Below are 57671 nucleotides of genomic sequence, written 5' to 3'. Positions count from 1 at the left end.
CTGACTGCTTCCATTTTCTGAGATCCTGAACGGTAACAGATTGCAAAGTAACCTCTTGTCATCATTTTTTTGATGAGTGAGTTTACCGTAATGCCGTGAGAGGGGGAATGCCCCCTGCAGGGATAAGTTACCAGAGGGTAATGTCGCGGGTGTCCAGCGGGGTCAGTAACTCACTGACCAGACGGCCATCAGGAAGACGGCAGTCCGGGGCGATTTCGTTCAGAGGAAGCAGCATAAATGCTCGCCGGTGCATATCATAGTGCGGAACCGTTAAACGCGGAGTATCGATAACCTGCTGACCAAATAATAAGATATCGAGGTCCAGCGTGCGTGGCCCCCAGCGCTCATCTTTGCGGACACGACCTTGTTCCAGCTCAATACGCTGGGTGTGATCAAGCAAACCGACAGCGTCCAGAGAGGTCTCAAGGGCAATCACGGCATTCAGATAATCCGGCTGATCGGCTGGCCCGTAAGGCGGAGTACGGTACAGGGAGGAGGTCGCGACACGCCGGCTGCCGGGAATGGCATCCAGCGCGTTCAGTGCGGCCTGCACCTGGTGCAGAGGGTCCGCAAGATTACTACCCAGCGCAATGTAGACCCGAGTCATGATTCAGCTCTTCCGTGCGGCAGGCTGACGGCGGCGGGAGCGGTTATGCCGGCGGCGCTGCGTAGGATCCGTGCCCAGGTTCTGGATCATAGATGCCTGACGCGGAGGCGGGGCCGACTGGAACTCACCCCACCACTGGGCCAGACGTTCCAGCTCAGCATTGTTTTCGACTTCAGCCCGCAGCAGCAGTAAATCGTAAGCGGCGCGGAATTTCGGATGCTCCATCAGCTTCCAGGCGCGCTTGCCGTGCCTGCGGGGTAAACGGAGCTGCAGTGACCAGATATCACGGATCAGGCTGGTAATGCGTTTCGGGATAGCGATAGCGCGGCACGCTTCATCCAGCGTATCGTTCATGGCCAGGGCAAAGGCCTCGTACCATGGCAAACCACTTTCCTGAGCAATCTGTTGCGCCCGTTCAGACTGCGGATACCAGAGCATGGCCGCAAACAGGAACGCCGGATTGACCCGCATATCATTATGAATGCGCGTATCGGTATTTTTCAGCACCTGAACGATCATACGTTCCATTGCACTGTCTTCCTGAGCGGTCAGGTACTGTGTAATGGTCGGGAACAGGGGCTGGAAGAGCTGGTATTGTTTGAGCAGAGCATAGGTCTGCTCGCCATAACCGGCCTGCAGCAGCTTCAGAGACTCTTCAAATAGCCGTGCGGAAGGAATATCTTTCAGCAGGATCGCCAGTCGCGTAATCGGCTCTGCGGTCTGCGGGTCGATAGACATATTCAGTTTCGCCGCGAAACGGACCACGCGAAGCATGCGCACCGGGTCTTCGCGATAACGGGTTTCCGGATCGCCAATCAGGCGGATAATGCCCTGCTGCAAATCCTGCAGGCCGCCGACATAATCACGGACCGTGAAGTCGGCCACGCTGTAATAGAGGCTATTGATGGTCAGGTCACGGCGCTGGGCATCATCTTCAATCGAGCCAAAAATATTGTCCCGCAGCAGCATCCCGTTCTGACCGCGCTGAGACTGGTTACGATCCTCTGTGGTATCGGTCGCGGTTTCCAGCGCATGATGGCCGCGGAAGGTGGCAACCTCGATAACCTCAGGGCCGAACATGACATGAGCCAGACGGAAGCGTCTGCCGACCAGGCGGCAGTTACGGAACAGCTTGCGCATCTGCTCAGGCGTGGCATTGGTGGTAATGTCGAAATCTTTCGGTTTTTTACCCAGCAGAAGATCCCGGACACCGCCGCCAACCAGATAGGCTTCAAAGCCTGCTTTGTTTAAGCGATACAATACCTTCAGCGCATTTTCGCTGATGTCGCGACGGGAGATATTGTGCTGATCGCGTGGAATGACAGTCATCAGATTTTGGTCTTTTTTCTCTGCGGGCGCGTCTTCTTCACGAAGGAGAACTTTCCGGCAGAAATTCGCTACTCGGGTAAAAATGGTACACCTCGACAGTGGCATAAATTAAGTGGTGCTCAAAACAGCGGCTAATCATAGCCTGTTGTGAGCTGTTTGAGAATGCTGTTCGGTTATCCGGCCGGGATTAAAGCATCATTCACCGGAATTTTCTCTGGATCCCATTGTATTATTGCCTGTTTTAACAGCTCATCCCGCGAAAGATCCCGCCAGGGCTGAGCTAACGGCTGCCCTAAAAACTGTAAAGCGCGGGCTAATACCGGCCGCGGATCGTCTGCCGGTAACGACGGCGCATGGTTCTGCTTGGATAATTTTCCTCCGTCAGGCGAGATAACCAGTGGCAGATGCATATAATCGGGCACCGGCCAGCCCAGTTGTTGATACAAACTGATTTGCCTGACGGTCGGTTCAATCAGGTCTGCGCCCCGTACGATTTCTGTCACGCCCTGATAGTGGTCATCCACCACCACGGCGAGGTTATAGGCAAATAACCCGTCACGCCGATGAATGATAAAGTCTTCGGCGGCCAGTGACGGATGCGCAACAATGTCGCCCCGCAGACGGTCAGTAAAAGAGAAAACCGGGTGTTGCTGAAAAAAACGCAGGGCGGCCTGCCCGGCAGGCAGATTCAGGTGGCGGCAATGTCCGTCATAATAGCCTCCGTTCTGACGGATTCGGCGGCGGCTGCAGTGACAGAAATAACTTTGGTGGTGTGAAATGAGCTGCTGAAGAATATCAAGATACGCCTCTGTCCGGCGGGATTGCCAGAGTACGTCGCCGTCCCAGTGCAGACCATAATGGTCGAGTTGCTTCAGAATGGTATCGGCGGCCCCTTCCGTTTCACGGGGGGGATCAATGTCTTCAATACGTACCCACCAGGTGCCGTGTTGTGCACGGGCGCTAAGATAGCTGCCGAGGGCGGCAATCAGCGAGCCGAAATGCAAGGGGCCGGAAGGTGAGGGGGCAAAGCGCCCGATACAGGAATTTTTCAACATCATCAGCAGGAATGACCGGGCAACACTTCCGCAATGGCGGTGCCGCCCGGCTGAGTAAGCTCAGGACCGGAATTAACCAGCCATTTGCTTTTCACGGATTTCGGCCAGCGTCTTACAATCGATACATAAATCGGCTGTCGGACGCGCCTCAAGACGGCGGATGCCAATCTCTACACCGCAGGATTCACAGTAACCGAAATCGTCGTCTTCGACTTTTTTCAGTGTCTTCTCGATTTTTTTAATCAGTTTACGTTCACGGTCACGGTTACGCAGTTCCAGACTGAACTCTTCTTCCTGAGCGGCCCGGTCAACCGGATCCGGGAAGTTCGCCGCTTCGTCCTGCATATGTGTGACAGTACGGTCGACTTCATCCCTGAGTTGATTACGCCAGGCTTCAAGAATTTTTCTGAAGTGAGTCAGCTGGGCTTCGTTCATATACTCTTCGCCCGGTTTCCCTTGATATGGCTCCACCCCAGCGATGGCGAGGATACTCAGGGACGATGTTTTACGGTTTTGCCCTTCTTGCATGCTGTTTCTCCTGGATAACACGCACTATCGATTCCCATTGAGGGAAAAAAACAGGCCGCTATAAATAGCAGAAGCTATCCCTATTGGCAATTACTGATATTGTGTCTTGTTACTCACTTGTCAATAAGTTTGACATCAAAACACAGAATTATCTTTGCAATACACACGATTGCAGCCTTTTACTGTCCGAAAGCGATAGAAAATTCTATTTTAGCATCGGCAGATGTCAGCGATGCTTTATAGACCAGAATTTCAACCCCGGCTACCCTGGCTTGATCAAGAAGTGCTGCATAGCGGGGATCAATGTGTCGTGCGACGTTTATTTGCTCAATTCCGCTATGTAAGACAGCAAAAAAAAGGACGGCCCGCTGACCTGAAGCCGCTATTGCCATTAATTCGCGTAAATGCTTTTGTCCGCGAACCGTGACGGCATCGGGAAAATATCCTTTTCCCTCCTCCAGCAGCGTGACCGATTTTACCTCAACGTAGCAATCCGCGACCCCCGGTGCCCGGAGCAGGAAATCTATCCGGCTACCTTCTGCGCCGTATTTCACTTCACGTTTACAGTCACGGTAACCCGCCAGTTCAGAGATCACGCCGCCGGTAAAGGCTTCGTAAAAAAGGGAATTAGCCCGCAATGTGTTGACGCAAATCCATTCGCCGGCAGCGGTTTCGGTCAGTTCCCAGCTATGAGGATACTTCCGGGTTTTGCTGTCGGAGGTGGAATACCATACGGTATCTCCGGGCGTTGCACAGCCGGTCATTGCGCCGGTATTGGCACAGTGAAGCGTAAACACGTCTCCTTGCGGGGTCTCCACATCGGCCAGAAAACGTTTATAACGCTTAATTAAACGGGCAGATTTCAGTGCGGGAATGAACTGCATAATGAAAATCTCTTTATGGAATAGTATCGGTCAGTAAAGGAAAACGAGCCACACAACGGGCAGCCCGCTTCCGGCCGCTGCCGGGGATGGCCATCAGGGAGAAGTCTGTTATCCGGGTTTGCCACGAAAATCCCGGCGCAGGCAGTTTCACCGGCTGAAAAGCCTGATGGATGAGCCGCACATGCGGATGAAAAGGCAGGGACGGCTGCGGGCACCCCTGGCGAGCCGCCCGTGCACGCAGCAGGGCCGCCAGCTGTAATAGTCCTGAGGGGGCGGAACGGCTCCCCAGCCAGATATGCCCTGACCGGGGCCAGTGGCCGGCATCGTTTAGCGTCAGGGTAAAGGCCGGTTGCCGGATACGGGCGGCCTGCTGTTGCAGATGTTCAACGGAGGGCTCACTGATCTCCCCGAGCCAGGCCAGTGTCATCATCAGCCCGGCCGCAGGCAGCGGACGCCCGTAATCCGCCGGAAAATGCTCTGCCCGCCAGGCGACCAGCGAACGTTGCAGCCCCGCGGGCAACGTGAGGGCAAAAAAATATTGGGGTCCGGTCATCTCTGCGCCCTCAGAAAGAACAGCTAAGTTGCTGCTCACCGTCAGCATCGCTGACGGTGAGCAGGCGGGCAAAGGTGAGGATGATTTCGTTGAGTGTTATCATGCCGGCAATATTAACATAGCTTGTGCGGAGTTTTCGTTGCAGTCATTACCGGTCAGTGAAGTACTGGATGAATTGTCTGAAGCGCTGGAGCGCGCGCCTCAGGTCTTACTGATAGCGCCGCCAGGCGCGGGGAAGTCGACCTGGTTACCCCTGCAACTGCTTGAGAAAGTGCAGGGCGAAGGGCGGATTATTCTGCTGGAACCCCGTCGTCTGGCGGCCAGGAGTGTCGCCCGTCGTCTGGCAGAGACGCTGGGTGAAGTTCCCGGGCAGACCATTGGTTACCGCATGCGCGGGGAGAGCCGGACAGGGCCGCAGACACGACTGGAGGTGGTGACCGAGGGTATTCTGACGCGCATGTTACAGCAGGATCCCGAACTGAATGGGGTGTCGCTGGTGATCCTTGACGAATTCCATGAACGCAGCTTGCAGGCTGACCTGTCATTAGCATTATTGCTGGATGTGCAGCAGAGCCTGCGGGATGACCTGAAAATCTTATTAATGTCTGCCACGCTCGACCATCAGCGACTGACAGGGTTGCTCCCCGACGCCCCGGTCATTATTTCCGGCGGACGGAGTTTTCCCGTAGAGCGGCGATTTATTTCCTTGTCTGCCAGACTGACTTTTGCACAGGCCGTTGCCCGCGAGACCGCACAGATAATGAACGAACATCCGGGGTCGTTATTGCTGTTTCTGCCGGGAGAAAAAGAGATTCTGGCAGTAAAGGAAGCGCTGAGTGACCGCCTGAGTGAAGACACCGGCCTCTTTCCTTTATATGGCGCAATGGGACTGGCCGCTCAGCAGCAAGCGATCGCCCCGTCAGCCCCGGGGCTACGGAAAGTGGTGCTGGCGACCAATATTGCCGAGACCAGCCTGACCATTGAAGGGATTACCCTGGTCGTTGATTCGTGCCTGGAACGATCCGTCCGCTTCGACAGTAAAAGCGGACTAAGTATTTTACAAACACAGCGCATCAGCCAGGCCTCCATGGTGCAGCGGGCCGGACGTGCAGGCCGGCTGGCGCCAGGCATTTGCTGGCATTTAATCAGTCAGGAACAGGCGGAACGGGCGGCCGCGACCGCAGATGCGGAAATTCTGCACAGTGACCTTAGCGGACTGATGCTGGATGTACTGACCTGGGGGTGTTCGCAGGTCTCTCAGCTGCAATGGCTGGATTCCCCGCCGGAAAAACACGGTCAGGCAGCACTGCAGGTACTGGAACAGCTGGGGGCGGTCAATGACCGGCATCAGTTAACTGCCCGCGGGCGGCAGATGGCGGCGGCCGGGACCGACCCGCGACTGGCGGCTCTGCTCAGCGCAGGGAGGCACTCGCCGGAGGCGATGGCAACAGCCAGTCTGCTGGTAGCGATTCTGGAAGATCCTCCCCGACGGCATGACGGAGATCTCATGTCGCTCTTTCTGCACCCGCAGGAGAGCTGGCGCCTTCGTGCAAAAGCGTTACAGAAAAAAAGCGGGCTGGCCGCAGCGCAGCCAGAAGATGGCAGAGTCGCGGAGTTACTGATGGCCGGGTTTGCCGACCAGTTAGCACGGCAGCGAGGTCAGAGCGGACGCTACCTGCTGGCCAAAGGAATCGGGGCCAGCACCCTGAACGACTCACCGCTGGTCAGGCATGAATGGCTTATCGTTTTACACTTATCGCTGAATGCACAGGCATCAGAGGCCCGTATCCGTCTGGCGCTGCCGGTGGATATCACCGCGTTACAGGCCAGTTATCCCGGCCTTGCAAAAGAGCGGGATGAAGTGGAATGGGATGAAGAAAAAGGGATATTGCGGGTGCACCGCCGGAAGGCTATCGGGGCGTTGATCCTGAGCTCCAGGCCCGGGGAACGTCCGGAGGCGGCACTGCTTCATCAGGCGATGCTGCGCTGGGTCAGAGCGAAAGGGCTGAAGGTATTACCCTGGTCACCGGCGTCTGAACAGTTGCGGGCCAGGCTGGCCTGTGCAGCAGAATGGTTGCCACAGGAGGACTGGCCGGCAATGGAAGACGAAGCATTGCTGGATAGCCTGGAAACCTGGCTGTTGCCGGAAATGAGTGCAGTGACCGATGCCCGTTCGTTTAATACTATTAATATTTCATCAGCTTTATTACATTTAATCACATGGTCACAACGTCAGCGACTGGATAGTGAGCTACCAACTCATTACACTGTGCCGACGGGGAGTCGGTTATTGATCCGCTATACTGTCGGGCAATCACCGGTACTGGCTGTCCGCATACAGGAAATGTATGGTGAAGCCACCACCCCGGTGATCGCCGGAGGCCGTATACCTCTGGTGCTGGAACTGTTATCACCCGCAATGCGTCCGTTGCAAATTACCCGGGATTTAGCGGGGTTCTGGCAGGGAGCCTGGCGTGAAGTGCAGAAGGAAATGAAAGGGCGTTATCCGAAACACCCGTGGCCGGACGACCCGGCGACGGCGATGCCGACGCGACGGAGTAAAAAGTTTTCCCCCGGTCATTGATGATCCGGTCTCTCTTTCAGAGGGTTCCGGCATGTAATCCGCCGGGATCGGGATTAAAGTAACGCGCATGCTAAGGCTATGCCTGGAGAGTAAAATTCATGTCTGGGAACGATCGCGAACCGATCGGGCGAAAAGGAAAAACGCCTCGTCAACCGGAAAAAAAACGCCCTCGTGCGAAAAGTAAAAATTCAAAAGCGTATGATGATCATGAGATCAGTGGTTACGAGGAGGAAGTGGCTTTGGCACGTAAAGGAAAGAAGAAACCACCGATGAAGAAAAGGCGCTGGCTGGGATGGCTGATTAAGCTGTTCCTGTTAGGTGCCATTGTGCTTGCCGCCTGGGGCGTCTATCTCGATTCTGAAATCCGTCATCGTGTCGATGGCCAGGTCTGGCAGCTGCCGGCGGCCGTGTACGGACGGGTGGTCAGCCTTGAACCGGGAATGAGTTTTGACCGTAAAGGCATGCTCGAACTACTGGAAGGGACGCAGTACCGTCAGGTCACGCGCATTACCCGGCCGGGTGAGTTTACGGTAAAAGGAAATACCATCGACTTACTGCGCCGTCCTTTTGATTTCCCGGACGGGAAAGAAGGGCAGATCAATGCACAAATGACGTTCAGTAACGGTGAGCTGAGCGAAATCAAAAACCTGGATACCGGGCGTGATTTCGGGTATTTCCGGCTGGATCCGCGTCTGATTACCATGCTGCAATCCCCGAACGGTGAACAGCGGTTATTTGTGCCGCGCTCAGGGTTCCCGAATCAGCTGGTGGATACACTGATTGCGACGGAAGATCGTCACTTCTATGAGCATGATGGTATCAGTCTGTATTCGATTGGTCGTGCATTTGTCGCCAACATCACTGCCGGTCGTGCCGTCCAGGGCGGAAGTACACTGACTCAGCAGCTGGTGAAAAACCTGTTCCTGACCAACAAACGCACCCTGTGGCGTAAAGTCCGTGAAGCCTATATGGCAATCATTATGGATTCACGTTACAGCAAAGATCGTATTCTGGAACTGTACCTGAATGAAGTGTATCTCGGACAGGCCGGTAACGATCAGATCCGTGGTTTCCCGCTGGCGAGCCTCTATTACTTTGGGCGCCCGGTTGATGAACTGAGCCTGGATCAGCAGGCACTGCTGGTCGGCATGGTGAAAGGTGCGTCACTGTACAACCCGTGGCGTAACCCGAAACTGGCGCTGGAGCGTCGAAATGTCGTCCTGCGTTTACTGCAGCAGCAAAAGTACATTGATGAAGATCTGTATAACAGTCTGTCAGCCCGTCCGCTCGGGGTACAGCCGAAAGGGGGAGTCATTACACCTCAGCCGGCCTTTATGCAGATGGTCCGTAATGAACTGCAGCAAAAACTGGGCGATAAGGTTAAAGATCTTTCCGGCGTGAAGATTTTCACCACTCTGGACCCGATCTCGCAGGATGCGGCGGAAAAAGCGGTCATTGACGGGATCCCGCAGCTGAAAAAACTGCACGGATTGAAAGATCTGGAAACGGCGATGGTGGTGGTTGACCGGAACACCGGTGAAGTCCGTGCCATGGTTGGCGGCGCTGATCCGCAGTTTGCCGGTTATAACCGTGCGATGCAGGCACGACGCTCTATAGGTTCTCTGGCTAAACCGGCGACGTATCTGACCGCCCTGGCTCAGCCGCAGACCTATCGTCTGAACAGCTGGATTGCTGACCAGCCACTGTCGCTGAAACAGCCGAACGGCCAGATCTGGAGTCCGGAAAACGATGACCATCGTTTCAGCGGTAAAGTGTTACTGGTCGATGCACTGACTCACTCCATGAACGTCCCGACCGTTAACCTCGGTATGTCTCTGGGGCTTGGTAATGTCGTGGATACCTGGGAGAAACTCGGGGTAGGTAAAGATCAGCTCACCGCGGTCCCGGCCATGTTGCTGGGTGCACTTAACCTGACACCGGTTGAAGTGGCACAGGCCTTCCAGTCCATCGCCAGTGGTGGTAACCGTGCAACACTGTCCGCAGTACGCTCTGTTATCTCTGAAGACGGGAAAGTGCTGTACCAGAGTTATCCTCAGGCACAGCGGGTGGAGCCACCGGAAGCGGCTTACCTGACGCTGTATGCGATGCAGCAGGTGGTTAACCGCGGCACCGCACATGCATTGGGTGCACAATACCCGACGATGCATCTGGCGGGTAAAACCGGGACGACCAACAACATGGTGGACAGCTGGTTTACCGGTATCGATGGTAAAGAAGTGACAGTGACCTGGGTCGGTCGCGATAACAACCAGCCAACGAAACTGTGGGGTTCCAGTGGGGCATTACAGATCTATCGTCGTTACCTGGCTAACCAGCCACCGACGCCGCTTGATCTGACACCGCCGGATGATGTGACCACGATGAATATTGACTCGGCGGGTAACTTCATCTGTGGCAGCGGCAGTACTACCTGGCGTTCACTGCCGGTCTGGGCCTCTGATCCGAATGCGCTATGTCAGCAACAGCAACAGCAGCAACAACAGCAGCAGCAGTTGCAGCAACAGCAGCAACAGGAACAGCAGGACAGCAGCGGTAACGGTGTTGCCGGCTGGATTAAGGATATGTTCGGGCAGTAACCGACAGTAGTTATGCACAAAAAGGCGCTCCGGCGCCTTTTTTTATGGGCCGATGATTGTAGCCTGTGTTGCGTCAGACAGTCCGTGAAGGTAATCGCTGTCAGAAGGGATGCTGACCGCCACTGTGCTATCCGTGGCTGTGGTTCAGGATGTCACCTGATCACCTGCCCCTTAATTCTGGCGGGGTCGACGAGGCCCGTACTGAACCTTTCGCCGGCGCTCTGCGGCCATCCGGTAGTTGTTCGTCTTCAGCGAAATACCGCGGAAAGCCACCCCGGCAACCTTATCCCCGCTCCGGCCTGATCACCGCCCGTAATCATTGATATTCACCTGTCGCAGAGCAACAAAGCAATAGACGCTGAGAGGAAAAGGGGGCCAGGGAAAATCCACCGGTGCTGAGGCCAGAATGTCCGGGAGGTGAGCGAAAGACTGGCGGAGGCGGTCGGGCGAACTCAACCCGGGACTGGGAGTCCCCTTCAGATCTTCAGCCAAACGCTCTCTCAAAGAGGGGAAGCCGGTAAGGACTACTTTTCAGGTAAGGTTACTGCCGGTCAGACCTTCTGCGGGTCACTGCTCTGAGGTAAAGAGAGGAAGCCGGTCAGGACTACTTTTCAGGTAAGGTTACTGCCGGTCAGACCGAAGGATTTCCACTCAGAGTCCGGCAGCATCAGAGAATAAAAAAGGCGCACAGGCGCCTTTTTCGTGACCGGAAACGAATTACAGACGGGCAAAGCAGCGACGGGCTGCATCGATGGTCTTCTGAATATCTTCCGGACTGTGTGCCAGAGACATAAACCCGGCTTCGAACGCTGACGGTGCAAAATAGATCCCTTCTTCCAGCATCAGATGGAAGAATTTCTTAAAGCGTTCAGTGTCACACTGGCAGACGTCCTGGTAACAGGTGACGGAAGGTAATGTAGTAAAGAAGATACCGAACATGCCGCCGACATGGTTGATCACCAGCGGGATATTTTCTTCCTGCGCGGCATGCAGCAGGCCTTCGGCCAGGCGATCGGTCAGTTCGGTGAGGGTAGAATGTGTCCCGGGTTGTGCCACCTGACTCAGACAGGCAAAACCGGCAGCCATCGCTAACGGGTTACCTGAAAGCGTTCCGGCCTGATATACCGGGCCGGTCGGTGCCAGCGCTTCCATCACTTCACGGCGTCCGCCAAAGGCACCGACAGGCATGCCACCACCGATAATCTTACCAAGACAGGTCAGGTCCGGTGTGACGTCATAATAAGCCTGCGCGCCACCCAGCGCGACCCTGAAACCGGTCATCACTTCATCGATGATCAGTAATGCGCCGTTCTCATCACAAATTTCCCGCAGCCCCTGCAGGAATCCTTCCGCAGGTGGAATACAGTTCATGTTCCCGGCCACCGGTTCGACGATAATGCAGGCGATTTCCTGCGGGTACTGCCGGAAGGCTTCCCTTACCGACTCCAGGTCGTTATAGGTACAGGTCAGGGTATGACGAGCGAAATCTGCAGGCACCCCCGGAGAATTCGGCTGTCCGAGCGTCAGCGCGCCCGACCCGGCTTTTACCAACAGGTGGTCGGCATGACCATGGTAGCAGCCCTCAAACTTGACTATCTTATCGCGACCGGTATAGCCACGGGCCAGACGGATAGCACTCATGGTGGCTTCGGTGCCTGAGTTCACCATCCGGACCATATCCATCGATGGCACCAGTTCACAGACCAGTTCCGCCATCCGGACTTCCATTTCGGTCGGCGCACCAAAGCTCAGACCGCGGCCTGCAGCTTCAATCACCGCATTGCGGATACCGGGGTTGTTATGGCCCAGCACCATCGGTCCCCATGAACCGACGTAGTCGATGTAGGCTTTGCCGTCTGCGTCATATAAATAGGCCCCTTCGGCGTGTTCGATAAATAAAGGGGTGCCGCCAACGCCGGTAAATGCCCGCACAGGGGAATTTACGCCGCCCGGGATAAGACGTTGTGCCTCATGGTATAGGTGTTCAGACTTGCTCATCGCATCGGTTCCTGTTGTCGCTGAATAATTACAGCGGATAGTTTACGGGAACACCCTTGCGCCGCGAAAGTCCCGGGTATTGTATTGCTACATTTAAGCACCAAAAAAACGTATTAAACGGTATACTGCTGCGATGGTCGCTTATTCATCAGACGGATATGGACAATATACCTTCTTCAACTGAGCAATTACCGGTTATCCCCTTACGCAGAATCGATTATTTACGACTGCTGTTACGTAAAGACAAGACTCCCGTTGCCATACTTATCCTTGCCGCACTGGTCGGGATCCTCGCGGGCCTGGTCGGGGTCGCCTTCGATAAAGCCATCAGTGCGGTACAGCACTATCGTCTGGAAACTCTCCGTGAGCTTCCGTGGGGGATCTCGTTTATTGCCTCGGTGGTGATTTCGGCGTTGCTGGCGATATGGGGGTTCTGGCTGGTCAAACGCTTTGCGCCTGAAGCGGGCGGGTCAGGGATCCCGGAAATCGAAGGGGCGATGGAAGAATTACGGCCGGTGCGCTGGTGGCGGGTCGTCCCGGTGAAATTTCTCGGCGGTATGGGGACCTTAGGGGCCGGTATGGTTCTGGGCCGGGAAGGGCCGACAGTACAAATGGGCGGTAATCTCGGGCGGATGGTACTGGATATCTTCCGTATGAAAGGGAATGAAGCCCGGCACACATTGCTGGCGACCGGTGCCGCCGCGGGGCTGACCGCTGCTTTTAACGCCCCGCTGGCGGGAATTTTGTTTATTCTCGAAGAGATGAGACTGCAGTTCCGCTACAGCCTGATTTCGATAAAAGCCGTTTTTATCGGGGTGATCATGGCCTGTATCATCTTCCGTATTTTTAATGGCGAGAGTGCGGTATTGAATGTCGGCAGGCTGACGAATGCTCCCCTCAATACCCTCTGGCTCTATCTGATCGCCGGTATCATTTTTGGTATTCTGGGGGTTATTTTCAATCAGCTTATCTTCACCCTGCAGGACATATTTGCCCGTCTGCACGGAGGAGAAATGAAAAATATTCTTCTGATGGGGGCGATTATCGGGGGTTCCTGCGGCTTACTGACGCTTTGTTTCCCCGCCATGACCGGAGGAGGACTGACGCTGATCCCCCAGGCCTTCAGCGGGCATTATGGCTATGCCATGCTGTTAACTATCTTTTTATTACGGATGGCGACAACGCTGATCAGTTTCTGCTCCGGGGCTCCCGGAGGGATTTTTGCACCGATGCTGTCTCTGGGCACCTTATTGGGCACCGTTCTGGGCATGACCGCCGCTGCATTATTCCCGGAATATCATCTGCAGACAGGGACCTTTGCCATCGCCGGGATGGGAGCCTTATTTGCGGCTTCTGTCAGGGCACCATTAACCGGCATCGTGCTGGTGCTGGAGATGACCGATAATTATCAGCTGATCTTACCGATGATTATCACTTGTCTGGGGGCCACCCTGATCGCTCAGTTTCTGGGAGGTAAGCCCATTTATTCGACACTTCTGGCGAGAACACTGGCCCGCCAGTCAGCAGAGCATGGACAGGCTTCGGCACAGACGGTCAAGCAGAGTGCTTGATTGCAGAAATTTGCTGACAGATAATGGGGATATTGCGGCCTTTTCCGGCCCTGAAGTTTACTGGAGTAAGATATGAGCGATGCTATTGCAGCAGTACCGTTAGAATTTACCGAAGCTGCGGCGAATAAAGTGAAATTTTTGATCGCTGACGAAGACAATCCGGAACTCAAATTACGGGTGTATATTACCGGCGGTGGTTGCAGCGGATTTCAGTATGGTTTTACCTTCGATGATAAAATCAACGATGGCGATATGACCATCGAAAAACAGGGCGTTTCACTGGTGGTTGACCCGATGAGTCTGCAATATCTGGTCGGGGGATGTGTGGATTATACCGAGGGGCTGGAAGGTTCACGGTTCATCGTGACTAACCCGAATGCTAAAACCACCTGCGGTTGTGGTTCGTCTTTCAGTATCTGATCCAAAATTCCGCGGGAGCCATGGTCTCCTGCGGTTTAGCCCGCCTGCACCGCCATTATTGCCTTCACAGACTCGCAGCCATTACTGCTTTCATTGCCTTCACTATCAACACAGTCTTTACAGTTTTCACCCCGGGTCTTTCCGTGACACGCTTTAATCGCCGGAAGGGACAAAAGCCTCCCATGCTAATGCCGGGGTTATTTCCAAAGGAAAGGATAACGCTGTCAGTTTTTTCTGTGAAAGATGAGTTTTTGTAAAGTTTTTGGCCCGTGAGACGACGAGCATATGGACTGAAACAGCTCACTGCGGGATGTCCGCTGCTTCAGGAAAAAAGACCGGACGATGCATAAACAGAACCGGCAGCGGTTGCCGGTTCATGGACGCTATCAGCCGTTTGCGGCCAGACGTGCCACCAGGTCTTCCACCATCAGAGAAGACTGTTGTGCGGCGACATTCAGGAACTCGTCAAAGCTGAGGTGAGATTCCTGATCAGCCACATCAGAAATGGCCCGAACCACAACGAACGGCACATTAAACTGATGGCAGACATGACCAATAGCCGTGGCTTCCATTTCAACGCCGATAGCGTTCGGGAATGTCTCACGGATATATGCCAGCGGTTCAGCACCATTAATAAACGCATCGCCACTGACAATCAGCCCACTGACAGCGTGCAGTTTCAGTGCAGCGATACTCTGTTCGGCCGCGGCTCTCAGGCCGGCATCAGCGATGAAACCTTCAGGACAACCTGCCATCTGACCCGGCGCGTAACCAAAAGCAGTCACATCGACGTCATGGTAGCGAACTTCATCGGAAACGACGATATCACCGACCTTCAGAGACGGCGCCAGGCCGCCCGCAGAACCGGTATTGATGACGACATCTGGCTGGCATAACTGCAGAAGCAGAGTGGTACCCAGGGCGGCTGACGTTTTACCGATACCGGATTTCAGCAAAGCCACTTCGTTACCGTTCAGCGTCCCTGTATAGATTTCGCAGCCTGCGATAGAGAGGGTTTTTCTGTCTTCAATTTTATCACGCAGCAGAGTTACTTCCTGCTCCATGGCGCCAATAATTCCTACTTTCATAGCCTGTCTCACCAATGTTATAGAATTCATCTTCATGAATGGCGTAGTCTATCATGGCATTACAGGGAAATATTATCGAATCGTACCGGAGCTGAAATGGAGATTAATTTTAAGCGCAGGATCAGTGTCAGCAGGCCCTATATGGCAGGTCATCCTCCGGAAGGGGAGGTGCAGATCACCCGATTTTTTGAGAGTGACCGGGGGCGGATTATTCATTCGGCTGCTTTGCGACGATTACAGCAGAAGACCCAGGTATTTCCTCTGGAACGCAATGCCGCGGTACGCTCAAGGCTGACGCACTCTCTGGAAGTCCAGCAGACCGGGCGCTACATCGTGCGGGAAATTCTGCAGCGTCTGAAGCAACAACCCGGGGGGCTAAGTGCCTGCGGATTGGATGAATTTGAGCGGGGATGTGAAAGCCTGGTCGAGATGGCTTGCCTGCTGCACGATGTCGGTAACCCGCCTTTTGGGCATTTCGGGGAAGCCGCAATCAATGACTGGTTCAATGCCCATCTGACGGAAATTCTTGGGGGAGCATTGCCCGCCGGCGACGGATTATCGCCGGACACAGAGCGCCTGCAACAGGATATCCATCAGGATCTGGCTCATTTTGAAGGGAATGCCCAGGCCATCCGGCTGGTTCATACCTTGCTGCAACTGAACCTCAGTTACTCGCAGGTGGCCTGTATTCTGAAATACACCGCCCCGGCATGGTGGCATGGAGAGAAACCTGACGCTTTTTCCGTGCTGATGAAGAAGCCGGGGTTTTATCTGTCAGAGCAGAAGTATGTCTCTGAATTACGCGCAGCCACCGGTATGGACGAGTATCACCGATTTCCTCTGACATACATCATGGAAGCGGCGGATGACATTTCCTACTGTATTGCTGACCTGGATGATGCGGTTGAAAAGGCTATTTTCAGTGTCGATAATCTGTACCGCTATCTGCAGGAGGCCTGGGGCGAGGTTCAGCCGGACGATCTCTTCAGCCGCACCATCGGTGATGCCTGGAACGTCGCCCACTCAGGCAAACGTCGCAGTCAGAGTGACCAGTTTTTTATGTCTCTGCGGGTCAATGTGCACCGGGTGCTGGTTTCTCTGGCCGTGAAGCGATTTATTACGCATCTGCCTGCGATTTTTAAGGGCAATTTTAATCATGCCTTGCTGGAAGATGGGGGTGAAGCCGGACGTCTGCTCGCTGTGTTCAAACAGGTGGCCCGTAAGCATGTCTTTAATCATTCTGAAGTCGAACAACTGGAATTACAGGGCTACCGTGTGATTCAGGGGCTGCTCGATGCTTATAAATCGATGATGCTGCTCAGTGCCGATAATTTTACTCAGCTGGCGGAAAATGATGAATTACCGGGGCATCCGATAGAAACCCGGTTATTCCATCGCCTTTCCGATAAGCATATTAAAGCGTATCTGAACCATATGGCGTCACTTTCCGGGGTTTCAGCGCAGGAGTGGCAGTTATGGGAGCGATATTACCGGTTACGTCTGGTACAGGATTATATCAGCGGGATGACCGATCTTTTTGCCTGGGAAGAGTACCGCCGTTTAATGGCCGTTGATTTTGTCTGAGTTTTGTAAATCGCGGGAATATTTATTTACTTTTAACAAATGCTTTCCGATGAACTTACGGGTAAATAATAACTCTCAACAGATGACTACAGCAATGGTCCGAATAGCAAATACTACAGAGAGCCAGAACATGAAAAAAACCACTTTAGCATTAAGTGCACTCGCATTGAGCCTTGGAATGGCATTTGCGCCCATGACTGCTTCTGCGGCGGAATCTGCATCTTCATCCAGTCAGCAACTCCCGAGTCTGGCTCCGATGCTTCAGAAGGTGATGCCTTCGGTAGTCAGCATCAGTGTTGAGGGAACAGCACCGGTGAAAGCTTCCCAAAACAGTCAGCAGCTTCAGCAATTTTTTGGTGATATGTCACCGTTCTGTCAGGACGGTTCACCCTTCCAGAATTCACCGATTTGTCAGGCACCAGGTGCCGGCGGGGGGACCCCTCAGGAACAGCAGTTCCGTGCACTGGGTTCCGGTGTCATTATCAATGCCGATAAAGGCTATGTCGTCACCAACAATCACGTGGTGGAAAATGCTTCATCTATCCAGGTTCAGCTGAGCGACGGACGCCGTTTTGAGGCTAAAGTGATTGGCAAAGATCCCCGCACGGATATTGCCCTGATTCAGCTGAAAGATGCTAAAAATCTGACGGCGATTAAGATTGCCGACTCCGATAATCTGCAGGTCGGTGATTATACCGTTGCTATCGGTAACCCTTACGGTCTGGGTGAAACCGTGACCTCCGGGATTGTCTCTGCACTGGGCCGGAGTGGTCTGAACGTCGAAAACTATGAAAACTTTATTCAGACGGATGCCGCCATTAACCGGGGGAACTCCGGTGGGGCATTGGTTAACCTGAACGGTGAACTGATCGGAATTAATACCGCGATCCTGGCGCCGGACGGAGGCAATATCGGTATCGGCTTTGCCATTCCTTCAAACATGGTGAAAAACCTGACGTCACAGATGATCGAGTACGGTCAGGTTAAGCGTGGCGAACTGGGGATCATGGGCACCGAACTGAACTCTGAAATCGCGCAGGCGATGAAAGTGAATGCGCAACGCGGTGCCTTTGTCAGCCAGGTACTGCCAAACACCTCGGCGGCGAAAGCTGGTATTAAAGCCGGAGATGTGATTATTTCTCTGAATGGCAAACCGCTGACCAGTTTTGCCGCCCTGCGGGCCGATGTCGGCACTATGCCGGTGGGCAGTAAAGTGGAACTGGGTATATTACGCGATGGCAAACCTGTTTCTGTCAGCGTGGTCATTCAGCAGAGTACTCAGGATAAAGTCCCGTCAGCCACTATCTATACCGGCATTGAAGGGGCGGAACTGAGCAATTATGACGCTGCGGGACAAAAAGGTGTCCGTATCGACAGTGTGAAACCAGGCACCCATGCGGCAGCGATCGGGCTGAAAAAAGGCGATATTATTCTGGGTGTGAATCAGCAGAATATCAGTAATCTCGGCGAACTGCGTAAAATTCTGGACAGTAAACCGGCGGTTCTGGCGCTGAACGTGAAACGTGGTGACAGCAACCTGTACTTACTGGCACAGTAAGCGGTCATCCGCAGGTAAAAAAAGCCGGTCAGCGTCCTGACCGGCTTTTTTATGCCTTAACCCGGCCAATTATTTACGGGTCAGTTTTTCCAGATCGGCTTCAATCTCAGAAATTTTATTCGATACCACCAGTTCCAGATGACGTAAGTCATCAAGAATTTTCACCTTCAGGTCGATATCTTCCTGTTCCTGATGGCAGATCTGATCCAGTTCGTCGATAACGTATCTCAGGTTAGGGCTGATTTCCTGAACTTCCCTGAAGCCCTGTGCCGTCTGATCAGAGACGATAGTTTTTCGCTGGCGCGGGTATTTAAACTTAACGCTCTTGGCAAAAAACTCGCCTTTATCCTTACGGAAATAGATCTTCAGGATGTCGTTATTCGCCTCCTGACGAAGGCTGTAACGGTCAACTTCTTCAGGATGGGTGATCCCCAGACTCTTCAGATTATCGTACATAGCAGTTTTCCTCTTCAGGGGACGTTGCCCGCTCAACGCAGGCATTATTAGCGCGACATCGCCGTCTCATCATGACACTGTCTGAAACCGTCAGGATGGCAGTCCTGCATCGTCTGCCGGTAGCCTTATGTACATGCCACTCCGTACACAGCATAGGGAAGATGACCGGCAACCCCGGGATCCCCGCGGCTGCCGGTCAGGCGATTAGTCGATGGTACGCAGTAATTCGTTAATACCGACTTTGCCCAGGGTTTTCGCATCCACTTTCTTCACGATCACCGCGCAGTAAAGGCTGTATTTACCATCTTTAGACGGCAGATTACCGGAAACAACGACGGAACCGGCCGGTACGCGACCGTAGTGAACTTCGCCGGTTTCACGGTCATAGATTTTGGTGCTCTGACCAATGTAGACGCCCATAGAAATGACCGCGCCTTCTTCGACGATAACACCTTCAACGATCTCTGAGCGGGCGCCGATAAAGCAGTTATCTTCGATGATGGTCGGGTTTGCCTGCAGGGGTTCGAGGACACCACCGATACCAACGCCACCGGACAGGTGCACGTTTTTACCGATCTGCGCACAGGAGCCTACGGTCGCCCAGGTATCCACCATCGTACCTTCATCGACGTATGCACCGATGTTGACGTAGGAAGGCATCAGTACGGTGTTACGGGCGATAAATGCTCCCTGGCGAACGGCCGCCGGAGGAACAACACGGAACCCTTCCTGACGGAAACGGGCTTCGTCATAACCTGCAAATTTCATCGGGACTTTATCGTAGAAGCGGGTTTCCGCGCCTTCGATAACTTCGTTATCGTGAATACGGAACGATAACAGGACTGCTTTTTTCAGCCATTGATGAGTGACCCATTCACCGTTAATTTTCTCGGCAACACGTACTTTACCACTGTCAATCAGGGAGATGACCTCGGTGATCGCATCGCGGGTTTCAGCATCTACGCTGGCCGGAGTAATTTCGGTACGCCGTTCAAATGCGGCTTCGATGATTTTCTGTAAATGTTGCATTCTTTTTTCCTGCATCAATGGTTTGGTAAAAACTAACTGCCCGATGATTTCCGGTTACACGTTGTTTCTGTAACCCGTTAAGACCATAGGGGAAAAGGGCAGTCCGAAGGTTCGCTGCCCTCAGGGTGAATTACCCTTTATCGTTTGGATTCAGTGCTTCTGTCAACCGTTGTTGTAAACTATCGCGCATTTTATCATTCAGTGCCCGGCGTTCATCGTTGGCCAGAATGAATAAATCTTCGACCCTTTCACCGATGGTACTGATCCTTGCGCCATGCAACGAAATCCCCAAATCGGCGAACACGCCCCCGATTTGTGCCAGTAACCCGGGATAATCAAGAGCGACCAGCTCCAGGTAGGTGCGCTGGTTGGTATGCGCCGCCAGGAAGCGTATTTCGGTGTCGACCGTAAAGTGACGCAAGCGGGGTGACAGACGACGCGGGCGGGGCGGCGTCCATTCCGGCTGAGAAAGCGCCTGAACCAGTCCATGAATGATAGCCTCATGGCGATCGGGGGCCAGCGGACTGCCATCCGGCTCCAGAACGATAAACGTATCCATCGCCATGCCATCACGGTTAGTAAAGATCTGCGCGTCATGCACACTCAGGTTTCGCCGGTCCAGTTCCCCGGCGACGGTCGCAAAGAGATAAGCACGATCCGGGCTCCAGATGAAAATCTCGGTGCCCCCGCGGGAAGCCTGTGGATGGATCAGGACCAGAGGCTGGTCCAGCGTATGCTTTAGCAGATGGCGGGCATGCCAGGCCAGCTGCTGGGCGGTATGACGCAGAAAGTAGTCAGCCCGGCAGCGGTTCCAGATTTTATGCAGGCGGGTTTCATCAATATTGTCCATACGTAATAGCGCCAACGCCTGCAGGCGATTATGGCGTACCCGTTCCCGTAAGTCCGGACTGCTGTCCATGCCGCGATGGAGCTGTTTCTCGGTGGCAAAGTAAAGTTCCCGCAACAGACTCTGTTTCCAGCTGTTCCAGAGGCTTTCGTTGGTGGCGCAGATATCCGCGACCGTCAGACAGATAAGCAACCGTAGTTGTTTTTCATTCTGCATTACCGAGGCAAATTCCCGTATCACCGCGGGGTCCTGAATATCTCTGCGCTGTGCAGTGACTGACATCAGCAGATGGTGCCTGACCAGCCAGGAAATCAGCTGGGCATCACGGGAATTAAGGCCGTGTAACCTGGCAAATTCAATGACATCTTCGGCCCCGAGGATGGAGTGATCTCCCCCGCGACCCTTTGCGATATCATGAAACAGCGCCGCAATTAACAGGATTTCCGGGTGGATCAGGCGCTGCCAGATATCCACACACAGGGGATGCTTTTCACGGGTCGATTCGCTGGCAAAACTTTCCAGCTTTTGTAATACACGCAGGGTGTGCTCATCGACGGTGTAGGCGTGAAACAGGTCAAACTGCATCTGGCCGACTATCAGGTTCCATTGAGGTAAATAGGCGGTCAGTACACCGTGATGGTGCATCGGCACTAAGGCCCGGCTGACCGCACCCGGATGACGTAAAATATCCATAAACCGCTGCCGTGCTTCCGGGATCTCACATAATGAATAATCCAGAGACTGCAGTGCGTGCCGCAATAAACGTAATGTGGCGGAATAAATGCCGTGGATATTTTTATTGCGAACGATAACGCTGAACAAGCGAATAATGGAGGCGGGCTGTGTGATAAACAGTTCATCATCACGGAGATCGATCAGATGGCCACGCAACTGAAAGTCATCATCGAGGGGGAGCGGTTTCCCGGTGGCGGGCAGAGCCAGAATAGCCTCATCGAATAACTGCAGGAGCATTTCATTCAGCTCACCGATGTGGCGGGTGACGCGGTAGAAATCTTTCATCATTTTTTCTACCGGCACATTGCCTTCGCCCTGATAATTCAGACGTTGTGCGACCGCCAGCTGTCGGTCAAACAGCAGACGGTTATCATACCGGGGAAGGGTCAGATGCAAGGCAAAGCGGATACGCCATAAAAAATCCTGACACTGATTCAGTTCATCGCGCTCTTCCGCGGTGAGAAACCCGAATCCCACCATTTCGTCCAGCGAGGTGGCACCGAAATGACGACGGGCAACCCATAACAGGGTATGGATATCACGCAGGCCGCCCGGGCTGCTTTTAATATCCGGCTCCAGATTATAGCTGGTGCCGTGATAGCGAAGGTGCCTTGCCTTCTGTTCTTCGGTCTTTGCCGCAAAAAAGTCGGCAGAAGGCCAGAACCCTTCGCTGAAAATATTTTTTTGTAATTCCAGGAACAGAGAAACATCCCCGGTGAGCATCCGTGACTCGATCAGATTGGTCGCCACCGTCAGGTCAGAAAGCCCTTCCAGCAGACACTCTTCCAGTGTTCTGACACTTTGACCGACTTCCAGCTTTAAATCCCAGAGCAGTGTCAGTAACTCACTGACCCGGTGTGCGCCCTGTTCGTCCAGAGGATGACGGCTGAGGATGAGCACATCAATATCGGAAAGCGGATGCAGCTCCTGACGACCATAACCTCCGACCGCGACCAGCGCAGTATCTTTTACGCCGTGGAAGCCGAAATACCGCCAGAGACGGGTGAGCAGATGATCGATAAACCGGGTGCGTGCTTCTATCAGTTCACTGACGGGGGTACCGGCATCGAAGGCATCGCCGAGGGCTGACTGGAACATATCAAGGCGGGATTTCAGCGCCTCGCGGGTTAATTGATCATCAGACCAATGCAGCGGGGCATCCGTACTACTTGTGTCGATTACATCTGGCAGGTGGCTTCGCATTATCACTACTCATTGGATAAAAAAGCCGGCAATAGCCGGCTTTCAGGGAGTCAAATGTCAGTCTTAACCTTCATTCACCAGTACCGCAGGGAGCGTCTCTTCCTGGCGAAGGGTCAGGATCTCACAGCCATTATCTGTCACCACAATAGTATGTTCATATTGTGCCGACAAGCTGCGATCTTTGGTTTTCACGGTCCAGCCATCTTTCATGCTGCGGATACGGTAATCCCCGGCGTTGACCATCGGTTCAATGGTAAAGGTCATCCCTTTTTGTAAGACCACGCCGCTGTCATCGGCATCGTAGTGCAGAACCTGGGGTTCTTCATGGAACCCTTTACCGATACCATGGCCGCAGTATTCGCGAACGACGGAAAAATCGTTGGCTTCAACGAACTTCTGAATTTCACGACCCAGGGTACGCAGACGGATGCCTGGTTTCACCATTTTTAATGCCAGGTAAAGGCTTTCCTGAGTGATGCGGCACAGACGCTCGCCGAGGATGGTCGGTTTACCGACGATAAACATTTTTGAAGTATCACCGTGGTATTCATCTTTGATGACCGTGACATCGATGTTGACGATATCGCCGTCTTTCAGAAGACGGTCATCGCTCGGGATACCGTGACAGACCACTTCGTTGACAGAAATACATACCGATTTCGGGAAACCATGGTAACCGAGGCAAGCCGAGACGGCCTGTTGTTCACCGGTAATGTAGTCAGCGCAAATCCGGTCCAGTTCTCCGGTAGAAATACCCGGTTTTACATGGGCTGCGATCATTTCCAGCACTTCAGCGGCCAGACGGCCGGCGACCCGCATTTTTTCGATTTCTTCAGGAGTTTTAATTGAGATAGCCATTGAATCAGTCCAGTTGCAGCCAGTCAGTACCGGCAAACGAAAGAATTTATACGTGCACTATGTTAACAGTCAGCAAAACTGCTGCCAACGTTAATCACCGGTCACCGGTTTTATGCAGGGCGCAGAAAATTTAACCGTTGCCGGTAACAATGATTGCCGCTGAGGGGGGATTTGTGGTATAAAACGCGCCGACGAATCCAGGCTCACCCGCTACGGGGGGCCGGATAGTTTCATTCTCATTATGTGAAAAGGCAGAGTACAGGGGAACGCATTGCGTGACCGGTACAGACTGACCAAAACACACATGTATCGACACATACTCCGGGGTGCCTTAACAGGTCGGTGGTATGGGATACATGGAGGCTCAACCCCAACATCTATTTTTAGAGGTAATCATGGCTACTGTTTCCATGCGCGATATGCTTAAGGCCGGTGTTCACTTTGGTCACCAGACCCGTTACTGGAACCCAAAAATGAAACCTTTCATCTTTGGTGCTCGTAACAAAGTTCACATCATCAACCTTGAGCAGACTGTACCAATGTTTAACGACGCTCTGGCTGAGTTAAGCAAGATCTCTTCCCGTAAAGGTAAGATCCTGTTCGTTGGTACCAAACGCGCTGCAAGCGAAGCTATCAAAGAATCTGCGCTGAACTGCGATCAGTTCTTTGTTAACCACCGTTGGTTAGGCGGTATGCTGACTAACTGGAAAACTGTTCGTCAGTCAATCAAACGTCTGAAAGATCTGGAATCTCAGTCTCAGGACGGTACTTTTGATAAACTGACCAAGAAAGAAGCTCTGATGCGTAGCCGTGAACTGGCTAAGCTGGAAAACAGCCTGGGTGGTATCAAAGACATGGGCGGTCTGCCTGATGCTCTGTTCGTCATCGATGCTGACCACGAGCACATCGCAATCAAAGAAGCAAACAACCTGGGTATCCCGGTATTTGCTATCGTTGATACTAACTCTGATCCGGATGGCGTTGATTTCGTTATCCCTGGTAACGACGATGCGATCCGTGCAGTAAGCCTGTACCTGAATGCAGCTGCAGCAGCTGTCCGCGAAGGTCGTTCTCAGGACCTGGCTGAACAGGCTGAAGAAGTGTCTTTAGAAAACGTCTGATAAGGACTGCTCTGTCAAAGAGCCCTTAGCGTCAGATGTGATCTGCAAGGGGCCGCTTCAGGCCCCTTTTATTATTTTAAAATTCGTTGAGCGTGAATCTGTTCGGCTTGACGAAGTAAAATATCCTGCGAAATGATGCTGTTTAAACTTACCTGCGGGTAGGAATGAACAGATCACAGTTAACCGAGGACTTAAGAATGGCTGACATTACCGCTGCTCTGGTAAAAGAACTGCGCGAGCGTACTGGCGCTGGCATGATGGAATGTAAAAAAGCGCTGGTTGAAGCTAACGGTGACATCGAACTGGCTATCGACAACATGCGTAAAAATGGTCAGGCGAAAGCGGCGAAGAAATCTGGTCGCGTTGCTGCTGAAGGTGTAATCCTGACTCACGTTGAAGGTAACGCCGGGATCATCGTTGAGCTGAACTGCGAAACTGACTTCGTTGCTAAAGATGCTGGCTTCCTGGCATTCGGTCAGGACGTTCTGGCTGCCGCTGTTGCTGACAAAATCACTGACGTTGATGTTCTGAAAGCGAAATTTGAAGAGCAGCGTACTGCGCTGGTTGCCAAAATCGGTGAAAACATCAATATCCGTCGTGTTGCCCGCCTGGAAGGTGACGTTGTAGGTTCATACCTGCACGGTGCACGTATCGGTGTTCTGGTTTCTGCTACCGGTGCTGATGAAGAGCTGGTTAAGCACATTGCAATGCACGTTGCTGCAAGCAAGCCGGAATATGTGAAGCCTGAAGATGTTCCTGCGGACGTTGTTGCTCGTGAGCACCAGATCCAGCTGGACATTGCGATGCAGTCCGGTAAGCCGCGTGAAATCGCAGAAAAAATGGTTTCTGGTCGCATGAACAAGTTCACCGGTGAAGTGTCACTGACTGGCCAGAACTTTGTTATGGATCCATCAAAAACTGTCGGTCAGCTGCTGAAAGAAAAAGGTGCTGACGTCATTAACTTTATCCGCTTTGAAGTGGGTGAAGGTATCGAGAAAGTTGAGTCTGATTTTGCTGCTGAAGTTGCAGCAATGTCCAAACAGTCTTAATGCTCTACAGGAACCGCCAGAACGGCGGTTCTTTTTTGCCTGCTGATGTAACCCCGGCGGGCAAATTTTCAGCCTCATCCCTATAGTATTTCGAGAAAACAGAGCGGATTATAGACGCGATTTCTCTCTTCTTTATTCACTCATGCTCCAGGAATTAATGATCATGGCGACCAACGCAAAACCGGTATATCAACGTATCCTTCTGAAACTGAGCGGCGAAGCCCTGCAGGGTGCTGAAGGTTTTGGCATTGATGCCAGCATTCTTGACCGTATGGCGCAGGAAGTAAAAGAGCTGGTTGAGTTGGGCATACAGGTCGGCGTCGTGATTGGCGGCGGTAACCTGTTTCGGGGTGCCGGACTGGCAAAAGCCGGTATGAACCGTGTTGTTGGTGACCATATGGGGATGTTAGCCACAGTGATGAACGGTCTGGCGATGCGTGATGCATTGCACCGTGCCTATGTGAATGCCCGTCTGATGTCGGCCATTCCTCTGAATGGTGTCTGTGATAACTATAGCTGGGCAGAGGCTATCAGTCTGCTACGTAATAACCGTGTGGTTATCTTCTCTGCCGGAACCGGTAACCCGTTCTTTACCACGGATTCTGCAGCCTGTCTGCGCGGTATTGAAATCGAGGCAGATGTGGTATTAAAGGCCACGAAAGTTGACGGCGTATACTCTGCAGACCCGGTGACCAACCCTGATGCCACGTTACACGAAAAATTAAGCTATCAGGATGTGCTTGAGCGTGAGTTAAAGGTGATGGACCTTGCCGCCTTTACTCTGGCTCGCGATCATAACTTACCTATCCGTGTATTCAATATGAATAAGCCGGGTGCATTACGTCGCGTGGTGATGGGTGAGAAAGAAGGCACTCTGATCGGGCAGTAAACCCTGTCGGCATAATTTAAAATAAGGTATATTCTGACCAACGCTGGTGATTTATCGGCGAAGTCTGGCTGATGATGACAGGCCCCGTTCTGCTCAAACCAGGAGCAGAAACATCAGGTCAAAACGAATCCAAGGGTTTTTATTGTGATTAACGATATTAAAAAAGATGCTGAAGTACGCATGGAAAAATGCGTAGAAGCCTTTAAAAATACGATCGGCAAAGTGCGTACCGGACGTGCCTCTCCTTCACTGCTGGATGGCATTGTTGTCGAGTATTATGGTACGCCAACGCCTTTACGCCAGCTGGCTAACGTAACGGTTGAAGACTCACGCACACTGAAACTTAACGTGTTTGATCGTTCTTTAGGTCCTGCGGTAGAAAAAGCCATCATGGCCTCAGACTTAGGATTAAACCCAAGTTCAGCCGGTACTGATATTCGTGTCCCTCTGCCTCCTCTGACCGAAGAACGCCGTAAAGATCTGATTAAAATCGTTCGCGGTGAAGCAGAGCAGGGACGTGTGTCGGTACGTAATGTCCGTCGTGATGCGAACGATAAAGTTAAAGCATTACTGAAAGACAAAGAAATCAGTGAAGATGATGAGCGTCGTGCACAGGATGACATCCAGAAGATGACCGATGCTTCAATCAAAAAAGTGGACGCTGCATTAACTGAGAAAGAAACGGAGTTAATGGAGTTTTAATCTCAGTGCTGCTGCCGGTAAACGCCGCGGAGAAAGACATCATCATGGCTTTCTTTCGCGGCGTTTTACATTGCTCAACGCGCCGCCCGAAATCCTGTTTTACCCCTTAATTTTTTTGATGGATATATTGATGAAGCGTCTGACGTTACTCGGGTCGACCGGTTCTATCGGAACCAGTACCTTGTCGGTGGTACGGGAAAACCCTGAACAATATCAGGTGACTGCCCTTGTTGCGGGAAATAATGCCGCGTTAATGGCGACCCAGTGCAGTGAATTCAGGCCAGCTTACGCCGCAATGGCGACGGAAGAAGCCGCCTGTGAATTGCGTGAACGACTGAAAGCATTGAAGGTTGATACTGAAGTGCTCTCCGGCGTTCAGGCTGCCTGTGAACTGGCGGCATTGCCGGAAGTGGATCAGGTGATGGCAGCCATTGTCGGTGCCTCTGGTTTGTTGCCGACACTTTCTGCCATACGTGCCGGAAAAAGGGTATTGCTGGCGAATAAAGAATCGCTGGTGACTTGTGGCCGGTTATTTATGGAGGAAGTCCGGCGTTCCGGGGCTTGCCTGATGCCGGTCGACAGTGAACACAATGCCATTTTTCAGAGTTTGCCTGCTGTTATACAACAGCAATTAGGGTACGCTGACCTGCGTAATAGTGGTGTTGATTCCGTTATTCTGACCGGCTCCGGTGGCCCGTTTCGTGATGTGCCGCTGACCGGATTATCCGCAATGACCCCGGCGCAGGCATGTGCCCATCCGAACTGGTCAATGGGCAGAAAAATATCGGTTGATTCGGCCACTATGATGAATAAAGGTCTTGAATACATTGAAGCTCGCTGGCTTTTCAATGCGACTGATTCGCAAATGGAAGTGGTTATTCACCCGCAGTCTGTTATCCATTCAATGGTACGTTATTGTGATGGCAGTGTACTGGCCCAGTTAGGTTCTCCTGATATGCGCACACCTATCGCACATTCTATGGCATGGCCTGACAGAATACCGACCCCGGTGGAACCCCTGGATTTCACCAGCATCGGAGCCCTGACATTCCTGGCGCCGGACTACCAACGTTATCCTTGCCTGAAGCTGGCAATAGACGCGTGTGCTGCAGGTCAGGCATCGACCACGGCGCTGAATGCGGCCAATGAGATAGCTGTCGAGGCATTCCTTAACGGGCATATCCGCTTTACAGATATTGCTGTCCTCAACCATCAGGTGCTGGAGACCGTACAGTTTACGGACCCTGACTGCGTGGAGGCGGTTATGGAGATCGATAAGCAGGCCCGGCGGATTGCGGGCAATCTGCTGGCGACGTTGTAATCACCGGTTTGTTTAGCTGCTATTTGTCCGAATCAGGCGAAAATGGTATAGTCACACGCTGATATTTAAGATGCGTGTGAGGGCTTTTACCCGTTTCCCAGGGTGAAAGATTTTTGCGGGCAGAAAGTATTCAGAGATATCTGGCTCTCTGATGAAAGGAATTTAATACGCATTATGTCGTCCCTATATCAACAAAACACTCCTGACACATACAGGGCGCTGCCGCGGCATGTTGCTATCATCATGGATGGCAACGGGCGCTGGGCGAAAAACCAGGGAAAGTTACGTATATCGGGACACCGGGCCGGTGCGAAAGCTGTCAGGCGCGCAGTAAAATTTGCTGTCACCTGTGAGATGGAAGCACTGACCCTGTATGCATTCAGTAGTGAAAACTGGAACCGTCCTGAGCCGGAGGTTTCTGCATTAATGGAACTCTTCGTCTGGGCGCTCGACAGCGAAGTGAAAAGCCTGCATAAAAACAATGTTCGCCTGAAAATCATCGGTGATATGCAACGTTTTAGTCCGCGAATTCAGGAGCGTATCCGTAATGCGGAGTCACTGACCGCTCAGAATACCGGTCTGACGCTGAATGTTGCTGCAAACTATGGCGGCCGCTGGGATATTATTGACGGTGTCCGGCAACTGGCGAGCAGAGTACAGCAGGGGCAGTTATGCCCTGAAGATATCACGGAAGAAATGCTGGGAGAGCAGCTCTGCTTATGCCATCTGTCTCCGGTTGATTTAGTGATAAGGACTGGGGGAGAGCATCGGATTAGTAATTTTCTGCTGTGGCAGGTTGCTTACGCAGAGTTTTATTTTAGTGATGTTCTCTGGCCCGATTTCGATGAACAAGTATTTCAGGGTGCGCTGGATGCCTTCTCTCAACGAGAGCGCCGTTTTGGCGGTGCAGCACCCGATGGCGCATAAATGGACCGGGGGTAACCTTTGTTAAAGTCACGTTTGATTACCGCGATGATACTGATACCGCTGGTAATCATTGCATTATTTTGGTTACCGCCGATCGGTTTCAAAATTATCGTTCTGGTTATCTGCATGCTGGCCGCCTGGGAATGGGCGCAGTTTGCAGGGTTTAAGCAAACCGGACCACGGGTATGGGTTGCCGTACTGTTTGGTCTGCTGCTTTCATTGATGATATTTTCTCTGCCATCTTACCAGAGTGACATCTATCAACCTCCGGTGGCGCTCTCCCTCTGGGTTTCTCTGAGCTGGTGGACCGTTGCCCTGGTGCTGGTTCTGTTTTATCCGGCCTCCGCTTCTCTGTGGCGGCAATCCCGATTTCTGCGACTGGCTTTCGGTGCGCTGACGCTGGTTCCTTTCTTTTGGGGAATGGTCGCGCTACGGCAGTATCACTATAACAGTGATCACTTCGCCGGGGCCTGGTGGCTGTTGTTTGTCATGTTACTGGTCTGGGGAGCGGATTCCGGGGCTTACATGTTCGGGAAACTCTTTGGTCGTCATAAACTGGCACCGAAAGTGTCTCCCGGAAAGACCTGGGAAGGCTTTGCCGGTGGCCTGATTTCTTCTGCGGTGATTGCCTGGGTATTTTCCCTGCTGGCTCCCCTGACGGTAGACAGTCGTACTTTGCTGATTTGCGCCATTATTGCTACGCTGGCGTCTGTGCTGGGTGATCTCACCGAAAGCATGTTTAAGCGTGAAGCCGGCATCAAAGACAGCGGTAATCTGATCCCGGGGCATGGCGGCATCCTTGACAGAATCGACAGCCTGACCGCCGCGATCCCTGTTTTTGCCTGTTTATTGCTTTTGGTTTTCCATGTAGCTTAAGGATGTGTCGTGATGGGCAGCATACTCTGGAGTCTTGGCGCATTCGTAGTGGCACTGGGGATTTTGATTACCGTCCACGAATTCGGCCATTTTTGGGTGGCACGGCGTTGTGGTGTCTGGGTCGAGCGTTTCTCTATCGGCTTTGGCCCTGCCCTATGGCGTAAAAAAGATAAACAGGGCACGGAGTATGTACTCGCGCTAATCCCGCTCGGGGGATACGTTAAAATGCTGGATGAGCGGGCAGGGGAGGTTCCTGCCGCCAGGCTGCATGAAGCATTTACCCGCAAAACTCTCTCTCAGCGAGCGGCCATCGTGGCTGCTGGCCCTGTCGCTAACTTTATCTTCGCGCTGTTTGCCTACTGGCTGGTTTTTATGCACGGTGTGCCAGGCATAAAACCGGTCACTGGCGAAATAATCAACAATTCGATTGCTCAACACGCTCAAATTCAGCCCGGAATGGAACTTAAAGCGATTGATGGTATCGAAACGCCTGACTGGGATGCTGTCCGTATGGCATTGATGGGGAAAATTGGCGACAGTGGCGTCAATGTTACCCTCGAAACGTTCGGGCAATCCGTCACCGTTGAAAAACATCTGGACCTGCGTCACTGGGTCTTTGACCCGGAAAAGCAGGATCCCGTGTTATCTTTAGGGATTGTCCCTAAAGGTCCGGTGATTGAAACCACCCTTGCAGAGGTGCAAAAAAATTCACCTGCGGCACAGGCAGGTTTGCAAGCCGGAGACAGGATCGTTAAAGTCGACGGTGAGCCTGTGGTGAACTGGCAAAGGTTTGTGGCCGGGGTCAGAGATAATCCCGGAAAACCTTTAGCGTTAGACGTTGAACGTGAAGGGGGGCTCCGGACGTTAACACTGACACCGTCGGTGAAAACAGTGGGTCAGAAAGAAGAAGGATTCGCCGGGGTTATCCCGCGCGTTCAGCCTCTTGCTGATCAATATAAGACCTTACGGCAATACGGACCTGTCGTCGCCATAGGCGAAGCAGGGGTAAAAACCTGGCAGCTGGTGAAACTGACAGCGTCGATGCTGGGGAAATTAGTAACCGGTGATATTAAGCTGAAAAATCTCAGCGGGCCGATTTCTATAGCGCAAGGCGCAGGGATATCGGCAGAATACGGAATGATATACTATTTGATGTTTTTGGCGTTGATTAGTGTCAATCTGGGGATAATTAACCTTGTCCCGTTACCGGTGTTAGATGGTGGGCATTTGCTTTTCCTGTTGATTGAGAAGATCAAAGGTGGACCAGTGTCTGAGCGAGTTCAGGACTTCAGTTATCGCATTGGCTCGATTGCGCTGGTGTTATTAATGGGTCTTGCACTTTTCAATGATTTCTCACGTTTGTAGATAACCGAATTCTGCGAACGGGGATGTGTTAGGAACACGCATAATAACGATGGCGATGAAAAAGTTGCTCATAGCGTCGCTGCTGTTCAGCAGCGCCACCGTGTACGGTGCAGACAATTTCGTGGTGAAAGATATTCATTTCGAAGGGCTGCAGCGAGTTGCCGTCGGGGCGGCCTTGCTTAGCATGCCTGTTCGTGTTGGCGATACGGTGAATGATGATGATATCAGAAATACTATCCGTTCACTTTTCGCAACCGGTAACTTCGACGATGTTCAGGTGCTGCGTGAAGGCGGTGATCTGATTGTTCAGGTGAAAGAACGTCCGACGATTGCCAGTATCACTTTCTCCGGAAATAAATCGGTAAAAGACGATCAGCTGAAACAGAACCTGGAAGCCTCCGGCGTCCGTGTAGGTGATGCGCTGGATCGTACTACCATCTCCTCAATCGAAAAGGGTCTGGAAGATTTCTACTACAGCGTGGGTAAATACTCCGCCAGTGTGAAAGCGATAGTCACGCCTCTGCCACGTAACCGTGTTGATCTGAAACTGGTCTTTACGGAAGGGGTGTCGGCGAAGATTCAGCAAATTAACATTGTCGGTAATAAAGCCTTCAGTTCTGATGAGTTGATCTCCCGCTTCCAGTTACGTGATGAAGTGCCATGGTGGAACGTGGTCGCGGATCGTAAGTATCAGAAGCAGAAGCTGGCCGGTGATTTGGAAACCTTACGGAGTTTCTATCTGGACCGTGGCTATGCCCGCTTTAATATCGATTCGACGCAGGTCAGCCTGACGCCGGACAAAAAAGGCATTTACATTACGGTGAACATCACCGAAGGCAGTCAGTACAAGATTGCCGGTGTGGTCGTGAACGGTGATATGGCAGGACATTCTGCCGAGATCGAAAATCTGGCGAAGATCCCGCCGGGTGAGTTATACAGTGGCGCGAAGGTCACGGCTATCGAAGACAGCATTAAGAAGCTGTTAGGTAACTATGGTTACGCGTATCCGCGGGTGATGACTCAACCGGAAATCAACGATAAAGATAAGACGGTAAAACTGCACGTCAGTGTGGATGCCGGAAATCGTTATTATGTCCGTAAGATTATTTTCCGCGGCAATGATACGTCCAAAGATTCTGTCCTGCGCCGTGAAATGCGTCAGATGGAAGGGGCGTGGCTGGGCAGTAATCTGGTCGATCAGGGCAAAGAACGTCTGAACCGTACCGGTTATTTCGAGAGCGTGGATGTCGATACACAGCGCGTCCCTGGCTCACCGGATCAGGTTGACGTTATTTATAACGTCAAAGAGCGTAATACCGGTACCTTTAATATCGGTGTGGGCTACGGTACTGAAAGTGGTGTCAGCTTCCAGGTCGGTGTCACCCAGGATAACTGGATGGGGACAGGGAATACGGTCGGGATCAGTGGTACCAAAAACGATTACCAGACCTACGCCGAACTTTCGATGACCGACCCGTACTTTACCGTGGATGGCGTCAGCCTCGGCGGACGTGTGTTCTATAACGACTTTAAGGCTGATGATGCCGACCTGTCCGATTATACGAACCGCAGCTATGGTACAGACGGCACACTGGGCTTCCCGGTAAATGAGAATAATACCCTTCGTGTTGGTTTAGGTTATGTGCACAATGACCTGTCTGACATGCAGCCTCAGGTGGCGATGTGGCGTTATTTTGACTCCATGGGTAAACATCTGCCAACGGATAACGATGACAGTAATTATTCAACGGACGATTTCACCTTTAACTATGGCTGGACCTATAACACCCTGGATCGCGGATTCTTCCCGACCGCCGGTAACCGGACCAACCTGAACGGTAAAATCACGATCCCGGGCTCAGATAACAGCTACTACAAAATGACGCTGGACTCTCAGCAGTACGTTCCACTGAACCAGGATCGTACCTGGGTGGTATTAGGCAGGGGGCGTCTGGGCTATGGTGATGGTCTGGGCGGGAAAGAAATGCCGTTCTATGAGAACTTCTATGCCGGCGGCTCAAGTACCGTGCGTGGTTTCCGCTCGAATACCATCGGGCCGAAAGCCATCTACTATAAATACGGTACGGATTCGAACTGCGGAACCTCTTCCGGCAGCATCTGTTCATCTGATGATGCGGTTGGCGGTAACGCGATGGCCGTTGCCAGCCTTGAGCTGATTACGCCAACGCCGTTTGTCAGTGAGAAATATGCGAATTCTCTGCGGACTTCCGTGTTTGTTGATGCGGGTACGGTATGGGATACTAACTGGCAGAATACGTCAGAAACCGAAGCATTAGGGATCCCTGATTACAGCAAGCCTGGCGATATACGTGTATCCAGCGGTGTTTCACTGCAGTGGATGTCGCCTCTGGGGCCACTGGTGTTCTCATATGCCCAGCCAGTTAAGAAATATACCGGCGACAAGGCAGAGCAGTTCCAGTTCAATATCGGTAATACGTGGTAACGGGTGACCCGGACCAGGTTAAAAAGTTGCAAGACAGGGGTGTTTAACACCCTGTCGTTAGCAAAAACAGTGTCTTGAAGACACAAACGGTGATGGTAAGGAGTTTATAGTGAAAAAGTTGTTATGTGCCGCAGGTCTTGGTCTCGCTCTGGCTGCTTCTTCTGTAGCAGCGCAGGCCGCTGACAAAATTGCAGTAGTCAACGTGTCCAGCATTTTCCAGCAAATGCCACAGCGTGCCACTGTTGCCCGCCAGCTGGAAAACGAGTTCAAGGGTCGTGCAACTGATTTGCAGACTCAGGAACGCGCGCTGCAGGCTCAGATGCAGAACTTTCAGCGTAATGCCTCGACGATGAAAGCGAGCGATCGTGCCCGTACCGAAAAAGATCTTATGGCTCAGCGTGAAAGCTTCTCTGAAAAAGCTCAGGCTTTTGAACAGGACAATCGTCGTCGCCAGACTGAAGAGCGTAATAAATTACTGAGCCGCATTCAGGATGCAGTGAAGAAAGTCGCTGGCAGTGAAGGGTATGACGTTGTGATTGACTCTAACGCTGTAGCGTATGCTGCAGATGCTAAAGACATTACTGCTGACGTGCTGAAACAGGTTAAATAATTGATGTCATCTATTCGACTGGCTGATTTAGCGCAGCAGTTAGATGCAGAATTGCACGGAGATGGCGATATCGCCATCTCCGGCATTGCTTCTATGCAGTCCGCCACAGGCGGCAAAATAACTTTCCTGGCCAACAGTCGTTACCGCGAGCAGCTCGCGCATTGTAAAGCCGATGCTGTGGTGCTGACGGAAGCGGATCTGGAGTGGTGCCCAAGCGCAGCACTGGTCGTGAAAGACCCCTACCTTACCTATGCGCGGATGGCGCAGATTCTGGATACGACACCCTCGCCTGCCGAGAATATTGGCCCGGGCGCCGTGGTCTCTCCACAGGCCCGTCTGGGGACTAATGTGGCTATCGGGGCGAATGCTGTTATCGAATCCGGTGCAGAACTGGGTGATAATGTCGTGATCGGGGCAGGTTGTTTTGTCGGTAAAAAGACGCGGATCGGGGCAGGTACGCGCCTGTGGGCTAACGTTTCTGTTTATCATGAAGTGGTTATCGGCGAAAATTGTCTGGTGCAGTCAGGAACGGTGATCGGTGCTGATGGCTTCGGTTATGCCAATGATCGTGGCAATTGGGTGAAGATCCCGCAACTGGGCTCGGTGATCATCGGCGACCGCGTAGAGATTGGTGCCTGTACGACGATTGACCGCGGCGCGCTGGATAATACCCAAATTGGTAACGGAGTTATCATCGATAACCAATGCCAGATTGCGCACAATGTCATAATTGGCGACAATACGGCGGTTGCTGGTGGTGTGATTATGGCGGGAAGCCTGAAAATTGGCCGTTACTGTATGATTGGTGGCGCCAGTGTAATCAATGGTCATATGGAAATTTGTGATAAAGTAACGGTCACCGGAATGGGGATGGTCATGCGACCTATCACTGAACCGGGCGTCTATTCTTCAGGGATACCGCTGCAGGCAAATAAAGCCTGGCGTAAGACCGCGGCCCTGGTCATGAATATCGATGATATGAACAAACGCCTGAAAGCTATCGAGCGTAAAACCGGTAAAGATAACTAACCATAACTTAACCGGTAAGCGTCACGGAATCTCCCGGAGTTACTCCCCGGGTTCCATGGTTCTTCGCGCTGGCCCGACACTTTTTATATTTGCGACCTGCGATGTATCAATTGAACATGCAGGTCGTGTTATTATTGATAACAGATTTTTAGGACAGGAAGAGTATTTTGACTACTGAAATACATACTCTGCAAATTGAAGAGATTCTGGAACTGCTGCCACACCGCTATCCGTTTTTGCTGGTTGATCGTGTTCTGGATTTTGAACCACACAAATATTTGCGGGCCGTTAAAAACGTGACTGTGAATGAGCCTTTCTTCCAGGGGCATTTCCCGGGTAAGCCAATTTTTCCTGGTGTGTTAATTCTGGAAGCGATGGCTCAGGCCACCGGTATCCTGGCGTTCAAAAGCGTAGGAAAACTGGAACCCGGCGAGCTGTACTACTTCGCAGGTATCGATAACGCACGTTTCAAGCGTCCTGTCGTCCCGGGAGACCAGATGGTGATGGAAGTGACTTTTGAAAAAACCCGTCGTGGTTTGACGCGCTTCAGCGGCGTTGCTACTGTAGATGGCAAGGTTGTTTGTGAAGCAACAATGATGTGTGCCCGTAGCCGGGAGTCATAACGTGATTGATAAAACCGCCAGCATCCATCCTTCTTCTGTCATTGAAGAAGGCGCAATTATCGGACCCGGGGTCCGCATCGGACCGTTCTGCGTCATCGGACCCAATGTTGAGATTGGTGAAGGCACTGTCCTGAACTCTCATATTGTCATTAACGGACATACCCGCATTGGTAAAGAGAACGAGATCTATCAGTTTGCCTCTATTGGTGAAGTGAACCAGGATCTGAAATACGCGAAAGAAGAGACCCGGGTTGTCATCGGCGATCGCAACCGTATTCGTGAGAGTGTGACCATTCATCGCGGAACGGCTCAGGGTGGCGGTGTGACGGTTGTCGGCAGCGATAACCTGTTGATGGTGAATACTCACATCGCTCATGACTGTCAGATTGGTAACCGCTGTATCTTTGCGAACAATGCAACACTTGCCGGGCATGTGACGGTTGATGATTTTGCGATTATTGGCGGGATGACGGCAGTCCATCAGTGGTGCACTATCGGTGCGCATGTCATGGTCGGCGGTTGTTCCGGAGTGGCTCAGGATGTTCCTCCTTATGTGATTGCACAGGGGAACCACGCCACACCGTTCGGTATCAATATTGAAGGTCTGAAACGCCGTGGTTTCAGTAAAGAAGCTCTGCACGCTATTCGTAATGCTTACAAGCTTCTGTATCGCAGTGGCAAGACCCTGGATGAAGTGAAGCCAGAGATTGAAGCCCTTGCGAAGGCCCATACTGAAGTCCAGCCTTTCTATGATTTCTTCGCCCGTTCTACCCGTGGGCTTATCCGGTAACGAATGGCGATGCGTCCACTGACTGTTGCACTTATCGCCGGGGAAACCTCCGGCGATATTCTTGGTGCAGGCCTTATCCGGGCTCTTAAAGCAAAACATCCTGATATCCGCTTTGTGGGTGTCGCCGGTCCCCTGATGCAGGCGGAAGGGTGTGAAGCATGGTATGAAATGGAAGAGCTGGCCGTGATGGGGATTGTTGAAGTCCTGGGGCGTCTTCCCCGTCTGCTGAAAATCCGCCGGGATCTGACCCAACGACTCACCGCGCTCCGGCCCGATGTCTTTGTCGGCATCGATGCGCCGGATTTCAATATTCCGCTGGAAGGGCGCCTGAAACGTGCAGGTATCCGGACCATTCACTATGTCAGCCCGTCAGTGTGGGCATGGCGGCAGAAGCGGGTATTTAAAATCGGTCGTAACACCGATCTGGTGCTGGCCTTTCTGCCCTTTGAAAAAGCCTTCTACGATAAGTTTCAGGTGCCTTGCCGTTTTATTGGTCATACAATGGCCGACAGCATTCCGCTGCAACCGGATAAACAAGCGGCCCGTGCACGTTTGTCTCTCCCTCCTGACGCCCTCTGCCTGGCACTCTTACCGGGCAGCAGAAAAGCTGAAGTTGAGATGCTGAGCGCCGATTTCCTGAAAGCCGCGCAAATACTGCGGCAGACCTATCCGGCACTGGAGATTGTGGTTCCGATGGTCAATGCCCGACGTCGTGCGCAATTTGAAGAGATTAAAGCTGAGGTTGCCCCCGAACTGGTGTTACATCTGACGGAAGGGCAGGCTCGTGATGTCATGATAGCCAGTGATGCGGCTATTCTGGCCTCCGGCACGGCTGCCCTCGAGTGTATGCTGGCGAAGTGTCCGATGGTGGTAGGGTATCGTATGAAACCTTTCACTTTCTGGCTGGCGAAGCGGCTGGTAAAAACAGAATGGGTGTCGTTACCGAATCTGTTAGCCGGAAAAGAACTGGTGCGGGAGTTGCTGCAGGATGAATGTCAGCCTGAACTGCTCGCCCGGGCGCTGGATCCGCTGCTTCATCAGGGTCCCGAGCGAACGGCACTGCTGGAAACGTTTGCTGAAATGCATCAACAGATCCGCTGGAACGCGGATGAACAGGCAGCACAGGCTGTGCTGGAGTTAACACAATGAATTCGTTTATCTACCCGCAGGCACACTGTATTGCCGGTGTGGATGAAGTCGGGCGCGGGCCGCTGGTGGGTGCCGTGGTGACCGCTGCGGTGATACTGGATCCCGCGCAGCCCATTCAGGGGCTGGCAGATTCCAAGAAACTGACCGAAAAGCGCCGCTTAGCGCTGTACGACGAAATTAAAGAGAAAGCGTTATGCTGGAGTCTTGGACGGGCTGAGCCTGAAGAGATCGACCAGCTGAATATCCTGCATGCTACCCTGCTGGCGATGCAGCGTGCTGTTGCCGGACTCAGTGTCCGGCCGGATATGGTCCTGATTGATGGTAACCGTTGCCCCGTATTACCGATGGCAGCGCAGTCGGTGGTCAAAGGGGATAGTCTGGTGGCAGAAATCAGTGCGGCCTCTATCCTGGCTAAAGTCACCCGCGACCGTGAAATGGCAGAGCTGGATACGCTGTTTCCGGAGTATGGCTTTGCTAAGCATAAAGGCTACCCGACACCTTACCATCTGGAAAAACTGGCGTTATTAGGCGCGACGCCTTTTCATCGTCGCAGTTTTGCCCCGGTCCGGCGAGTGACAGAGGCCACTCTGGTCGCCGGAAAATAACCTTCAGACAGTTTACATCGTAATCCCGGAACCCTTATGGCTGAACCCCGTTTTATTCATCTGCACGTACATAGCGACTACTCCATGATCGATGGACTGGCGAAAACGGGGGCGTTGGTCAAAAAAGCGGCTTCACTGAACATGCCGGCGCTGGCCATCACTGATTTCACGAACCTTTGCGGGCTGGTGAAATTTTACGGTTCAGCGCATGGCGCCGGTATAAAACCGATTATCGGCGCGGACTTCCGTGTTGCCAGTGATCTGACGGGGGATGAGCTCACTTTTCTGACCGTTCTGGCCAGTGATAATACCGGTTATCAGAACCTGACCTTACTGATCTCCAAAGCCTATCAACGGGGATACGGCCTGCAAGGCCCCACCATTGATCGTGACTGGCTGATGGAGCTGAACGACGGTTTGATCCTGCTTTCCGGCGGGCGTAAAGGCGATGTCGGACGCAGCCTGCTGCGCGGTAATAATGCATTGGTCCACGAGTGTCTGGCATTTTATCAGCAGTATTTCCCTGATCGTTATTATCTCGAATTACACCGCACCGGGCGTCCGGAGGAAGAAGAGTATCTGCATCGGGCCATTGAATTAGCCCGGGAACAGGAGATCCCTGTTGTTGCGACGAATGATGTCTGCTTTCTGAGTGAAACCGATTTTGATGCGCATGAAATCCGTGTCGCTATCCACGATGGTTATACACTGGACGATCCTAAGCGCCCCCGTCTGTACAGCGCGCAACAATATTTGCGCAGTGAAGACGAGATGTGTGCGCTGTTCGCCGATATCCCGGAAGCCCTGGAGAACAGTGTCGAAATCGCCCGCCGCTGTAACGTCACGGTGCGTCTGGGGGAATATTTCCTGCCGCAATTCCCGACCGGAGACATGAGCACGGAGGACTTCCTGGTGGTCAGTTCCCGCCAGGGGTTGGAAGAGCGACTGGAGTTCCTGTTTCCTGATCCGCAGGTGCGGAGTGCAAAGCGCCCGGCCTATGACGAACGCCTGCAGATAGAGCTGGACGTGATTAACCAGATGGGGTTCCCCGGATACTTCCTGATAGTGATGGAGTTTATCCAGTGGTCCAAGGATAACGGTGTACCGGTAGGGCCAGGCAGGGGGTCCGGTGCCGGCTCCTTGGTCGCTTATGCACTGAAAATTACCGATCTCGACCCGCTGGAATTTGACCTGCTGTTCGAACGTTTCCTGAACCCGGAACGTGTTTCTATGCCCGACTTTGACGTCGATTTTTGCATGGAAAAAAGGGACCTGGTCATCGACCACGTGGCGGAGATGTACGGCCGTGAAGCCGTTTCACAGATCATCACCTTCGGTACCATGGCGGCGAAAGCGGTTATCCGTGATGTCGGACGCGTTCTGGGACATCCTTACGGGTTTGTTGATCGTATTTCCAAACTGGTACCGCCGGATCCCGGCATGACCCTGGAAAAAGCGTTTGTCGCAGAACCCCAGCTTCCTGAGATTTACGAAGCCGATGAGGAAGTCAAAGCCCTTATCGATATGGCCCGTAAGCTAGAGGGGGTGACCCGTAACGCCGGTAAACATGCCGGGGGCGTGGTCATCGCGCCGACCAAAATTACTGATTTTGCCCCGCTGTATTGTGATGAGCTCGGTCAGCATCCGGTCACCCAGTTTGATAAAAATGATGTCGAGTATGCAGGGCTGGTAAAGTTTGACTTCCTTGGTCTGCGTACCCTGACGATCATTAACTGGGCATTAGAGATGATCAATGCCCGGCGGGAAAAACAAGGCGAACCGCCTATCGATATTGCGTCGATCCCGCTGGAAGATAAGAAAAGTTTTGATATGCTGCAGCGGGCGGAAACTACCGCGGTTTTCCAGCTTGAATCCCGCGGTATGAAAGACCTGATTAAACGTCTGAAGCCTGACTGCTTTGAAGATATGATAGCCCTGGTGGCATTGTTCCGTCCGGGACCCTTACAGTCAGGAATGGTCGATAACTTTATCGACCGTAAGCACGGACGTGAAGCTATTTCCTATCCGGATATTCAGTGGCAACATGAATCGCTGCAACCGGTGCTTGAGCCGACCTATGGTATTATCCTCTACCAGGAACAGGTCATGCAGATAGCCCAGGTACTGGCAGGGTATACCCTCGGTGGAGCAGATATGCTGCGCCGTGCCATGGGTAAAAAGAAACCGGAAGAGATGGCCAAGCAGCGCTCGGTATTTCGTGACGGCGCGGAGAGTATGGGCATCGATGGCGAGCTGTCGATGAAAATCTTTGACCTGGTGGAAAAGTTCGCCGGGTATGGGTTTAACAAATCCCACTCTGCGGCCTACGCACTGGTTTCCTATCAGACCCTGTGGCTGAAAGCACATTATCCGGCGGAATTTATGGCGGCGGTGATGACTGCGGATATGGATAACACCGAAAAAGTCGTCGGGCTGGTGGATGAATGCTGGCGAATGGGGCTGAAAGTATTACCCCCGGATATTAACTCCGGCCTGTACCCGTTCCATGTGAATGATGAGGGCGAGATAGTTTATGGTATCGGTGCTATCAAAGGTGTCGGCGAAGGTCCGATAGAAGCGATCCTCGAAGCACGAAACAATGGCGGATATTTCAGAGAGCTATTCGACCTGTGTGCCAGAACCGATATTAAAAAAATAAATCGCCGGGTGATGGAAAAACTGATAATGTCCGGGGCCTTTGATCGGTTAGGGCCTCATCGGGCGGCATTGATGAGCTCACTGAACGATGCGCTGAAGGCTGCCGATCAGCATGCTAAAGCCGAGGCCATAGGCCAGGCCGATATGTTCGGTGTGCTGGCAGACGAGCCGGAGCAGGTCGAACAGTCATATGCCAGTGTATTACCGTGGCCGGAACAGGTTCGCCTGGATGGCGAGCGGGAGACGCTGGGGCTATATCTGACCGGGCACCCGATCACTCAGTATCTGAAAGAAATCGAGCGTTATGCCGGGGGGACACGTCTTAAAGATATGCACCCGACAGATCGTGGTAAGATAACCGTTGCTGCCGGGTTGGTTTTGGCGGCGCGTGTTATGGTGACCAAGCGTGGTAACCGTATTGGCATCTGTACTCTTGATGACCGTTCAGGGCGTCTGGAGGTCATGCTGTTTACTGATGCCCTTGATAAATACCAGCATTTGCTGGAAAAAGATCGTATTCTGATCGTCAGCGGACAGGTCAGCTTTGATGATTTCAGTGGCGGGCTTAAAATGACTGCCAGGGAAATCATGGATATCGATGAAGCGCGTGAAAAATATGCTCGCGGTCTTGCTATCTCGCTGACGGACAGGCAAATTGATGACCAGCTTTTAAACCGTCTCCGTCAGTCCCTGGAGCCGTATCGTTCGGGGACCATTCCGGTACATCTCTACTATCAGAGAGAGGATGCTCGGGCAAGGTTGCGCTTTGGTGCATCGTGGCGAATCTCGCCCAGTGATCGTCTGCTCAACGATTTACGTTTATTGATAGGGTCGGAGCAGGTGGAACTGGAGTTTGACTAAAACAGGAACATTATGAGTCTTAATTACCTGGATTTTGAACAACCAATTGCAGAACTTGAAGCGAAAATTGATTCGCTGAAATCCATTGGTCGTCAGGATGAAAAACATGACATTAATCTGGACGAGGAAATTCAGCGTCTGCGTGAGAAAAGCGTAGAACTGACGCGTAAAATTTTCTCTGACCTGGGGGCCTGGCAGGTGGCACAGCTTGCCCGTCATCCGATGCGTCCTTATACCCTGGATTATGTTCGTCATGCCTTTGAAGATTTTGATGAACTGGCCGGAGACCGTGCTTATGCCGATGATAAAGCTATCATTGGCGGAATTGCCCGGTTAGAAGGGCGTCCGGTGATGATTATTGGTCATCAGAAAGGCCGTGAAACCAAAGAGAAAATTCGTCGTAACTTTGGTATGCCGGCACCGGAAGGTTATCGTAAAGCGCTGCGCCTGATGGAAATGGCCGAACGCTTTAAAATGCCGGTACTGACCTTTATCGACACGCCGGGAGCTTACCCGGGCGTAGGCGCGGAAGAGCGTGGCCAGTCTGAGGCCATTGCCCGTAACTTACGTGAAATGTCGGGGCTGACCGTCCCGGTGATCTGTACCGTTATCGGTGAAGGTGGTTCAGGCGGAGCTCTGGCGATCGGCGTGGGTGATAAAGTGAATATGCTGCAGTACAGCACCTATTCTGTTATCTCTCCGGAAGGCTGTGCCTCCATCCTGTGGAAGAGTGCAGATAAAGCCCCTCTGGCCGCCGATGCGATGGGAATTGTCGCTTCACGTCTGAAAGAGCTGGAACTGATTGATACTGTGATCCCTGAACCTCTGGGCGGCGCACACCGTCATCCGGAAACGATGGCACAGTCACTGAAACAGCAACTGCTGGCAGACCTGGCGGAACTGGATGCATTAACCGGAGATGAACTGCTTAACCGCCGTTATCAGCGTTTAATGAATTACGGTTATGCCTGATCATCATCGATGACAGAGAAGGTCGCCTGAGGGCGGCCTTTTTTGTTTCAGGCACCCATCAGGCGCGACGGGGAACGCGTTCAGCCCGCAGCCACGGTTAAAAGGCAGTTGAATGTCCGACCGCTTATCCGTGAAACCTGCTGACGGGCCGTCAGTCACCCGGAATAAAAATATCCGATGGCGGTGCACCCGCCTGTTCGCCAGGGTTAAGCCGGTCTTACTGGCGTGTCTTTGAAAAACTATCGGCGGTGGCGGGAGATTTTTCTTCTGTCTGCGCCGGAGAGTCTTGTGCCGGGAGAGTAACCCGGGTAGCCTGGCCTGTCGATATCCCTGCTTTCACGGAGAAAAAATGCTGCCGGGACTTAAAGGAATTCATCATATTGCTATTATCGCTTCCGATTATCAGCGGAGCCGGCATTTTTACTGCACTCTATTGGGACTGACGTTACTCCGGGAGATTTATCGTGCGGAAAGAGACTCCTGGAAAGCCGATTTGGCACTGGAGGGGCAGTACATCATTGAACTGTTCTCTTTCCCTTCTCCTGCGGCCCGGCCGAACTATCCGGAAGCCACCGGTTTACGTCACCTGGCGTTCAGCGTAGAAGATCTCCGGCAAACGGTGAGTGCACTGGAACAACAGGGCGTAAGTTGTGAACCGATCCGGACCGATGAATTGACCGGCAAGTCATTCACCTTTTTCTTCGACCCTGACGGGTTACCGCTTGAGCTTTATCAGTTATAGTCGCGGATCACGCCCCGCGGTGATCCCTGCAGGGAAAGTACTGTGCGGGGAACGGGTAACCGCTCAGCATCCACACGTGAATATCCTTAGCCGTATTTCGTTGAGGTCAGGAACGCTGATCTCCGGCTTCAGGGGGGAATATACCGCTCGGGCATCGTGACTCTCCGTCAACGCCATTTATTCTCTCTGTCACTTGAATGCAGGTATCTTTCCCGCTAACGTGCCGGTTATTCTCTTTGCTGTAAATGTCATGGATCATGAGCCAGAAAATAGTGTTACCTGAAACGTTATCCCTGCAAGGCTATGACCACTTACTGGTGGCTTTCAGTGGCGGTATGGACTCTGCGGTACTGCTCCATATGCTCGCCGGCTTGCGTGAGACCCGGGGAATTACCCTGCGGGCGGTCCATATCCATCATGGTATCAGCCGGTATGCCGATGACTGGCAACAACATTGCCAGCAGGTCTGTGATGAGCTGGGAGTCCCCTTGCTGATCAGAAAAGTGACACTGCATACGGAAGGCCGGGGAACAGAAGCCGCCGCCAGGGAAGCCCGCTATGCGGCATTTTCTGAGCTACTGCAGGCCGGGGAAGCACTGGTCACCGCGCATCACCAGGATGATCAATGTGAAACGTTATTACTGGCGCTGAAACGGGGCAGTGGCCCCGCCGGGTTGTCAGCCATGCCGCCGGTACTCCGCTTTTGTTCAGAGGTATTAATCAGACCGTTGCTTTCGTTTACCCGTCAGCAACTGGCTGCGTATGCTGCCCATCATCAGTTGCAATGGGTCGAAGATGACAGTAATCAGGACCCCGCCTATGACCGTAATTTTCTGCGTCTGCAGATCCTCCCTCAGCTTGAACAACGCTGGCCGCATTTCACTGCCGCGGTCACCCGCAGTGCGGAACTCTGTGGTGAACAGGAAGCTCTGCTGGATGAATTATTACGACCGGAGCTTGCTCACCTGCTCACGCATGAAAATGCACTGCCTGTTGCCCCATTAGCCGGTTTCAGTGCCGTCAAACGAGCGGCAGTATTACGACGCTGGCTGATGCATTGCGGAGCGCCTATGCCGTCACGAGATGCGCTGGCCCGCCTGTGGCGGGAGGTCGCCCTGAGCCGTGACGATGCAAATCCCCGGCTGAGCCTGGGGGAAGGGGAACTGAGGCGTTATGACCAGCACCTGTGGTGGGTGAGGGTAACTGCAGGGCAGCGTCAGACGCACCTTCACTGGGCCGACAGACACACTCCGTTGCCTTTACCGGCCGGTCTGGGCTGTTTAGCTACGGCAGAACAGGGCATTAAATTACGCCGGCCAGCGGCCGATGAGCAGTTATCGGTGAGATTCAGCGTACAAGGAAAGCTCTATATTGTCGGACGGGATCGTGGCAGGAGTCTGAAAAAAATCTGGCAGGAATGTGGTGTCCCCCCGTGGCGCCGTGAAATAACGCCGATCCTCTTTTATAACGATGAGCCGGTCTGTGCTCCGGGCGTTTTTGTTACCCGGTATGCGGATCCCAAAGATTTACCTGATTCGCACTGCTGGTGGCTGAACTGGACAGGACGGCCCTGAAGGATAAGTCAGGCCGGAGAGAGGGCAGCCCGCAGGCTGCCTGCGTATTGGCTTAGCTTTCGCTGATGGTGACGGTACCGATTTCCGGGTGGCTGAAACTGACAATACTGTCCAGGCGTAGCTCACGGGAGAGATTATTTTCATCCACAATCAGGTATTCCACATTTTTGCGGGATAACAGGTCGCTGGCTTTCGCCTGCAATGTTTCGCCGTTTTTCAGCTCAATCATGAGTACCAGATGGTGCTGGCAGGCGAGTTCAAGGTTGTCATAATCATCGCAGTTGATGGGTTGATACGTATCGTTCATTGACATAGTCGCTCACCGTGATTGCTTAGCGGTTAATACCGCATAATCCCTGATTAGCCCATCACTCCTCTTCCCGGCGTACACCGGACCGGAGGATGAACTGCCGAACTGAGCACCAGCACCCGGTTTCGCGGGCGACTGATAGCTTCTGCATAGCGTGTGTGCATTACCTCACAGACAATCACCCTCTGCAAACCCTCCTTTCAGCATCGCCGCTTATCTGTATTTTATTGACCAGCCTAGTCTTCCGTCACGCCGATAGCAAGTTCTGACGCAGCTTCAGGATATCAGCAGAAAGTATAATCCCGTTTCATATCACCCCCGCCTTTCCGCTACAATAGGTGAATTCTGTACAGGAGGGGCAATGGCCTTAAAAGCGACTATCTATAAAGCATCGGTGAATATTGCCGATCTCGACCGGCAATATTTTTCAGATGTTCAGCTTACGCTGGCCCGGCATCCTTCTGAAACCCGCGAGCGTATGATGTTGCGGTTACTTGCCTGGGTTATTTATGCTGACGAACGATTACAATTTACCAAAGGGCTGTCAGCCGACGAAGAACCGGAGATCTGGCTGCATCATGATTACGGCTCGGTCAGGCTCTGGATTGAACTGGGGTTACCCGAGGAACGCCGCCTGAAAAAAGCCTCAGCGGTGGCTGACCAGGTGGTTCTCTTTGCTTACAGCGAGCGGGCAGCCAGAGTCTGGTGGCAGCAAAACAGCGATAAGCTGGCAGCGATCGGTAATCTCACTCTCTGGTTTATCGATGATCAGCAACTGGCCAGCCTGAGTGAGTTTGCTGACCGGAATATGAATCTGCAGGTCACCTTGCAGGAAGAGATGATCTGGCTTTCCGGGGGTGACCGGAATACTGAATTACGTTTAACCCAATGGCAGGCAGCAAAATGATCGACATCGGCCGCGGAATTACCCTGGACCCTGAGGATATCCGGCTGAGTGCCATCCGGGCGCAGGGTGCAGGGGGACAGCATGTGAATAAAGCGTCGACGGCAGTCCATCTGCGCTTCGATATCAAAGCCTCACAGCTTCCGGAGCCGGTTCAGCAGAAGCTATTACAGGTAAACCATCATCTGATCACGGCGGATGGGGTAGTGGTGATCAAATCCCAGTCTTTCCGCAGTCAGGATAAAAACCGGACGGCTGCCATTGAACGGCTGGTGGATCTTATCCGCGAACTGATCCATGAAGAGGCCCCCCGGAAAGCGACCCGTCCGACACGGGCTTCCCGCATCAGGCGACTGCAATCGAAATCACGTAATTCGGCCACTAAAAACCTGCGGGGCAAGGTCCGGGATTTAGGCTAAAGGCAGCCCGGCCGGGAGGTTATTCCGTCAGTAATTTGTAGTAATAGGTCGTACTTTCCAATTCACCGTCATGATTTATCACAAACTGAGGGATTGTCCCGGCTTGCTGATAGCCGGATTGCTGATAGAGCAGGGAGGCGGTATCGCCGGTACGGGTATCCAGTACCAGCAGCGTCCGGCCGCTATTCCGGGCCAGTGTCTCAACAGCGTTCAGTAACTGGCGGGCTATGCCCTGCCGCCGGTAAGCGGTATGCACCATCAGCTTTTCGATATCAGCCCGGTGCAGCCCGTTTTTCTTCCCGCAAAAGGCTATCTGAATCGCACCGGCTACCTGTTCCTGGTGCAAAGCGACCAGTAATCTCCGGGAACCTTCTTTCAGTGATGACTCAATACTTATCCAGTAATTCTCCGCTTCCTTTGCTTCCAGCGGGCGGATAAAGCCGACTGACGCGCCGCTGTTTACACTATCGGTGAGCAGTGCAATTAATCCGTCCCTGCAGGTATCGGGGGTATCGGTCGTGATAATCTTCATGAGGATCCCTGTTCCCGGGGAAAAATCTGCCTTTCAAAATAACAGCTTGTCTGACGCAGCTGAAGCTTTTTTCAGGTGAAAAAAAACACACAACAGTGTTGTGTGTTTTTAATCAAAGCGGGCTTTCCGGAAGGGAAAATAATCAGTTCGGGATGCGGGCGGTCAGGTAACTGACGATCTCATCGGATTTGATCATTTTCTTTTCTGCATCACGGCGGTGTTTATACTCAATCTCACCGTTATCCAGGTTACGGTCACCGATAACAATGGTATGAGGTACGCCGATCAGTTCCATATCTGCAAACATCACACCCGGACGTTCTTTACGGTCATCGAGGATCACCTCAATACCCTGAGCGCGTAGCTGGTCATATAACGCTTCAGCCAGTTGTTGCACCCGGAAGGATTTGTGCATATTCATCGGCAGAATAGCGACCTGGAAAGGTGCGAGTGCGTCCGGCCAGATAATACCGCGCTCATCATGGTTCTGCTCGATGGCGGCGGCTACCACACGGGTAATACCGATACCATAGCAGCCCATGGTCAGGGTCTGGTTACGACCCTCTTCGCCCTGAACAGTGGCTTTCAGTGCTTCCGAATATTTTGTGCCCAGCTGGAAGATATGGCCCACTTCGATACCGCGCTTAATCTGCAGGATACCCTGGCCATCCGGGCTGCGATCACCTTCCACGACATTACGGATATCCGCAACACGGGCTTCCGGCAGGTCACGGCCCCAATTGATACCAAACCAATGTTTGCCATCAATGTTTGCTCCGGCACTGAAATCACTCATTTTCGCGACGGTACGGTCAGCAATTACAGGGATCGTCAGTCCGACCGGGCCCAGAGAACCTGCGCCGGCACCGATAACCTGACGGATTTCTTCGTCGGTTGCAAAGCAGAGGGGGGCGGCAACGACGTCCAGCTTCTCGGCTTTAACTTCGTTCAGTTGATGATCCCCACGGACCAGCAGGGCAACCAGCGGATGTCCGCTCTCTTCGGTCGCTTTAACCAGCAATGTTTTCACGGTTTTTTCGACCGGGAGACTGAATTGCTCTACCAGTTCTGCAATAGTTTTCGCATCAGGGGTATCGACCTGAGTCATTTCCTGCGTAGCCGCAGGGCGTTCACCTTCCGGAGCAACGGCTTCGGCCAGCTCAATGTTAGCCGCGTAATCCGAGCTGTCAGAGAAGATAACATCATCTTCGCCGTTTTTCGCCAGTACCTGGAATTCATGCGATGCGCTGCCACCGATCGAGCCGGTATCAGCCTGCACAGCACGGAAATCCAGTCCCATACGGCTGAAGCTCTGACTGTACGCCTGATACATTGCATCATACGTTTCCTGCAGGGATGCCTGAGAAGTATGGAAGGAGTAGGCGTCTTTCATTACAAACTCACGTGAACGCATCACACCAAACCGGGGACGCACTTCATCACGGAATTTTGTCTGGATCTGGTACAGGTTCAGAGGTAACTGCTTGTAGGAACTCAGTTCATTACGGATCAGGTCGGTGATGACCTCTTCATGGGTAGGACCCAGAACAAACGGACGTTCGTTACGATCTTTAATGCGCAGCAGTTCCGGGCCATACTGCTCCCAGCGTCCGCTTTCTTCCCATAAATCGGCAGGCTGCACGACCGGCATGCTGATTTCAACGGCACCGGCATTATCCATCTCTTCACGGACAATTTTTTCGACCTTTTTCATTACCCGTAAGCCGGTGGGCAGCCAGGTATACAGCCCTGATGCCAGCTTACGGATCATGCCGGCACGTAACATTAACTGATGGCTGATAACTTCAGCATCAGAAGGAGTCTCCTTCAGGGTGGAGAGCATGTATTTAGAAGTACGCATTAATAAATATTCCAGTTAAACGGAAGATCGAAAAGTGATGATTACAGGCTGGCGGCTAGTGTACCAGTGAGTTGCGTTGTCAAAAAGCGTGATTTAACCCGGCTCAATGGCAAAGACTTCATTCCCCTGGCCGGTAATACGCCAGCGGACATTAAAGTCGAGCAGACGTGCGGCATAATCCCGGTTGTCATCGCTTTGTTTCCGGTAAGCCGGTCGCGGATCCTGTGCAAGCACCTCAGATAAAAATTGCTCAAGCCGGGGATACTGCTCCGCCAGCAGAGACAGTTGCTGTCTGGCTTCTGCGGTAAATGTCACCGGCATATCAGCCACCGGCGCCTGCTGGGCATATCCGGCACGGGCATCGGGTACTGCTTCGGCAAAAGGCAGATAAGGCTTGATATCAATCACCGGCGTGCCATCGACCAGATCCAGACTGCCTAACTCCAGTACAACCTGCTGATTTCCGGTGCGGATCCCTTCCAGGGAAACGAGCGACATACCTATCGGATTCGGGCGAAAGGTAGAGCGGGTCGCAAAAACGCCCATGCGTTCATTTCCGCCAAGACGGGGAGGGCGAACGGTAGGACGCCACCCCTGCTGCATCGTCTGATGGAAAACAAAAATGACCCATAAATGACTGAACTGCTCCAGGCCCCGTACGGCATCGTTCTGATTATAAGGCGGCAGTAAATGCAGCTCCCCGCCTTCCTGAGTTACCAGGCCCGGCTGGCGGGGAACGGCGAATTTCTCTTTCCACGGGGAGCGTATGACCCCGAGGGTATTGAAGGTAAATTCACTCATTGGGCCGAGACTTGCAGTGCCGATCCCTGACATACCGCCTGACGGTAACATCCTGCGGTCGTAGTCACGACAGCACACTGGTGCAGCAGGACAGCATTGGCTTTTAATTCCGAGGCTTTTATCTGCATACGTTTGCGTGCTGTATTGATATTCGCCGGAGAGTCCTGGCTGCCGGACTGGCAATCTTCGCCGGAGACTTCCCCCAGGTCCCGGAACGGCTTACTCAGCAATTCTGTCGGGGAGGTATAAATCTGCACCGTTGTGGCTCGATGGGCATACTTATTGCGTGCCGGCTCACTGTGTTTTGCTGATGTAAGCGGCTGACGAGCAGGAGGTTCATGATGAACGGAACAGCCTGTCAGCATTAACGCAAACACGCAAAGCGGAAACAGACGCATTGGATAACCCTCATAAAATATAAACAGCGGGTATTGAAACAAGAGCGTAGGAAAATAACAAGTCACCGCGTGCAGAAATAAAAAAGGGCGGCATCTCTGCCGCCCTGGTCATTGCCGGTCTGATTTTACCAGCCTTTAACCGCACCGCCGTTAAAGATTTTATTCGCAGCGTCTGCAACTTCATCAGACTGATAAGCTTTGATAAAGTTTTTCACATTCTGCGCATCTTTGTTGTCTTCACGGGTCACGATCAGATTCACATAAGGAGAATCTTTATCTTCCACGAAGATCCCGTCTTTCTGTGGTGTCAGACCAATCTGGCTGGCATAAGTGGTGTTGATGATGGCCAGTGCGATTTTGCTGTCATCCAGAGAACGAGGTAACTGAGGCGCTTCCAGTTCAACAATTTTAAGGTGTTTCGGGTTTTCGGTAATATCCAGAGTGGTCGGCAGCAGTCCGACACCGTCCTTCAGCTTAATAAGACCGGTTTTCTGCAGCAGCAGCAAGGAACGACCGAGGTTAGTCGGGTCATTCGGAATAGCGATTTGATCACCGTCTTTCAGCTGATCAATGGATTTAATTTTCTTGGAGTAGCCGGCAATCGGGTAAACAAAGGTATTGGCTACCGCCACCAGTTTGTATCCGCGATCTTTGATCTGCTGGTCAAGATACGGTTTGTGCTGGAAAGCATTGGCATCAATATCCCCTTTGCTCAGCGCTTCATTAGGCAGCACATAATCGTTAAAGGTCACCAGCTCAACATCCAGACCGTATTTTTCTTTTGCCACTTTTTTAGCGACTTCAGCAACCTGCTGTTCGGCACCGGCAATAACACCCACTTTGATGTGGTTTTCATCTTCTTTATTTTTCTGACCGCAGCCTGACAGTGCGATCACACCAATCAGAGCCCCTGCAGCGGCGATTTTCTTAAAGGTAAAGGTCATCTTCTCTTCCTTAATTAAAATTATATAAATTACTTATTTCCGGGAAACGGCACGAACAATTCGGTCGCCACAGAACTGAATTAAATACACCAGAATCACCAGTAATACTAATACCGAATTCATCACAAACGCGTCATAACCGATATAACCGTACTGGATACCGATCTGACCCAGCCCGCCGGCACCGACGGCACCCCCCATCGCAGAGTAACCGACCAGCGTGATCAGGGTAATCGTGGCAGCGTTGATTAATCCCGGTAATGCTTCCGGTAACAGCACCTTGCGAATAATTTGCATTGGCGTCGCCCCCATCGCACGGGAAGCCTCAATCAGCCCTGCCGGGAGTTCAAGCAAGGTATTTTCCACCATGCGGGCAATAAAGGGTGCCGCGCCGATGGTCAGCGGTACGATCGCCGCCTGTAAGCCTATCGATGTTCCAACCAGGATACGGGTAAAAGGGATCATCCAGACCAGCAGAATAATGAACGGGATGGACCGGAAGATGTTGACGATGGCAGAGATAGCCCGGTACAGCGACTTATTTGCCATAATCTGTCCCGGACGGGTGATATACAATAATACCCCGACCGGCAGTCCGAGAACGAACCCGAAGAAACCTGAGACAAAGGTCATGATCAGTGTTTCCCAGACACCGCCAGCCAGTAACCAAATCATGGCGTCAGACATACCCTAATACCTCTGCTTTAACATGTTGTTCGCGTAGCCATTGGATGGCATCGCTGCTGTCTTTACTCTCGCCGGCCATTTCGGTCAGCATAATGCCGAATTTAACTCCGCCGGCATAATCCATCTGAGCGCTGATGATATTGCAATCCACACTGAAACGGCGGGCAACTTCAGACAGCAGAGGGGCATCCACCGAATCGCCGGTAAATTCGAGGCGCAGCAAAGGGATTTTGCCTTCACCGGTGGTCTGACTAAGGCGCTGTTGATAATCCTCAGGAATATCCAGATGCAGGGTCGACTGAATAAATTGCTGTGCCAGCGGGGTTTTCGGATGAGAGAACACCTCACTGACCTCATCTTTCTCAATGAGCTGCCCCTGACTGATGATTGCAACCTGATCACAGATGCGTTTAACGACATCCATCTCATGCGTAATCAGCATGATGGTCAGTCCGAGCCGCCGGTTGATATCTTTCAGCAGTTCGAGAATAGAACGGGTCGTGGCCGGGTCCAGGGCACTGGTGGCTTCATCGCAGAGCAGGACTTTCGGGTCACAGGCCAGGGCTCTGGCAATGGCGACACGTTGTTTCTGTCCTCCTGACAGATTTCCGGGACGGGAATCATGCTTATCACCCAGTCCGACAAGCTCCAGCAGGGCGGTGACTTTCTGTTTGATTTCTTCACGCGGACGATTTTCCAGTTCCAGCGGTAATGCCACGTTGCCGAAAACCGTGCGGGAATTTAACAGGTTAAAATGCTGGAAAATCATGCCAATCTGACGGCGTGCCAGCGTTAGCTGTTTTTCAGAGAATGCCGTCAGGTCCTGATTATCCACCAGTACCCGGCCGGATGTGGGACGTTCCAGCAGGTTGACGCAGCGGATCAGTGTACTTTTCCCGGCGCCGGAGGCACCGATCACCCCGTAAATTTGTCCGGCAGGGACATGCAGACTGACGTCAGACAATGCGGTAATTGTCTGTGTTCCCTGGGTGAACACTTTGCTGATGTTTTCTAATTTAATCATCTATGTATTCGATTTTTTATAAGATATTACGGTAGCTGTAAGACATTTCAGCAGTGACAATGTCTGTAATGGAAAGGATGTTAAGGCATCCAGACGTCTAAATCAATGAAAGTCTTATCGTCATTTCGCATATGTGATAGCCGTCTGATAGGTGTCAAAACTCTGTCGGGGATTGCTCAAGATAAGGGAGGCTTCAATATCACAGGTCCTCCCTCAGACAGGGCGGGAGTCATCGTGCGGGCAGGGTCAGTTGAAAACCATGCTAATGAAAGCAGATACGAATAAAAGAAGCGTAGTAAGGCCAGTTGTAGAACTTAATGTTATTTCTTTTAACAACGGAGCGGTTAAGTTTGATGGAAGAGCGCGAATAAAATCATACTGTTCGCAGGTAATACCCTGTTTGATGAGAAATTTCTGGTTTTTCTCTTTGAGTAGTATCTGGTAATAAGAATAATTTCTGAAGTAAAAATATTTTATCTTTGGGAGAGAAAAGTAAAGTTCAACGCTTGGCGGGTAGCAGCCAAAACGTTGGTAGAACAGCTTAGTTATTTCTTTATCTCTGGGACGAACGACAAAAAAAGCATAACTATAAGAAATAAGCGCCATTAATACGAGTAATGCGGTAAGACCTAATAATAACAGCAGGTCTATCGGGAGTTTACTGATCATTAGTCACCTCGTAGATCTTGTTACCAATATATTTTCCGAACATTGACCCTACAGTGCTTCCAGCCAGACTGATGATAACTGAGCAGGCGATGATACCCACCGGTGAAAAGCTTAATGCCACATATAGCGGAATGGGAAGAAAACCACCCGCAACCCCCAAAGAAAAGCTACCGATTTCGGTAAAAGTGGTTTTTTTACATTCATTTTCTCTGCCTGAGGAACAGCTTTTGTAAATTGTATTTATTGAGCCTAATCCACTAAAAACGATACCTGCATAGCCAACTCGTTTCATGATGGTATGCATTTTAGCCGCCTGGGCGATATGTGTAGAGTAACCAGGAAGGTCAGTGACACCGGATGCTTTCCAGTGATGGACAATAGATTTCGTTGACAGTGAAAGCGTATTTTTCATTTTGCTATATTCAGGTAATTTCATTGTCTTGAGTAAAAACTTAGTTTTTAGTAACGTTTCCAGTTTTGAAAATAGCTGTCTTCTCTGGGCGTAAATAACATCACCCGTAATGGCCCCCATGCTTTCAAAAGAGGATTTATATAACATGTTTATATTTTTGATTATTTTCTCTATCTGTTTGAAGTGCTCAGATCCAGCAACTCCGGCCAGGTCCGTTCCCATTTCCGCTATAGTTAAAAAATTAGCCAAGGTCTGATAGTTTTTATAGAAGAAATTATGGTCTGCTTTCTGCTCTGTTATAAGGTTAAGATAATAATTAACCTGATCCCTGGAATACATTAACTGAGACATATGATTCTGGTCGAATGAGGGATCTGCAGCAACTATAAGCATGCTGCCAGGACAGATGATTGTTCCGGCATTTAATTCTCTGAACAGTTTTCTTGAGATTGAGGGGGAATCCTTAGTGAAAATCTCATTTTCGAGCGATTCCAGGGAACAATATTTATCGGAGATTAAAAAACCCGGTTGAATCTTATCAGCAACATGACTATTAGTTGTTTTTATAAATATTCTAAAGCTGTCACCATCAGAAATATTTATCTCACTTTCAAACCTTTTTATACCTGATGTTGTATTGACGAATGCTGATATTGAGGCTCGATGAATACCGATGCTGCACTCCTCAAGTATAAAAGAACCCTCCGTTGTTTCGGATTCTCCACTTTCCCAATAACCATTGTCATCATCATAAAATTCATCGTCGGTCCGATGCCATTCGATCAAGCGGTTGGCATACCCCCGATTTGAAGATTCATCAAAATCATTATAGAGTAACTCAACTCGTTTGCACTCTCCAAATCGGCAGCTGTTAAAACTGAAATTTAATGAATATTTATTGTTGTGCATGGCTAATTTATCAAAAAAAATAACTTCTACATCATAACAACTGACATCTGCATGGATAGTCACTTTTTCAATGAGGGAGTCTTCAGCGTCCGATTGGGTAAACTCTTTTGTGTTTATTGGGGTTGAAAAAGATAAGTCTGTTCCTGAATATAAAATATAATCATGTTCACTGGTTTCCTTATTGAATTCACTCTCAATTATATTGTCCATATTTTCTAGTATGCTATTTATTTCATTTTTAATTTCTTCTTGTTCTTTATTTATTTTTGTAATTTTTGTGGATAGGTTTTCTATGTGTTTGTTCCGTTGTTCTGAAGGTGATTTGTTGGATAAGTAAGCCATTTTTTTGTTAATAAGATCTTTATTTTCATCCAGGGACGTACTGGTTTGAGAAAGGCTTTGTATTTGAGACTGGTGCATTCCATGGTTAGGGAATAGCCCCGAGATTAAAATTGTGTATCCTTCAATACCTTTATTTTTTGGAAAATAATTGATGGTTTTATCATATGAGAAACCCATGATCAAAGTCCCTTTATCAACAATTAGTAAATAAGGCTACCGGATTTTGTTTTTACAGATAGTGATGTTAATCACAACTATATTTTTATTTTTATTAACAACTTATTATGGCAATAAGTTGGTCGGATAGTTACCAGTGTTTAGGAGTAATAAAATAATTATCCTATCAACCGATGGATAGCGTCACTGTTTACAGTGCTGGTCATTTTTACAGATGCAGGTGATGCAGGTATAGATGGAGATATAGATACAGATGGATCCTTACCGGGTGTCTTTCTGACCGGCATTGGGGCAGCAGCAGCTGATCAGTTTTCTGTAGGTAGTTATTGTGCCATCGATTATTGCGGGTAAAACTTCCCGGGACGGTAGTATATGTTTATCTCGTTGATATGTATGGATACATCTTGATGAAAACGGATGTCAACGCTTTATGCAGAAGCCCGGGACAGCTTTGTCATATAGATGAAAGAAATCTGAATGCAGAAGCCCGGGGCAGCTTTGCCATATAAATGAAAGAAATCTGAGAACAGGCAGTACCGTGATTTTACGGGGGGATAGCCAGTCCAAACCCGACACTGTTCTTTAAGGATAACTGAACGTTGCCGCGGTCCCGGCCGGCTTTTAATGCACTGACACCGCGGATCATGCGATAATGCGGCCAGTTAATCAGAGGAGTCATTGTGTGACAAATAAAATTCCGGCCATTTTTCTGGACAGAGACGGTACTATCAATATTGACCATGGTTTCGTACATCAGATCGACGACTTCCAATTTATCGATGGTGTTATCGAAGCCATGCAGGAATTGAAGAAAATGGGATATGCGCTGGTGGTGGTGACTAACCAGTCAGGGATTGCCCGCGGTAAGTATACAGAAGATCAGTTCATGCAACTGACCGAATGGATGGATTGGTCACTGGCTGATCGCGATGTTGAGCTGGATGGTATCTACTTCTGTCCACATCATCCTGAAGGGAGTGTTGCGGAATATACTCAGGTCTGCGATTGCCGCAAGCCGAAACCTGGCATGTTACTTTCCGGACAGGAGCAGCTGAATATCGATATGGCCGCATCTTATATGGTGGGTGATAAGCGGGAAGATATGCTGGCAGCTCAGGCGGCAGGTGTCGGACATAAAATTCTGGTTCGTAGCGGGCAACCTTTAGATAAAACAGCGGAAGAAACTGCCGATGTTGTACTCAACAGCCTGGCTGAGTTACCTGCTTTTATCAAAAATGCAGCGAAATAGCCTGGAAATAGTACAGATTGTGTGAAGTTTCAGCGAACGATAATTTATTTGAAATAAACCCTTGTCAGAAAAAATTATCTCCCTATAATGCGCTCCCACTGACACGGCAAAGCGCGATGCGCCACGGCGTGACAGGGACTGAAGCGATTCGGTCCGGGAGAAAAAATCACGAAATAGTGGTTGACTCCTGAGGTGAAAAGCGTAATATACGCCACCTCGCAA

Annotated in this window: 51 protein-coding genes (1 of these 51 running past the window's edge); 28 read left to right on the top strand and 23 right to left on the bottom strand. The window is 51.8% G+C overall.

Annotated elements, in window-relative coordinates:
* From panB to thpR, 7 genes are all read right to left on the bottom strand, one after another.
* Positions 1–46 carry the start of a 3-methyl-2-oxobutanoate hydroxymethyltransferase gene (gene panB, locus JK223_RS04465; RefSeq protein ID WP_212713021.1) on the bottom strand. Its footprint begins 749 nt before the window's first position, so the window shows 46 of its 795 coding nt (coding positions 1–46); it begins with the start codon at positions 44–46; the stop codon falls past the left edge of the window.
* Positions 47–127: 81 nt separating this feature from the next.
* Positions 128–607: a 2-amino-4-hydroxy-6-hydroxymethyldihydropteridine diphosphokinase gene (folK, locus tag JK223_RS04460; RefSeq protein ID WP_212713020.1), complete on the bottom strand. Its 480-nt coding sequence runs from the start codon at positions 605–607 to the stop codon at positions 128–130.
* 3 nt (positions 608–610) lie between these two features.
* Entirely contained in the window at positions 611–2020 is a 1410-nt protein-coding gene (gene pcnB / locus JK223_RS04455) for a polynucleotide adenylyltransferase PcnB (RefSeq protein ID WP_212713212.1), read from the bottom strand.
* 89 nt (positions 2021–2109) lie between these two features.
* Positions 2110–2991, bottom strand: a complete 882-nt coding sequence (gene gluQRS, locus JK223_RS04450; protein ID WP_212713211.1) for a tRNA glutamyl-Q(34) synthetase GluQRS — start codon at positions 2989–2991, stop codon at positions 2110–2112.
* A 72-nt stretch (positions 2992–3063) separates the two neighbouring features.
* On the bottom strand, positions 3064–3519 hold the full coding sequence (gene dksA, locus JK223_RS04445) for an RNA polymerase-binding protein DksA (protein WP_025901272.1): 456 nt from the start codon (positions 3517–3519) through the stop codon (positions 3064–3066).
* 179 nt (positions 3520–3698) lie between these two features.
* Positions 3699–4403 (bottom strand): DNA/RNA nuclease SfsA, encoded by a 705-nt coding sequence (gene sfsA / locus JK223_RS04440; RefSeq protein WP_212713019.1) that lies wholly within the window; start codon positions 4401–4403, stop codon positions 3699–3701.
* 13 nt (positions 4404–4416) lie between these two features.
* Positions 4417–4956, bottom strand: coding sequence for an RNA 2',3'-cyclic phosphodiesterase (gene thpR / locus JK223_RS04435; protein WP_212713018.1), 540 nt, complete (start codon positions 4954–4956; stop codon positions 4417–4419).
* 139 nt (positions 4957–5095) lie between these two features.
* Between thpR and hrpB the strand changes: the two genes are divergently transcribed.
* Both hrpB and mrcB read left to right on the top strand, forming a co-directional pair.
* On the top strand, positions 5096–7540 hold the full coding sequence (hrpB, locus tag JK223_RS04430; protein WP_212713210.1) for an ATP-dependent helicase HrpB: 2445 nt from the start codon (positions 5096–5098) through the stop codon (positions 7538–7540).
* A gap of 98 nt (positions 7541–7638) precedes the next feature.
* A complete protein-coding gene (gene mrcB / locus JK223_RS04425; RefSeq protein WP_212713017.1) occupies positions 7639–10137 on the top strand; it encodes a bifunctional glycosyl transferase/transpeptidase in 2499 nt (832 codons plus the stop codon).
* Between the two features lie 717 nt (positions 10138–10854).
* On the opposite strand, the gene hemL is transcribed toward mrcB, so the two are convergent.
* Positions 10855–12135 (bottom strand): glutamate-1-semialdehyde 2,1-aminomutase, encoded by a 1281-nt coding sequence (gene hemL / locus JK223_RS04420; RefSeq protein WP_212713016.1) that lies wholly within the window; start codon positions 12133–12135, stop codon positions 10855–10857.
* Positions 12136–12293: 158 nt separating this feature from the next.
* Between hemL and clcA the strand changes: the two genes are divergently transcribed.
* Both clcA and erpA read left to right on the top strand, forming a co-directional pair.
* Positions 12294–13706, top strand: coding sequence for a H(+)/Cl(-) exchange transporter ClcA (gene clcA / locus JK223_RS04415; protein WP_212713015.1), 1413 nt, complete (start codon positions 12294–12296; stop codon positions 13704–13706).
* A gap of 72 nt (positions 13707–13778) precedes the next feature.
* The gene (gene erpA / locus JK223_RS04410; protein ID WP_212713014.1) at positions 13779–14126 is read left to right on the top strand and encodes an iron-sulfur cluster insertion protein ErpA; all 348 of its coding nucleotides are present in this window, start codon (positions 13779–13781) and stop codon (positions 14124–14126) included.
* Positions 14127–14512: 386 nt separating this feature from the next.
* Here the strand turns inward: erpA and mtnN are convergent, their stop codons facing one another.
* Positions 14513–15214 carry a 5'-methylthioadenosine/S-adenosylhomocysteine nucleosidase gene (mtnN, locus tag JK223_RS04405; RefSeq protein ID WP_212713013.1) on the bottom strand — a complete coding sequence of 234 codons (702 nt, stop codon included), beginning with the start codon at positions 15212–15214 and terminating at the stop codon, positions 14513–14515.
* Between the two features lie 96 nt (positions 15215–15310).
* Between mtnN and dgt the strand changes: the two genes are divergently transcribed.
* Both dgt and degP read left to right on the top strand, forming a co-directional pair.
* A complete protein-coding gene (dgt, locus tag JK223_RS04400; RefSeq protein ID WP_212713012.1) occupies positions 15311–16798 on the top strand; it encodes a dGTPase in 1488 nt (495 codons plus the stop codon).
* 130 nt (positions 16799–16928) lie between these two features.
* On the top strand, positions 16929–18356 hold the full coding sequence (gene degP / locus JK223_RS04395; protein WP_212713011.1) for a serine endoprotease DegP: 1428 nt from the start codon (positions 16929–16931) through the stop codon (positions 18354–18356).
* A gap of 69 nt (positions 18357–18425) precedes the next feature.
* Here the strand turns inward: degP and JK223_RS04390 are convergent, their stop codons facing one another.
* The 4 genes from JK223_RS04390 to map all read right to left on the bottom strand — a co-directional run bounded on the left by JK223_RS04390 (position 18426) and on the right by map (position 23484).
* A complete protein-coding gene (locus tag JK223_RS04390) occupies positions 18426–18812 on the bottom strand; it encodes a DUF3461 family protein (protein WP_212713010.1) in 387 nt (128 codons plus the stop codon).
* A 204-nt stretch (positions 18813–19016) separates the two neighbouring features.
* The gene (dapD, locus tag JK223_RS04385) at positions 19017–19841 is read right to left on the bottom strand and encodes a 2,3,4,5-tetrahydropyridine-2,6-dicarboxylate N-succinyltransferase (RefSeq protein WP_025901284.1); all 825 of its coding nucleotides are present in this window, start codon (positions 19839–19841) and stop codon (positions 19017–19019) included.
* Positions 19842–19971: 130 nt separating this feature from the next.
* Positions 19972–22626, bottom strand: coding sequence for a bifunctional uridylyltransferase/uridylyl-removing protein GlnD (gene glnD / locus JK223_RS04380; protein ID WP_212713009.1), 2655 nt, complete (start codon positions 22624–22626; stop codon positions 19972–19974).
* A gap of 63 nt (positions 22627–22689) precedes the next feature.
* Complete coding sequence (gene map, locus JK223_RS04375; protein ID WP_212713008.1) at positions 22690–23484, bottom strand: type I methionyl aminopeptidase; 795 nt, start codon at positions 23482–23484, stop codon at positions 22690–22692.
* Between the two features lie 395 nt (positions 23485–23879).
* Here map and rpsB point away from each other — a divergent pair, with 395 nt between their 5' ends.
* The 19 genes from rpsB (at position 23880) to tilS (ending at position 45811) form a co-directional block, all read left to right on the top strand.
* Complete coding sequence (gene rpsB / locus JK223_RS04370; protein WP_212713007.1) at positions 23880–24605, top strand: 30S ribosomal protein S2; 726 nt, start codon at positions 23880–23882, stop codon at positions 24603–24605.
* Between the two features lie 197 nt (positions 24606–24802).
* Positions 24803–25654, top strand: a complete 852-nt coding sequence (gene tsf / locus JK223_RS04365; protein ID WP_212713006.1) for a translation elongation factor Ts — start codon at positions 24803–24805, stop codon at positions 25652–25654.
* 163 nt (positions 25655–25817) lie between these two features.
* Positions 25818–26543, top strand: a complete 726-nt coding sequence (gene pyrH / locus JK223_RS04360) for a UMP kinase (RefSeq protein ID WP_025901289.1) — start codon at positions 25818–25820, stop codon at positions 26541–26543.
* 144 nt (positions 26544–26687) lie between these two features.
* On the top strand, positions 26688–27245 hold the full coding sequence (frr, locus tag JK223_RS04355) for a ribosome recycling factor (RefSeq protein WP_212713005.1): 558 nt from the start codon (positions 26688–26690) through the stop codon (positions 27243–27245).
* Positions 27246–27375: 130 nt separating this feature from the next.
* Positions 27376–28566 (top strand): 1-deoxy-D-xylulose-5-phosphate reductoisomerase, encoded by a 1191-nt coding sequence (gene ispC, locus JK223_RS04350; RefSeq protein WP_212713004.1) that lies wholly within the window; start codon positions 27376–27378, stop codon positions 28564–28566.
* A 174-nt stretch (positions 28567–28740) separates the two neighbouring features.
* Positions 28741–29493: a (2E,6E)-farnesyl-diphosphate-specific ditrans,polycis-undecaprenyl-diphosphate synthase gene (gene ispU / locus JK223_RS04345; RefSeq protein WP_212713003.1), complete on the top strand. Its 753-nt coding sequence runs from the start codon at positions 28741–28743 to the stop codon at positions 29491–29493.
* 18 nt (positions 29494–29511) lie between these two features.
* Entirely contained in the window at positions 29512–30369 is an 858-nt protein-coding gene (cdsA, locus tag JK223_RS04340) for a phosphatidate cytidylyltransferase (protein WP_212713002.1), read from the top strand.
* Between the two features lie 12 nt (positions 30370–30381).
* Positions 30382–31734 carry a sigma E protease regulator RseP gene (gene rseP / locus JK223_RS04335; protein ID WP_212713001.1) on the top strand — a complete coding sequence of 451 codons (1353 nt, stop codon included), beginning with the start codon at positions 30382–30384 and terminating at the stop codon, positions 31732–31734.
* Positions 31735–31783: 49 nt separating this feature from the next.
* On the top strand, positions 31784–34198 hold the full coding sequence (gene bamA / locus JK223_RS04330) for an outer membrane protein assembly factor BamA (protein ID WP_212713000.1): 2415 nt from the start codon (positions 31784–31786) through the stop codon (positions 34196–34198).
* Positions 34199–34307: 109 nt separating this feature from the next.
* Positions 34308–34808 carry a molecular chaperone Skp gene (gene skp / locus JK223_RS04325; protein WP_212712999.1) on the top strand — a complete coding sequence of 167 codons (501 nt, stop codon included), beginning with the start codon at positions 34308–34310 and terminating at the stop codon, positions 34806–34808.
* A gap of 3 nt (positions 34809–34811) precedes the next feature.
* Entirely contained in the window at positions 34812–35837 is a 1026-nt protein-coding gene (gene lpxD, locus JK223_RS04320) for a UDP-3-O-(3-hydroxymyristoyl)glucosamine N-acyltransferase (RefSeq protein ID WP_212712998.1), read from the top strand.
* 167 nt (positions 35838–36004) lie between these two features.
* Positions 36005–36460 (top strand): 3-hydroxyacyl-ACP dehydratase FabZ, encoded by a 456-nt coding sequence (gene fabZ, locus JK223_RS04315; RefSeq protein WP_212712997.1) that lies wholly within the window; start codon positions 36005–36007, stop codon positions 36458–36460.
* A 1-nt stretch (position 36461) separates the two neighbouring features.
* Complete coding sequence (lpxA, locus tag JK223_RS04310) at positions 36462–37250, top strand: acyl-ACP--UDP-N-acetylglucosamine O-acyltransferase (protein ID WP_212712996.1); 789 nt, start codon at positions 36462–36464, stop codon at positions 37248–37250.
* Between the two features lie 3 nt (positions 37251–37253).
* Positions 37254–38399, top strand: a complete 1146-nt coding sequence (gene lpxB / locus JK223_RS04305) for a lipid-A-disaccharide synthase (RefSeq protein ID WP_212712995.1) — start codon at positions 37254–37256, stop codon at positions 38397–38399.
* Positions 38396–39004, top strand: a complete 609-nt coding sequence (gene rnhB / locus JK223_RS04300) for a ribonuclease HII (protein WP_212712994.1) — start codon at positions 38396–38398, stop codon at positions 39002–39004. The genes lpxB and rnhB overlap by 4 nt, the downstream gene beginning before the upstream one ends.
* Positions 39005–39040: 36 nt before the next feature.
* Entirely contained in the window at positions 39041–42523 is a 3483-nt protein-coding gene (gene dnaE, locus JK223_RS04295; RefSeq protein ID WP_212712993.1) for a DNA polymerase III subunit alpha, read from the top strand.
* Between the two features lie 12 nt (positions 42524–42535).
* The gene (gene accA, locus JK223_RS04290; protein WP_212712992.1) at positions 42536–43495 is read left to right on the top strand and encodes an acetyl-CoA carboxylase carboxyl transferase subunit alpha; all 960 of its coding nucleotides are present in this window, start codon (positions 42536–42538) and stop codon (positions 43493–43495) included.
* A 349-nt stretch (positions 43496–43844) separates the two neighbouring features.
* On the top strand, positions 43845–44237 hold the full coding sequence (locus JK223_RS04285) for a VOC family protein (protein WP_371813063.1): 393 nt from the start codon (positions 43845–43847) through the stop codon (positions 44235–44237).
* A 257-nt stretch (positions 44238–44494) separates the two neighbouring features.
* Positions 44495–45811, top strand: coding sequence for a tRNA lysidine(34) synthetase TilS (gene tilS / locus JK223_RS04280; protein WP_212712991.1), 1317 nt, complete (start codon positions 44495–44497; stop codon positions 45809–45811).
* A gap of 52 nt (positions 45812–45863) precedes the next feature.
* Here tilS and rof read toward each other — a convergent pair whose 3' ends face one another.
* Entirely contained in the window at positions 45864–46124 is a 261-nt protein-coding gene (rof, locus tag JK223_RS04275) for a Rho-binding antiterminator (protein WP_212712990.1), read from the bottom strand.
* A 358-nt stretch (positions 46125–46482) separates the two neighbouring features.
* On the opposite strand from rof, the gene JK223_RS04270 reads away from it, so the two are divergent.
* On the top strand, positions 46483–47028 hold the full coding sequence (locus JK223_RS04270; protein WP_212712989.1) for a YaeQ family protein: 546 nt from the start codon (positions 46483–46485) through the stop codon (positions 47026–47028).
* Positions 47025–47444 (top strand): alternative ribosome rescue aminoacyl-tRNA hydrolase ArfB, encoded by a 420-nt coding sequence (arfB, locus tag JK223_RS04265; RefSeq protein WP_212712988.1) that lies wholly within the window; start codon positions 47025–47027, stop codon positions 47442–47444. The genes JK223_RS04270 and arfB overlap by 4 nt, the downstream gene beginning before the upstream one ends.
* Positions 47445–47463: 19 nt before the next feature.
* Here the strand turns inward: arfB and JK223_RS04260 are convergent, their stop codons facing one another.
* From JK223_RS04260 to JK223_RS04220, 9 genes are all read right to left on the bottom strand, one after another.
* Positions 47464–47976, bottom strand: coding sequence for a GNAT family N-acetyltransferase (locus tag JK223_RS04260; RefSeq protein WP_212712987.1), 513 nt, complete (start codon positions 47974–47976; stop codon positions 47464–47466).
* 142 nt (positions 47977–48118) lie between these two features.
* The gene (proS, locus tag JK223_RS04255) at positions 48119–49837 is read right to left on the bottom strand and encodes a proline--tRNA ligase (RefSeq protein WP_212712986.1); all 1719 of its coding nucleotides are present in this window, start codon (positions 49835–49837) and stop codon (positions 48119–48121) included.
* A gap of 93 nt (positions 49838–49930) precedes the next feature.
* Entirely contained in the window at positions 49931–50638 is a 708-nt protein-coding gene (gene tsaA, locus JK223_RS04250) for a tRNA (N6-threonylcarbamoyladenosine(37)-N6)-methyltransferase TrmO (protein ID WP_212712985.1), read from the bottom strand.
* Entirely contained in the window at positions 50635–51036 is a 402-nt protein-coding gene (gene rcsF / locus JK223_RS04245) for an Rcs stress response system protein RcsF (protein ID WP_212712984.1), read from the bottom strand. The genes tsaA and rcsF overlap by 4 nt, the downstream gene beginning before the upstream one ends.
* Before the next feature lie 125 nt (positions 51037–51161).
* Entirely contained in the window at positions 51162–51980 is an 819-nt protein-coding gene (locus JK223_RS04240) for a MetQ/NlpA family lipoprotein (RefSeq protein ID WP_212712983.1), read from the bottom strand.
* Between the two features lie 33 nt (positions 51981–52013).
* Positions 52014–52667, bottom strand: a complete 654-nt coding sequence (locus JK223_RS04235) for a methionine ABC transporter permease MetI (RefSeq protein ID WP_212712982.1) — start codon at positions 52665–52667, stop codon at positions 52014–52016.
* Positions 52660–53691, bottom strand: a complete 1032-nt coding sequence (metN, locus tag JK223_RS04230) for a methionine ABC transporter ATP-binding protein MetN (RefSeq protein ID WP_212712981.1) — start codon at positions 53689–53691, stop codon at positions 52660–52662. The genes JK223_RS04235 and metN overlap by 8 nt, the downstream gene beginning before the upstream one ends.
* A 246-nt stretch (positions 53692–53937) precedes the next feature.
* Entirely contained in the window at positions 53938–54360 is a 423-nt protein-coding gene (locus tag JK223_RS04225) for a hypothetical protein (protein WP_212712980.1), read from the bottom strand.
* The gene (locus JK223_RS04220; protein WP_212712979.1) at positions 54350–56200 is read right to left on the bottom strand and encodes a hypothetical protein; all 1851 of its coding nucleotides are present in this window, start codon (positions 56198–56200) and stop codon (positions 54350–54352) included. The genes JK223_RS04225 and JK223_RS04220 overlap by 11 nt, the downstream gene beginning before the upstream one ends.
* Before the next feature lie 682 nt (positions 56201–56882).
* Between JK223_RS04220 and gmhB the strand changes: the two genes are divergently transcribed.
* The gene (gene gmhB, locus JK223_RS04215; RefSeq protein ID WP_212712978.1) at positions 56883–57449 is read left to right on the top strand and encodes a D-glycero-beta-D-manno-heptose 1,7-bisphosphate 7-phosphatase; all 567 of its coding nucleotides are present in this window, start codon (positions 56883–56885) and stop codon (positions 57447–57449) included.
* Positions 57450–57671 lie beyond the last annotated feature (222 nt).

The sequence above is a fragment of the Tatumella sp. JGM118 genome (genome assembly GCF_018257515.1).
Classification (GTDB): Bacteria; Pseudomonadota; Gammaproteobacteria; order Enterobacterales; family Enterobacteriaceae; genus Tatumella; species Tatumella terrea.
Note: the sequence above shows the minus strand (reverse complement) of the source record. Positions and strands in the feature narration are given on the sequence as shown.

Coding starts and splice junctions, on each gene's coding strand:
- JK223_RS04390 (WP_212713010.1), bottom strand. CDS start 18,812: ATGTACGATAATCTGAAGAGTCTGGGGATCACCCATCCTGAAGAAGTT.
- gluQRS (WP_212713211.1), bottom strand. CDS start 2,991: ATGTTGAAAAATTCCTGTATCGGGCGCTTTGCCCCCTCACCTTCCGGC.
- dgt (WP_212713012.1), top strand. CDS start 15,311: ATGGAGATTAATTTTAAGCGCAGGATCAGTGTCAGCAGGCCCTATATG.
- JK223_RS04225 (WP_212712980.1), bottom strand. CDS start 54,360: ATGATCAGTAAACTCCCGATAGACCTGCTGTTATTATTAGGTCTTACC.
- dapD (WP_025901284.1), bottom strand. CDS start 19,841: ATGCAACATTTACAGAAAATCATCGAAGCCGCATTTGAACGGCGTACC.
- rcsF (WP_212712984.1), bottom strand. CDS start 51,036: ATGCGTCTGTTTCCGCTTTGCGTGTTTGCGTTAATGCTGACAGGCTGT.
- JK223_RS04235 (WP_212712982.1), bottom strand. CDS start 52,667: ATGTCTGACGCCATGATTTGGTTACTGGCTGGCGGTGTCTGGGAAACA.
- JK223_RS04285 (WP_371813063.1), top strand. CDS start 43,845: ATGCTGCCGGGACTTAAAGGAATTCATCATATTGCTATTATCGCTTCC.
- glnD (WP_212713009.1), bottom strand. CDS start 22,626: ATGCGAAGCCACCTGCCAGATGTAATCGACACAAGTAGTACGGATGCC.
- ispC (WP_212713004.1), top strand. CDS start 27,376: ATGAAGCGTCTGACGTTACTCGGGTCGACCGGTTCTATCGGAACCAGT.
- ispU (WP_212713003.1), top strand. CDS start 28,741: ATGTCGTCCCTATATCAACAAAACACTCCTGACACATACAGGGCGCTG.
- rof (WP_212712990.1), bottom strand. CDS start 46,124: ATGTCAATGAACGATACGTATCAACCCATCAACTGCGATGATTATGAC.
- folK (WP_212713020.1), bottom strand. CDS start 607: ATGACTCGGGTCTACATTGCGCTGGGTAGTAATCTTGCGGACCCTCTG.
- lpxD (WP_212712998.1), top strand. CDS start 34,812: ATGTCATCTATTCGACTGGCTGATTTAGCGCAGCAGTTAGATGCAGAA.
- hemL (WP_212713016.1), bottom strand. CDS start 12,135: ATGAGCAAGTCTGAACACCTATACCATGAGGCACAACGTCTTATCCCG.
- pyrH (WP_025901289.1), top strand. CDS start 25,818: ATGGCGACCAACGCAAAACCGGTATATCAACGTATCCTTCTGAAACTG.
- rnhB (WP_212712994.1), top strand. CDS start 38,396: ATGAATTCGTTTATCTACCCGCAGGCACACTGTATTGCCGGTGTGGAT.
- lpxB (WP_212712995.1), top strand. CDS start 37,254: ATGGCGATGCGTCCACTGACTGTTGCACTTATCGCCGGGGAAACCTCC.
- JK223_RS04220 (WP_212712979.1), bottom strand. CDS start 56,200: ATGGGTTTCTCATATGATAAAACCATCAATTATTTTCCAAAAAATAAA.
- JK223_RS04260 (WP_212712987.1), bottom strand. CDS start 47,976: ATGAAGATTATCACGACCGATACCCCCGATACCTGCAGGGACGGATTA.
- erpA (WP_212713014.1), top strand. CDS start 13,779: ATGAGCGATGCTATTGCAGCAGTACCGTTAGAATTTACCGAAGCTGCG.
- degP (WP_212713011.1), top strand. CDS start 16,929: ATGAAAAAAACCACTTTAGCATTAAGTGCACTCGCATTGAGCCTTGGA.
- thpR (WP_212713018.1), bottom strand. CDS start 4,956: ATGACCGGACCCCAATATTTTTTTGCCCTCACGTTGCCCGCGGGGCTG.
- metN (WP_212712981.1), bottom strand. CDS start 53,691: ATGATTAAATTAGAAAACATCAGCAAAGTGTTCACCCAGGGAACACAG.
- JK223_RS04240 (WP_212712983.1), bottom strand. CDS start 51,980: ATGACCTTTACCTTTAAGAAAATCGCCGCTGCAGGGGCTCTGATTGGT.
- tsaA (WP_212712985.1), bottom strand. CDS start 50,638: ATGAGTGAATTTACCTTCAATACCCTCGGGGTCATACGCTCCCCGTGG.
- rpsB (WP_212713007.1), top strand. CDS start 23,880: ATGGCTACTGTTTCCATGCGCGATATGCTTAAGGCCGGTGTTCACTTT.
- bamA (WP_212713000.1), top strand. CDS start 31,784: ATGGCGATGAAAAAGTTGCTCATAGCGTCGCTGCTGTTCAGCAGCGCC.
- mtnN (WP_212713013.1), bottom strand. CDS start 15,214: ATGAAAGTAGGAATTATTGGCGCCATGGAGCAGGAAGTAACTCTGCTG.
- tsf (WP_212713006.1), top strand. CDS start 24,803: ATGGCTGACATTACCGCTGCTCTGGTAAAAGAACTGCGCGAGCGTACT.
- proS (WP_212712986.1), bottom strand. CDS start 49,837: ATGCGTACTTCTAAATACATGCTCTCCACCCTGAAGGAGACTCCTTCT.
- accA (WP_212712992.1), top strand. CDS start 42,536: ATGAGTCTTAATTACCTGGATTTTGAACAACCAATTGCAGAACTTGAA.
- clcA (WP_212713015.1), top strand. CDS start 12,294: ATGGACAATATACCTTCTTCAACTGAGCAATTACCGGTTATCCCCTTA.
- sfsA (WP_212713019.1), bottom strand. CDS start 4,403: ATGCAGTTCATTCCCGCACTGAAATCTGCCCGTTTAATTAAGCGTTAT.
- arfB (WP_212712988.1), top strand. CDS start 47,025: ATGATCGACATCGGCCGCGGAATTACCCTGGACCCTGAGGATATCCGG.
- dnaE (WP_212712993.1), top strand. CDS start 39,041: ATGGCTGAACCCCGTTTTATTCATCTGCACGTACATAGCGACTACTCC.
- rseP (WP_212713001.1), top strand. CDS start 30,382: ATGGGCAGCATACTCTGGAGTCTTGGCGCATTCGTAGTGGCACTGGGG.
- tilS (WP_212712991.1), top strand. CDS start 44,495: ATGAGCCAGAAAATAGTGTTACCTGAAACGTTATCCCTGCAAGGCTAT.
- mrcB (WP_212713017.1), top strand. CDS start 7,639: ATGTCTGGGAACGATCGCGAACCGATCGGGCGAAAAGGAAAAACGCCT.
- JK223_RS04270 (WP_212712989.1), top strand. CDS start 46,483: ATGGCCTTAAAAGCGACTATCTATAAAGCATCGGTGAATATTGCCGAT.
- map (WP_212713008.1), bottom strand. CDS start 23,484: ATGGCTATCTCAATTAAAACTCCTGAAGAAATCGAAAAAATGCGGGTC.
- dksA (WP_025901272.1), bottom strand. CDS start 3,519: ATGCAAGAAGGGCAAAACCGTAAAACATCGTCCCTGAGTATCCTCGCC.